Raw genomic sequence first — 56,172 nt, 5'->3', positions numbered from 1 at the left:
CACCGGCAGAATCTACGGCGACCGCGTCGGCATCCAGACGCCGACGCTCATCAACGACCCCAACGCCGTCATCGCGTCGCGCGGCGACCTGGACCTGGGCGTGGGCACGCTGACCAATCGCGAGCATGCGCTGATCTACTCGGCGGGAGACCTGCGCGTGGGCGGGGCGCTGGACGCAACGGGCAAGGCCACGGGGCAGGCGCAGTCGCTGGTCAATGAATCGGCCACCATCGAAGCCGAACGCAACGCGGATATCGCGGCGGCCAGCATCCAGAATCGCAACCTGCACTTCGCCAGCCAAGCGTTCGAGGTCAGCAACGAGGAAAAGTGGTTCTATCGCCTGGACGGCACCACCGAGATCGTCGACGGCGAAGGCATGTGGTTCTGCAACACCGTCAAATCCATCTGCGGCCGCGGCCCCAGATGGATGGGCCAGTACGACGAACGGCGCCTGTTGCTGCCGTCGACCCGCTATCCGGAAAGCCAGTACGGCCCGCCGTTTGACTACAGCAGCATTCAGGAAGATCAGCAAGGCCGTGCCGGCGTCAGCGCGCCGATCGGGCTGGCGTATATCCCGGAAGAGCCGTCGTGCGGCGGTGGCGATGCCGGGGCTTGCACCGTCAACGCCGCCCAGTTCTTCTACAAACCCGACGCCAAGATCTGGTCGGTCTTCGAGGTCGAGCGCCCCACCGGCATCAGGAAACCACCGTCACCGGATGACTGCGGCTTTCGCTGCCCTGCGGACCTGGCCCAGCAACAGGCCACCTACGAGCGCGACCTGCAGCTCTACGACACGTTGAACGAGAAGATCAAGGACTTCAACGCCGACTTCCGCAACAACCGCATGATCAAGGACTTCACCTTCTATGAAGTCACGCAGATCACAAGCGAAACCCGCATCACGCAAAGCGATCCGGGCAAGATCATCGTGGGCGGCAACGCGCGGCTGGCCGGCAACATCCTCAACGACAAGAGCCGCATCCTGGCCGGCGGAACCCTCAAAACCGAAGGCGGCACGCTCAGCAACGTCGGCGCCGAAGGCCTGCGCACGGTCGACCGCGTAGGCAACATGGCCTACACCTACGAGAGAAACGACTCGCGCAAATACAACTGGTCCGAGTACAACGCCACCGTCCTGGCCGAACGTATCGAAACCGGCTTGGGCGCCGCGCAAGGCAACACTACGGTATCGACGTCTGGCCAAACACCCGGCGCCAGCACCGTCACCCCGGCGCTGCCGCCGGCTAGCCTGACCCGCATCACGCTGCCGGGCAACAAGGCCATCACGGTGGTCGTTCTGCCGCCCGTCATCCCGACCAGCGCGCTGTACCGCGTCATGCAGGCGCCCAATGCGCCGTACCTGATCGCCACCGACAGCCAGTTCATCGGCTCGCGCTCGGTGGTGTCCAGCGACTTCCTGCTGCAGAAACTCAACCAGGACCCCGGCACGATCCTCAAGCGCCTGGGCGACGGCTTTTATGAACAGAAGCTGGTGGCCGAGCAGGTCATGCTTGCCAGCGGCCAGCGTTTCGTGGGCGACTACACCGACAACGAAACCCAGTACAAGGCCTTGCTCGCGGCAGGCGCCGACTTTGCCGGAAATTTCGGGCTGACCATCGGCACGGCGCTGTCCGAAGACCAGATGCGCAACCTGTCCAGCGACATCGTCTGGTTGGTGGAGCAGACCGTCACCTTGCCCGACGGCACCCAGCAAAAGGTGCTGACCCCGCAGGTCTACCTGGCGGTCAAGCCCGGCGACCTGCGTGGCGACGGCTCGCTGATCGCGGGCCGCGAGACCCAGATCAGCGCAACGGGTGATGTGAACAACAGCGGCACCCTCGGCGCGCGCAACGCGCTGGTCGTCGACGCGCAGAACGTGCGCAACAGCGTCGGCACCATGCAGGGCAAGACCGTCAACCTGAACGCGCGCAACGACATCGACAACCTGGCGGGTCTGCTCAAGGGCGAGTCGGTCTCGCTGGTTGCGGGCCGGGATATCAATCTGACGTCCAGCACGCAATCGAACGTGCGCGGGGGTATCAGCAACACGATCGTTGATGGCGTGGCACGCGTCGATGCGGGCACCTTGAGCGCGCAGGCGGGCAGGGATTTCAACGCCCAGGCTGCGGCTATCGCCGCCAAGGAAGATGCCACCATTCGCGCGGGCAACGATATCAACCTGACGGCTGCCGGAACGCGGTACGGGGAATCGCACGACTTCGGCAAGAAGAACCGGGCGGAGATGCGTACGACCACCGATATCGGCACGCAGATTGCCGCGGGCGGCAACCTGACGTTGATGGCGGTCCGCGATGTCAATGCCATCGCGGCCCAAGTGGCGTCCGACAAGCAGTTGGCCGTAGGGGCGGGCCGGGATATCAACGTGTTGGCGGGGGACTCTAGCGGGTACACCTACAACGAGATCTACTACAAGACCAAGGGGTTCTGGTCCAGCAAAACTACTCATCGCATCAAAGAGGCATCTTGGACAGCTCCGGTCGCGTCTACCTTTACCGGTGACACCACCATGCTGATGGCTGGCCGTGACGTCAACGTGGTGGGATCCAACGTTGGCGCCCAGAACGACCTGATCATGTCTGGCGAACGCAACGTCAACATCGTTGCGGGCGTGAACACGTCGGCAAATTACGACTACGAATACGTCAAGAAGTCGGGCCTGGGCGCCATGGGCGGCCTAAGCTATGGCACGCGTAAACAGACAGACATCCTGGACGGCGACAAAATCTTCCATACCGCCAGCACGGTAGGCAGTGTGCAGGGCGATACGCTGATCAACGCTGGGAAATCTCTTAATGTCGTGGGTAGCAACATCCTGGCGCGTCAGGGTGATGTCACCATGATCGGGCGTGACGTGAATATTGCGGCGGTGACGGACTCTGCCCGCGAGAAGGAATTTCACGAGATCAAGCAGTCAGGCTTCAGCATCAACGCCAGCACGCCCATTGTCAGTGCGATGCAGACTGCGGGACGAATGGGCGAGGCCGCTGGCAAGACCGACAACAAGGTCATGCAGGGCCTGGCGCTGGTCACAACCGGCGTGGCAGGTGTCAACGCTTTCGACGCCGTCATGGGAGCCAAGGACAAAGCGGGTGGTTTCAACATCAGCATCGACTTGGGCAGCAGCAAGAACCAGACAACCATCAAACGGGAATCCACGTCCGTGTCGGGTTCCAACGTTGCGGCTGGCAATGACCTGACCATTGTCGCCAAAGGCGGCGGCAAAGACTCTGACGTAACCGTGACAGGCTCTCGCCTGTCCGCCGGCAATAACGCTGTCATCAAGGCAGACGGCGACATCTTGCTGCAAGCGGCCAAGAACACGTTCGAGCAATACACGACCAATAAAAGCAGCAACGCCAGCATTGGCGTGGGCGTGACGGCTGGCAACAATGGATTTGGCATTGTGGTCAACGTGGCCGCCGGTGGTGCGCGGGGCTATGCCGATGGCAAGGATGCGAACTGGACGTACGCTAATGTCACGGCGGGCAACGTCTTGGCGCTGCAATCCGGAGGCAACACTTCACTGATCGGTGCGGTGGGCCAGGCCGAGCAGATCATTGCCTCGGTTGGCAACAACCTTCGCATCGAAACGCTGCAAGACACCAGCACCTACAAGTCCAAGCAGCAGAGCGTAGGCGTGAACGCCAGCATCTGCGTCTACGGTTATTGCAGTAGCAGCGTGTCCGCGAACGTGTCGCAGGGCAAGATGAACAGCGACTTCAAGTCCGCCACGGAACAGGCTGGCCTGAAGGCGGGGGATGGCGGCTTCATCGTTGACGTCAAGAACAACACGACGCTGATCGGCGGCGTCATCGCCAGCGGAGATCAAGCGGTCATTGATGGGCTGAACCGGGTCAGTACGGGCACTCTGGTCGTTCAGGATCTGAAGAACAGCGCCGATTACAGCGCCAGTCAGATCGCGTTGGGCGGCGGGTATGGCTGGGGTGATTCAAAAACCGGCGTGGGCATGGGCACCAACTCCAAGGGAGAGGTTGCCGGTGGTTCGAAGGCCGAAGCGGGTACGAAGATACCGACGACAAGTGGTGGGGCAGGGATGGGAGTGCCCGTCGTATTGGGGGCTTCCGGCAGTGCCAAATCCACCACAGATAGTGCCATCAGTGGCGGCGTGATCGAGATCCGCGACGAAGCGGGGCAATTGGCGCTTACAGGAAAAACTGCGGCGGAGACGATCGCTTCGCTGAACCGTGACACGTCATCGGATACGTTGAATGCGCTCAAGCCCATTTTTGACAAGGAGAAGATTGAAGCTGGCTTCGCGATTGGGGCTGAGGCGACGCGACAGATTGGGCAGTATTTGACTAATCGTGCTGCGGAAGCGGATGCACTGAAAAAGGCGATGCGCACAGAGAATGATCCTGCCAGATATGCAGAGCTTGAGCGGCAATACGAGGATGTCAAACAATGGTTGCCTGGTGGTACGTATCGTCAGTTCGCCAACGCCATCTTGGCTGCGACAGGCAGCAATGTGACAGGGGCCGCTACGGGCATCGCACAGAGTGCGATGGTCAGCTACTTGCAACAGCAGGGTGCGGCACAGGTAGGAAAATGGGTCAGTGAAGGATTGGTCAAAACCGGATCGGCAGAACACGCGGCATTGCAGGCCATCGTGGGTTGTGCCGGAGCGGCAGCAAGTGGCCAGAATTGCGCCGCAGGCGCGACAGGGGGAGCGGCTGCCGTTGTCATCAACGCGCTGCTGGACAGCACCAAGGGAAAGACCAACGAGGAGAACGAGGCTCGCCGCAATCTGGTGGCGTCGTTAATTGCTGGCGCGGCGGCGGTAGCGGGTGCTGATGGCATCGCTACGATCACCAATGCGGCGATTGCCGAGCTGGACAACAACACCCTGAACCTGGCGCATCATCAACCTCTTGTTGAGCGCTTGTCTCAGATCGAAAAACTGGACCCGCTGCAACAGGATGATCTGATGCAGCAGCTCAAGGCTGCGCATGCGGAAGGCACGCAAGCGGCCATGGATCAGATGAAGAGCGTCTTTGGTCCCGAGGAACTGAAGGAGACGCGAGATCAACTGGAGTCAATGCTCGGAAGCGGGTCAGCGTGCGGGCAAGTTCCTGTCTGCGCATTGCAACTGACGAGGTCCATCAAGGAGCTCGACGGCTTACTAGCTCAGTACAAGACACAACGCGAGCTGACACCGAAGGTCGAGGCGGCGCAGATTGTTTTCGACATTGCGACTAGCGGCGTTGTGGGGGCGGCTCGAGATGCGGCTATTGGCGTCATTCGTTTGAGCGCGACGCGCGCTGCGGGTGGCTCGTTGGAAATGACGGTTGCAAAGATGGCCTACGCGGATGGGGCATCTTGGACGGTACGAAATGCAGAGTTACTTGCCTCGGATGGCACTCTATTGGCACGTCAGAACCCTATCACAGGAAAATATGAGCGGGTTACGCCAAACATTCTGATCGGAGTTGAAAAGACTGGGACGGTCTGGGATTCTATTAAAGCAACACAGGGGACCTATCCGGGATCCGTAATTCCAAAATCCTTTGAAATGTCTTTACCCAATGGTCAGGCTGTTTGGGTTCATGGAAATGCTACGGAGCATTTGGCAGAGTTCGCTCAAATGAAAGCAATTAACTTTACACCTGAGGCCGTTAGATTGTCCTCCCAGCAGCAATTGAGTAGCCTCCAGGCCGCCGTGGATACGGCAACTAGAGGGGGGGTGTCATACGATAAAATTATTCACATCGACGGTTGGGAATTGAAATTCTCACCTGCTCGCGACCCGGGGGGGTTGCCAGCACTTATTCATGCTCTACCGAGGAAATGAAAAATGGATCTAGAAATATCGAGGCCAATGAGAATATCCTTCGATGTGCTTGAGATCGAGGAGCGCTTGCCATCAATAAAGCTCAGTTTTCATGTTGATTTTGTCGGGATGGCTTATTCGCTCAGCAATTTTGGCGAGATATGGGTGGCATGCAATGATTTTGATGGATTTGTTAATGGACTCGGCGTTAATGCGGATTCTCGATTTTCGAGCATAGATGGTAATTTTAAAATCGATATTTTTAAAAAAGAAGAGCAGAGTTTTTTTTCCTGGTCCAGTCGCAGGGAGACGATTCAGACAGCCGTGGTCGGTTCATTTTACGAGTCTCCTATTTCTAATGATGAAATATTCGCAATAAAGAATAATTTTCAGTCGTTCGAAAAATGGTGGTGAAAAGAAATGTGGTAAATAAAGTGTCTAAATAAGATACCGTCTTGCCCGTCAGGCGTTTAGCAGTAGTCGGGGCGGTATGGTGAGCGTGTTTTTAGTACACCGAAGCACAGATGAGCGAGCTTTCTAAAATAAGGTGTCAGACTCTGAGGTTTCCCCACGAATTCATCGGCACCCCTCAATGGATTCAGTAGTTTCCAGCGGTGTTTTCAGAAGTCCAAGCACCGACGTTTCATTCAGGACCAGCACTCGTTCGGCATAGACCATGGCCCCGAGCGTAAGCAACGAGATAGTGGGCCGGTCTTTCCGATTGTTCGATTCATAAGCCGGCCTCAGATTTCGGTTTTCGGCCAGCTTGCCCACGAGCCACAGCAGGAACGTCGCCAACGCGTGGATCAACAGCAAGATCTGCAGGCGGGCAGCGCCCGCGGTTTGGCTGTCTTCGAAGGAGAAGCCGAACTGATGGGATTTCAAACTTCGGAAGGTACATTCGATGCTCATGCGCTTGCGGTAGACCTGAACAATCTCGCACGCATTCGCATCGGTCAACGACCGCGATGCGCACAGTAACCACGGTTCGCTTTCCCGCCTGGCGCAGACCTCGCTGTGGCTGCTGCGCTTGCGTTGCTTGAACTGCGTCAGGGCCTGACGTTGTTGTGGCGGCTTTCGATACAGCACGAGCCGGGTTTGCACTGGGCAGGAACGGATCATTTCTTGCTCGCCCAGATCTTTGGGGCGAGCGTTCGCGTGAGCGTAATCGGCGGTGCATCGGCGCCATGGATCATCTCCCGACCGAAGAAACGTGCGTCCACGGATGCGACCTACCCAGTGCCAGCCCAGTTGATTAAGGTAGGCAAACCAAGGCCCACGGAACCCCGCATCGGTCACGACAATCGGCTGTTGACCTTCAGGCAATAAGGACTTGAGCGTGGTCAGAAACGTCCGTTCTACGCTCGGCGAGTTCTGATCGCGCAAGGGATGCACGCTCTCGTAGATGGGCACGGCAGCGCCGCGTATCCATAGTGCGGCACGCAACACCAACCAGCTCCGATCCGCCTTCAAATCGGACCAATCCACAAGAATCACCGGACGCTTGCCCTCGGCCATGTACTGTCGGCACAGCAACTGATAGAACATGGGACGCTCATCATGCAGATGACGGTTGCCAAGAAGCCTGTCCACGCGTTTGATCCGATGCCGTATCGCTTGCCCAGTCGGCAAGCCGCGCGCCAGTCCGCTGAGCGTCAACCGTCGCGTTGTCATCGCACTTCGCAATGTGCTTATCAAAGTCTTGAGCCGGTTCAAATGTAGGCTGGGGATCGAATCCTGAAGCAGCTTCTGCAATACTCCGACTGCATGCATGGCCTGTCTTCCTTCAAGCGGTTTGGTCGCCTGATGAAGGGTATAGGACTGGTGCCATGCACGCCCAGATCATCTACAAGCCAACCGCTTGACTCCGTCGCGCGCAACAAGCCATTGATTCAGAATGAGTTTCCCTGAAAATTCGTGGGGAAACCTCAGTCTCAGACTTATCTGATTGAGCTGCCCGCGCTCACGTTATAGATTGGCTGCTGGCCGTTCGCGACGCAGTCGCAGCACTTAATATCCCGGCCCCTCCGCCGTAGTACTAGAAACTTGCAGCCTGATAGCGATCGACCGCCTGGCGGCTCGGTGACACAGCGGCTTGGGACGATGGGCCGAGATACTTGGATCGACGCCAAGATTTTCTTGTCCTCCCGACCTTGCCGCCAAACAGGGCGAATTTCACCCATTCAAGATCGCCTTCATCGGATACCACCACGACCATGCAAGCCCTCAAATTGGCGGCCGTTGCCGCCTTATCGTTGCTGACCTCCGGCTGCGCATTCATCATGGGTTCGCCGGCCAAGCCGTTGGCGACAAATCCCGCGCCCGATGAGGTGATCAGCCCCGTGCTCGTGTACACGTCGGACTGCGATTTTCAGAAGCAGATCGACGACTCCGGATGGATCGGCGCCAGCACGGCGCTGCCGGCGTTGTATGCGGCCGAGGCCGTGTGCAAGGCGCTGAACGACGAACTGCCGGGTGCCATGGATGCGGCAGGCATCAAGGCGACATTCAAGCTGCGCAAGCCGGACCCGAAGTCCGCCCGGCCGCAGGCACTGAAGGAAGATGCGGCGGCCATCGGGGCGAAGTACGTCGTGGCGCTAGGTGAGCCGGGTGGCTTTGGCGGCTATCAGCAGTACGGGCCGTCGGTCGGCATCAAGGTGCGTTTGTACGACGCCGAGTCGGGCGAATACCGTGGCTATGACGAAGACACCTACCCGATTTCACTGCGTGATTTTTCCAATCGAGGCCCGGCCGCAGATGGCCTGCGCATTGCGGCGGATATCGCCAACAAGCTGGCGCATACGATGCGCAAGCGTTGTACCGAGGCCTATCCGTACCAGTGCGGCAAGACCGGGCTGTTCCGCCTGGCCGAACCGCGCGATGCCTATGGCAAGTGATTCCCCCCAAGTCCCAATGCCCTAATTGCCATACCCGGAATTCACAGACCGCGCTGCGTTGCACGGCCTGCGGCACGTCGCTGCATCAACAGCCCGACAACGCCGACGCGGTGTCATACCGTCGCGCGGCGTTCTGGGTCGACGCGCGGATGTTCTCGGGTATTGGCGCGGTGGTTGGCCTTGGGCTAGGCTGGTTGCTGCGCTATGCCTTGATGTCGGAAATGCGGATCTATCTGGATCAGCGCGAGCGTTACCTGCTGATAGCCGCGTCGGTCATCGTGGGGGCCGTATGCGGTGTTTGCCTGGCCGCGAAGCGGGCCGGGGCGGATGCCGTACGCAAACCGCTCAAGCCGCCCAAGCGGCACGCTCCGCCGCCGCCGCTGTCCAACCCGTGGGAACGCGACCATTGAATGCACGGGTCGAATCTCAACAGATTCGGGCAGGTCTACGGTCGGCTGGCCGCAAGCACCGACCATGCTGCGTGTCGACCGCCAGCCCCCCGGCAGACGGTCAACGCGCATTTGCCATCAACGCCCTTTGACCGGCACCGGGCAGGGCGTTATCTGGTCGGCGGGCAGCGGGCGTGTAGAGACCGCCCCGTCCGCGGTCACCAGCTCCCGCACCGTGACGGTGCCACCGATGAAGTGGGTTTCGTAGTCTTTGCCGGGCTGCAACGTGACGCTGACCCGCTCGTCGAAGGTCGGTTGGGTGATGATGACAGAAGGTCGGTAATCGACCCCTCCACCTGAACGGCCGATCAGGATGGGCACGTTGGCGGGCACGGCGTATTCCGCAAAATACTTGTCATGCATTTCGGGCAAGGGCATGCCGAGGGTTCTGGCTTTTTCGCTGCCGACCCATGACGGCCCTGCCTTGAGCACGATCGTCCGATAAGCGGGCCCGCCTTCGACGCGGCCTTGGCAGTTCTGGTTGAACGCCACCGTGACGTAAGGCCCCCAGTAGACGCGCAAACGCGCATCGGCCGCGGGGTCATAGGACTTGATCTGCTTGAAGGCGGCTGACGAGCAGCCGGCCAAGAATAGGACGGATGCCGCCAGGGCAATGCGACCCCACGGCTTGATTGCCGCAGGAGCCTGTCCGCTGACCCGATTGCTACGACGACGAGATTGCATGCTGCTTCCGATGGATTGAAACGTCGTGTTCATGGGCGATCAAACCGGCCATTCCCCCAACCGATACGCCGAGTCCCAGAACATCCATTCCAGCTGCGCCGCGTGCGTGTAGGCACGATGCATATCCTCGCGCGTCTGCGCCGAGGCCTTGTCGGCCGCCTGGTCCACCGATGCGATCACCTCGCGCACCAAGGTATGGAATTCTTCGCCAGCGTAGGTGTCGATCCACGCGCTGTACGGATTGGGACGCGTGGCGCGCGCGTGGATGTCGCGGCCGATTTCGGCGTAGATCCAGAAGCACGGCAAGAGCGCGGCCAGGGCCACGGGGTAGGGCGCGCTCCAGGCGGTGGCGATGAGAAAGCTGGTGTAGTGGTGGCTGGCGGGCGACAGCGGGGTGGATGCAAAGGTCTGGGCGTCGATGCCGAATTGCTTCATGAAGCCTTCATGCAGGCTGCGTTCGACCACCACGGCGTTCTTGGCGGCGTCGGCGAATTGCACGACACCGTCGGCGTGGTCGGCCTTGGCGGCGGCCACGGCCAGGGCGCGGCCGAAGGCCAGCAGGTAATGGGCGTCCTGGATCATGTAGTGGCGAAATGCCTGCTCGCTGAGCTGGCCGCTGGCCAGTTCCTGGTTGAACGGCATGGAGCGCGTTTTGTCGTACAGCGCGGCATTGCGCGCCCAGGCGTCAGAGCTGAAAGTCATGGCATTCCTCAAGGCAAAAACGGGCGGCGCGCCAGGGTGCGCGCCGCGGTGACGGGCCCCAGGGTATCAGGTGTTGCGCAATGCGCCGCGCCGGGGCCGGCAGCGGCAAGTGTATTCATTAATTGAGAATCATTGTTAATATGGCCGTCCTTTTGCCATGACGCGACGTTCGGCCCCATGTCCCGCTCCACCAACCCCCTGAAAGGTTGGCTCGCCTACTACAGCGAGCTGGTGGGGTCGTGGGCCAAGCGCAATTCGCGGCCCAGCGATGCCGAGGACGCGGCGCAGGACGTGATGGCGCACATGCTGGCCAATACGCGCGCGGCGGCGCTGGATGCGAAGTCGTATCTGTACCGGGCGGCGCAGAACCGGTTGATCAGCGAGATCCGGCGGCAGTCGCGTCACCCCGAGACGTCGCTCGAGTCGCTGTCGGCCGATGACCACCCGCTGTTGCACGATCCCGAAGCCGGGGTACGTGCGCGGCAACTGGCCGACGCCTTGGAACAGGCTCTGGCGAGCTTGCCGCTGAAAAAGCGGCAAGCCTATGTGTGGCACCGCCTGGAAGGCTATTCGCAGCCCGAGATCGCACAGCGCATGGGCCTGGCGCTCAACACGGTTGAACGCTATATCATGGACGCCACTCGCGAGATGCGCGAACAGCTTGAACGCTTCTGCCCGGATTGATCCGCCGCGCAATGACAGACCCCATCGACCCCGACCTGCTGCGTAACCCGCGCGACGCCGCCGCGTTCTGGTTCGCGCGCGTGCGCTCGGGGCAGATGGACGCGGTGCAGCAGCGGCAGTTCGACGCCTGGCGGCAGGCTGATCCCGCGCACGACCTGGAATACCGCCGCGCCTGCGGGGTCTGGAATGGCATGGCGCTGGTGGACCCGGCCAAGCTGCGTGCGCTGGCGGCCGAACCTGAGCCCGCGCGCCGTCGTTCCGGGTCGCGGCGCCCGTTGACGCTGGGGTTGGCGCTGGCCTGCGCCGCCTTGGTGGTCGGCGTCGCGCTGCCGCAATGGTTCGGCGCGTCGCCGACGTTTGCGCAGCAATACGCGACCCAGGCGGGGCAACGCCAACAGGCATCGTTGCCGGATGCGTCGGTGGTGGACATGAATATCGCGACCCGCCTGTCGGTGCGCTTGTACGCCGACCGCCGCGTGGTCGAGCTGGAGGCCGGCGAGGCGACGTTCTCGGTGACGCCGGACGCGCAGCGGCCGTTCTATGTCGAGGCGGGCGGCGCCACGATCCGGGTCACGGGTACGCGCTTCAATGTGCGGCGCGACGCCGATGCGGTGCGGGTGGCGGTGGATTCCGGCACGGTGGACGTGAAGGCCGGCCACTGGTGGAACCGCAGCCAGGTGCAGCTTGTCGGCGGCCAGGGTACGCATACGCTGGCGGACGGCGGCCTGTCGCCGTCGGCAAAGGTGGATGTGCCCAATCTGCTGGCCTGGCAGGCGGGCCAGGCGGTGTTTCGTGACCAGCCGCTGGCCGACGCGGTGGCCGAGATGAACCGCTATGGCCGCAAGACCATGCGCGTGGCCGACGCCAAGGTCGGGCGCATCCGGATTTCGGGGGTCTTCAATGTGGATAACCCGCAGGCCTTCCTGGACCTCTTGCCGGCGATTGCGCCGGTGCGCGTGCAGACGGCGTCGGACGGTGCCGTCACGATTCTAGGTCGTTGATTGCGCCCATTGCTGGCGCCACAGCTCAGAGCGATCGCGCCCTGACAGTTTCATTTGGTTTCAAATAAGCCCCGGATTTTCATCAGGGATTTGGCGCGCCACGGCGTCTTGCAGACAGGCGCGCTGATTGGCGTGGCCGCGCATCGCCAGCATTGCGGGCCGACACCTCGGCCGGCGAGCGTCGATTCCCAGAAAATCATCAGGAAAGCTTGTTCCGTGAACCGTAAATCCGTTGGACTCCGTTCTTGCACGCCGCCCGCCCTTGGCGCGGGCGCGTTGGCTTTGTCGTTGTTGCTGGCGGCGGCCATGCCGTTGACCGCCGTGCGGGCAGAGGAAGCGGCGCTGCAGGTCAACCTGCCCGCGCAGTCGCTGGAAAGCGCATTGATCCAGCTGGCCCGGCAGGCCTCGTGGGACCTGGCGTATTCGCCGGACGTGGTGCGCCATCTGCGGGCCCCGGCCGTGTCGGGCCAACTGACGCCCGACCAGGCGCTGCAGGCGTTGCTGGCGGGATCGGGGCTGGTCTATGAACGAAAGGGCAGCACGGTGGCGCTGTCGCGCGATCCCAATGACGCCAGCGTGGTGATGGAAAGCATCACGGTGGTGGGCAAGGGTAATGCCACGACGGAAGGCACGGGGTCGTACACCACCGGCGCGATGAATACGGCGACCAAGCTGCCGTTGACCATCCAGGAAACGCCGCAGTCGGTCAGCGTGGTCACGCGCCAGAAGCTGGATGACTTTGCGATGCAAACCATCGACGACGTGGCCAACAGCACCACGGGCGTCACGGTGAACCACTGGAGCAATGACCGCTCGCGCTATTTTTCGCGCGGGTTCACGATCAATACGTTCCTGCTGGACGGCATGCCGGTCACGTACGAGACGGATACGTCCACCTACAGCACCACGGCCATGTACGACCACGTCGAAGTGGTGCGCGGGCCGACGGGGCTGATGACGGGCATGGGCGACCCGTCGGGCGCGATCAATTTCGTGCGCAAGCAGCCGACCGACACGGCGCAGTTCATCCTGACGGGGCGCGCGGGCAACTGGAACAATTTCTCGGGAGAGTTCGATGCGGGCGGTCCGTTGAACGACAGTGGTTCGGTGCGCGGGCGGTTTGTGACGTCGCAGCAGTCGCGCGACTATTTCATCGACGGCTACAGCAGCCGCAAGCACCTGTACTACGGCGTGCTGGACATTGACCTCGCGCCGCGCACCACATTGAGCCTGGGCGGGCATTCCAACACCGAAGACAACCCGGGTTCCGAATGGATGGGCGTACCGACTGCGCCGGATGGCTCGCCGCTGGACATTCGCCGGTCGCGGCGATTCTCGCCGTCGTGGAGCTATTGGGACAAGAAAGAAAACAGCGTATTCGCCGAGTTGAAGCACACGTTCGACAGCGGCTGGGTAGCCAAGGCCGCCGCGCGCTCGGTGAATGCGAAGTCGGCGCTGGACGGCGCCTATTTCGTCAGCGGCAGCTACGACGAGCAGGGCAACATGCTGTACGACGTGATGGGCGGGCGCTACGACTACGACAAGAAGCAGCAGAGCTTTGACGTGTCGGCCCAAGGTCCGGTCAAACTGTTCGGCCGCTTTCACGATATTGCGCTGGGTGCGAGCTACCGCAAGGACACTTGGCGTGACGACGGCTACAGTTACCTGGATACGCCGGACGGCTATTACATGCTGGGCGGCGTCAATCCGTACACGTGGAACCCGGATTCGATTCGCCGCACCGATTTCGTGAAAGACACGCTGTGGCGCCGCGACCAGCGGTCGGAACTGACCTCGGCCTATGCCACGGGCCGCTTCCGCCTGGCAGATCCGCTGAGCATGATCCTGGGCGCGCGCCTGGATTGGTTCGACTTCGACAACAGCCAGTATCAGGGCGCCTGGAGCAGCCACCGAAAGTTCAGCGAAGACAAGCACTTCACGCCCTACGCGGCGCTGACCTACGACCTGAACGACAACCATTCGGTCTACGCCAGCTATTCCAGCATCTTCAAGCCGCAGTACTACCTGGACACGTCCGGCACGGTGCTCAAGCCGGTAGAGGGCACCAACTACGAAGTCGGGCTGAAGGGCAGCTACCTGGATGAGCGTATCAATGCCGCGATTGCGGTGTTCTCGACCACGCAGTCGAACCTGCCGCAGGCGGTGACCGACATCCCGTCGTGCTTTGTCGCCACCAACTGCTACCGGGCGGTGGGCAAGGTCAAGAGCGAAGGGGTGGAAATCGACGTCAACGGCGAGCTGCTGCCGCGCCTGAACGTAGGCATCGGCTATTCCTACACCCGCGCCAAGGTGTCGTCGGGCGGCATCGATGGCGCGCAGGGCCAGCCCTATGCCAGCTACATTCCGCAGCATCAGTTCAAGATCGCCGCCATGTATCACCTGTCCGGCGCTTACGAGAAGTGGCGGCTGGGCGGCGCGGTGCGCGCGCAAAGCAAGACGTCGACGCAATCGTTGACCGGCAGCGAAGGTTACGAGCTCAAGCAGTCGCCGTTCACGGTGGTGGACCTGGTGGCCGGGTATCAGGTGAACCGGCAGCTGGACATCCAGTTCAACGTCAACAACCTGTTCGACAAGCGCTACTTTGAATCGATGCAGGGCAATAACGGCGGCAACTACTACGGCACGCCGCGCAGCTTCCTGCTGACGACGCGCTACCAGTTCTAGGCAAGGCCGCCGGCGCACGCTCGCGTGCGCCGGCGATGCAGAACGCTTGGCGCGGCGGCCGGTGCCGGCCGCGCCCGACCGCCTTACTGCATGTACCACCCGTGGCTGACCACGAACGATTGGCCGGTGAACGCGGCGCTGGGGAAGGTGGACAGGAACAGCGCGGTCTGCGCCACGTCTTCGACGGTGGTGAAGACGCCGTCGACGGTGTCGCCCAGCATCACTTTCTTGACCACGTCTTCTTCGCTGATGCCCAGTTCCTTGGCTTGCTCGGGAATCTGCTTTTCGACGAGGGGTGTGCGCACGAAGCCGGGGCAGATGACGTGCGAGCGCACGTTGTGGGCCGCGCCTTCCTTGGCCAGCACGCGCGCCAGGCCCAGCAGGGCGTGCTTGGCGGCGACGTAGGCGGATTTGAGCGGCGACGCTTCGTGCGAATGCACCGAGCCCATGTAGATCACCACGCCGCCGCGGTTGTCCTTGTACATGTGCTTGAGCGCGGCCTTGGTGGTCAGGAAGGCGCCGTCCACGTGGATGGCCTGCATCTTCTTCCAGTCCGAGAATGCGAAGTTCTCGATGGGGTTCACGATCTGGATGCCGGCGTTCGAGATCAGGATGTCGATGCTGCCGTAGGCCGCTGCCACACGGTCGATGCCCTGGTTGACGGCGTCTTCGTTGGTGACGTCCATGGCCACGCCCATGGCCTTGCCGCCGGCCTGTTCGATTTCGCGGGCCACGGCGTCGGCGCCAGCCTGGTTCAGGTCGGCGATGGCGATGGCGGCGCCGGCGCGCGACAGCGTCAGCGCGATTTCCTTGCCGATGCCGCTGGCAGCGCCAGTGACGACCGCGACTTTTCCGTTCAGATTGCTCATGCTGGGAACCTCCGGGTAAGGATGCCGCGGGCCGGGTAGCGCCCGCGGATGCGTGGGGCATGTCTTGATGGTAGCGCTTGCGGATGAGAGCGGCCTGAACGCCCGGGCAGGGTAACTTTTTATGTCATTTGCTTCCGCCGGGCGGGCTGCGGCGGGCGTGGCATGTCAGGGCGGGCCGTGCAGCGTCCCAGGCGCTGTTACCAAGCGGGCCCGCGGGCCGAAATCGGTCATTGCCGGTTGGCTCCGGCTGCGCGAGAATCCGCCGGATTCAGGCCCGGCGACAGACCCAGGGGCCTTCATTTCTTACAGAGCGAAGACAAGCGTGTCATCAGTCATGAGCGGTCAGGTGGGTGTCGGGGCAGCGGGATCGAGGGCAGGGCGCGTGGCGCGCCGGCTGGCAGCCGGGGCCTGCCTGGGGTTGGCAGCGCTGTCGGCGCAGGCGGCCTACATCGTGGTGGACACGGGCCATACCCCCAGGCAACCGGGCGCGACGGGCGCCAGCGGCCGGGTCGAATATCAGTACAACCTGGACCTGAGCGGCGCGGTGGCCACGGATTTGAAGCTGCTGGGCGACCGCGTGACAAGGGTGTCGGCCGATGGCGCCGAGATCGCGCTGGGCCGGCGGGCGCTGACGGCGCCGGATGCGGACTTCTTCATTTCGATCCATCACGATTCGATGCAGCAGAAGTACATCGATGCGGGCCGACAGCGGGAATTCGCGGGCTTTGCCATCTTTGTGTCGCAGCTCAATCCCAAGTACGAAGACAGCCTGCGCTGCGCTCGCGCCATCGGCGAGGCGTTGGTGGCGGCCGGCGAGAAGCCGTCGCTGTACCACGCCGAACCGATCGCGGGCGAAAATCGCCCGCTGCTGGACCGCCGCCTGGGCGTGCATCGCTACGATGGCCTGGCGGTCCTGAAGACCGCGGCCATGCCGGCCGTGCTGGTTGAAGCCGGCGTGATAGTGAACCCCGACGAAGAGGCTCGCCTGGCCAGGCCTGAGACCATCCAGCGCCTGGCCCAGGCCATCGCGGACGGTACGCACGCCTGCCAGAAACGCTAGCGGCGGGCGGCGCGGGGTGGCATTGCCCGGCGGGATGGATAAAATCCGCTGCAATAGGCGTTCCGTGGATAAGGACTGATGATGCTGAAAAAGACACTGACGGCAGTAGGGTTGAGCGTGGCGATGTCCCTGGCGGCCCTGTCGCCGGCCACGGCGCAGACGCCGGCGGGCGCGCCGCGGCAAGAAGAACCTGAGCGCTACGGGCCGTTCTTCTTCCTGCCCAGCCAGCCCAATCTGCTGATCTACGTGGGCGCGGTGGGCGCCAACGACATGCTGAACCTGAAGAAGGCGCTGCGCGAGCATCCGACCATCTCCACCCTCATCCTGCAGAACAACGGCGGCGGCCTGGTCCATATCGGGCTGGTGGTGGCCGAAGAGGTCTACGAACGCGGGCTGAACACCTACATTCCCAAAGACAGCTATTGTGCATCGGCCTGCGCGTTCGTGTTCTTCGCCGGGCGTCAGCGCCTGGCCGAGGGCCGTCTGGGCGTGCATCAGATCACCGCGCCCGAAATGACCGGCGAGCAGGCGCAGTTCGGCGTGTCGGACATCGTGGCGACGCTGCCGAAGTACGGCGTGTCGGCCGACGTGCTGGGCATCATGTTCAGCACGCCGTCCAAAGAGATGTACTTTTTCTCGCCGCAGGAAATCATCAAGTACGGCATCAACCGCACGGGCAACGTGCAGACGGCCAGCAGCGCGCCGCAGCAGGCGGCCCCGCGCAGCGCACCCGTGCCGGCGCCTGCGCAGCAACCGGCTGCCGCGCCGTCGCAGGCCCAGGCGCCCGACGACGAACCGCGCCTGCCGCCGCGCAAGCCGGCTCAGTCCGCCCCTGCCCCGGCCCAGTCGGCGCCCGCGCCGGTGGCCAATCCCCAGATGCCCAAGGAAACCGCGCCCGCCGCGATTTCCGACGAGCAAAAGGCGATCAATGCCGCCGCCCTGATGATCCAGGCGGGTAGCGGCACCAATGAAGAAGCCATGAACTTCACGCGGGAGTTCTACGCCGATACGGTCGACTATTTCAAGAAGAAGCGCCCGAAGTCCGAGATCCTGGCCGACAAGCAGGCGTATTTCGCGCGCTGGCCGGTGCGCCGCTTCGTGGTGGACCAGAACTCGCTGAAGGCCAAGTGCCAGGATCAGATGTGCATGGTGGTCGGCCTGTACGACTACAAGGTATCCAGCCCGGAGCGCGGCAAGACCGCCACCGGGACGTCGAATTTCACTTACGTCCTTGACCTGCGCAACCGTTACCGCATCGTCATGGAAGACAGCGAAGTCATCAGCCGCTGACGCAGCGGCCGATGCCAAGGAGCATTGCAATGCGTTTGAAAATCCGCGCGACGCAGCTGTTGTGCGTCGTGGGCCTGGGGCTGATGTCCGCGCAGGCCATGGCCATCAATTGCCAGAAGGCCGGCACACCGGCCGAAAAATTGATCTGCTCTGACCGCAAGGCCGTGGCGGCGGATGCCGAGCTGAACCGGGCCTACGCGGCGCTGTTGAAGCAGGCGCCCGACGACGAGATCCGCACGGCGATCAAGGATGGCCAGCGGCAATGGGTGAACGCGCGTGACCGTGCGCTGGAACGGCTGGCCGACAACCCGGATTCGCTGCAGGATGATGACGCCACGCCGGGCAGCATCGCGGCCAAGCTGATCGCGGCTCGCACGGCAGACCTGAAGGCGCATCCGAAAAACAGCGCCACGCCCGCCATGATCGGTGCGGCGCTGCGCCAGCGGGAATTCCGCAAGCAGTTCACGGGCGGGCCGTTCTCGGGCTATGACGTGTCTTGCGACGTGTTGCCGCCGTATGAGGTCTACGGCTGCTTTGCAAGCCGCCATTACCAGAACAACGACCGTCTCTGCAGCGTGGACGACTACTGGGCCACGGGATCTGTTTACGTGCAGCGTTATGTGGCCAGGCTGGTGGACAACAAGCCGGTGCCGGTGGCCTCGTGCTCGTTCAATGGCAATGACGCCAACTGCCCGGGCAGCATCGCGGACGATGCGCACTGGAACACCGGCCCCGACGTACGCAAGATCGATTACCCCAAGTCGCCCCTGCCCAAGCTGGCCGTGGATATCGACGACAGCGACGACTACACGTGGCTGCAGGCCTGCCTGACGGACAAGACGTTCCCCCTGTCGAACCCGACATCCGCCGGCAAGTAGCGCGGCGTCAGGCCTTGGCGCGCCGCCTGGTTGTGGGCGGTATGGGGGCGCAGTACCGCCCGATCAGGCGGGCGTGTCCGCCACCAGCTTGCCGCTGGCGCGCAGCAGCAGGAAGCCCACCACGGCCGAGGCCACGGACCCGGTCAGCACGCCGATCTTGGTGGCATCGATGGCGGCCGGGTCGGTAAAGGCCAGCGCGCCGATGAACAGGCTCATCGTGAAGCCGATGCCGCACAGCAAGGCCACGCCGTACAGCTGCGTGAAGCTGGCATGGCGCGGCAGGCTGGCCATGCCGGACTTGATGGCCAGCCAGGCAAAGCCGAAGACGCCCAATTGCTTGCCCAGGAACAGGCCCAGCGCCACGCCCAGCGGCACGGGCTGCGCCAGGCTGGACAGGCCCATGCCGGCGAACGACACGCCGGCGTTGGCAAAACCGAACAGCGGCACGATCAGCAGGGCCACGGGCTTGTGCAGCGCGTGTTCCAGCGCATGCAGCGGCGAATGGGCCCCGGCGTGCCCCTGATTCTGCGGACGCAGCGGGATGCTCAGCGCCAGCGCCACGCCGGCCAGCGTGGCGTGCACGCCGGACTTCAGCACGAAAAACCACAGCACCGCGCCGATGAGCAGGTAGGGCGTCAGGCGCAGCACGCCGGCCCGGTTCAGGCAGAACAGGCAGGCCAGCAGCGCACCGGCCATGGCCAGCGCGAACAGGTTCAGCTCAGACGTGTAGAACAGCGCAATGATGACGATGGCGCCCAGGTCGTCCAGGATGGCCAGGGCGGTCAGGAAGATCTTGAGCGACGTGGGCACGCGGCTGCCCAGCAGGGCCAGGATGCCCAGCGCAAAGGCGATGTCGGTGGCGGCGGGAATGGCCCAGCCGCGCAGGGTGTCGGGGCTGCCCAGGTTGATCAGCACGTAGATCAGGGCGGGCATCGCCATGCCGCCCAGCGCCGCGATGCCGGGCAGCACGATGCGGGACACGCCGCGCAGTTGGCCGTCGAGCACTTCGCGTTTGATTTCCAAGCCGACCAGCAGGAAGAACACGGCCATCAGGCCGTCGTTGATCCAGTGCAGCACGGATTCCTTGAGGCTGACGGGGCCGGCTTGGAAGCCCAGCTTGGTGCCCAGAACGTCGAAGTAGTGCGGCGCCAGCGGGCTGTTGGCGATGACCAGGGCGGCCGCGGCCGCCAGCATCAGCACATAGCCGCCAAGGGCTTCGGAGCGAAGAAACGCCTGCAGAAATGAAACGGGCCGGGACGACGATTGGGGGGCCTGCAGGGTCACTGGAGCATCCTTTATTGCCTTTGAAGCGATTCAATTCAAGAAGCTGAATTTTACCTTAAAGGTGGTGGCTGGCCGTCAAAAATCGGGAATTTCGGTGAACGTCATGCTAACTATCGGAAATTTCTACAGGGCTGCGAAATCGGCGACTCAATGCCACAACAGCGCGTTCATGGCTTCGACCAGCCGGTTGCGGTAGCGCGGCAGCAGCGCCTGCACGCGGGCCTGGCGGGCGGCCCATTCGGCGGGTTCGCTGCCCTTGACGATGCGCGGGGGCGCCCAGATCGGATCGGGAAAATGTCGGTCGCCGCGCCAGCGCGGAATGACGTGCCAGTGCAGGTGCGGCACCATGTTGCCCAGCGACGCCAGGTTGATCTTGTCGGGCGACAGGATTGACTGCTGCGCTTCTTCCACGACGTACACGGCCCGCATCAGCAGCTCGCGGCCGTGGGTGGACAGGCTGGTCATTTCGGGCAGGTGGGCGTTCCAGATGACGCGGGTGAAGCCGGGGTAATCCGGGTCGTCGACTTCGATCAGGCGCAGGTGCGGCCCCCGCCACAGCAGCGTGCCGCCGTCTTCCTGGCAGAGCGGACAGTTGGGGTCGCGCGCGCTCACGGCAGCACCTTGCGGTATTGGATGAAGCCGGAACGGTCGGCGATGCGGTCGTACAACTGCATCGCGGTGGCGTTGGTTTCGTGGGTCAGCCAGTACACGCGGGCGCAGTTGGCGGCCGCGGCCTGGGCATAGACGTGTTCGATCAGTTTGCGGCCGGCGCCGGTGCCGCGGGTGTCCGGGTCGACGTACAGGTCTTGCAGGTAGCAGTAGTCGCCGGCGGTCCAGGTGGACCGGTGGAAGATCCAGTGCACCATGCCGACCGCCTTGCCGCTGTCGTAGGCCAGGGCGGCGTGCATGGGTTCGGCGGGGTCCAGGAAGCGCGCCCAGGTGTTGCGCGTGACGGCATCGGCGATGTCGACGCGGTAGAAGTCCTGGTAGCCCTTCCAGAGGGGCAGCCAGACGTCGAAGTCGGCGGGGACCACGGGGCGGATGTCGGCGGAACTCATGGGGGCGGGTCCTTTTGCGGATCAGAGTTGGCTTTCGAGGGTTTCGACGATGTGCCGCAGCACTTGAAGGCGAGCGTAGCGCTTGTCGTTGGCCGACACCAGATGCCAAGGGGCGTGCTGGACGTCGGTGCGGGCCAGCATTTCGTTGGTGGCTGCGGCGTATTCCTTCCACTTGTCGCGGTTGCGCCAGTCGTCGGGGGTGATCTTGAAATTCTTGAAGGGCGATTTCTCGCGGTCCTTGAAACGTTCAAGCTGCACGTCGGCGGTCACTGCCAGCCAGAACTTCAGCACCAGCGCGCCGCTGCCGGCCAACTGCGCTTCGAAGTCGTTGATCTCGGCGTAGGCGCGGCGCCATTGCGACGGCGGCGTGAGTTTTTCGACCCGCTCGACCAGCACCCGGCCGTACCACGAGCGGTCGAAGATGGCGATGCGGCCCCGGCGCGGCACGTGGCGCCAGAAGCGCCACAGGTAGGGGCGCGCCATTTCATAGCTGTTGGGCGCGGCGATGGGGGTGATGTCGAACTGGCGGGCGTCCAGCGCGTGGGTGATGCGGCGGATGGCGCCGCCCTTGCCGGCGGCGTCCTGGCCTTCGAAGACCAGCACCAGCGAACGATCCAGGAATTTCTTCGAGCGGGCGGCGCGCGCCAGCCGGCCTTGCAGCAGGCCGAGCTCGGATTCGTAGTCGTCGCGGTCGACCTTGGCGTCGTAATCCAGCTGGCCCAGGCGGTCCAGGATGCGGGCCGGGCCGGTGTGCGCCACGAACGACGGGGGAATACGCGGCACCGCGTGCTGGCGCATGGCGGCCAGCACGGCCTCGGCCGTGCGCGCGGCGCGCATGTTCTCGTCGGCGCTGGGAATGACGACCCAGGGCGCGTGGCCGCTGTCGGTGTGGTTGATGACGACCTGGCCGCTATTGCGGATGCGGTCGTATTTCTTGTGGACTTTCAGGTCCACCGGGCTGACCTGCCACGATGTTTCGGGGCTGGCCAGGAGGCGCTGCGCGCGAGCCTGCTGGGCTTCGGACGACAGGTGGAACCACAGCTTGATGATCTGCACGCCTTCGGCGGCCAGCATGGCTTCGAAGCGGCGGATGGCCACCGATTGCGCTTCGATGCTGTCCTGGTTGGGCTTCTTGCGCGCGGCTTCGCGGATCAGCGGCGTGTACCACGAGCCGAATACGATGCCGGTGCTGCCCTTGGGCGGCAGGTCTTTCCAGTAGCGCCACATGGGCGGACGCTCAAGCTCCTCGCCTTCGGGCGCGCCGTAGGCCAGCGTCTTGATGTGACGCGGGTCCATCCATTCGTTGAGCAGGTTGACCGTGGCGCCCTTGCCGGCGCCGTCGATGCCGGCCACCACCACCAGCAGGGTCTTCTCGGCCTTCTGCAAGCGCTGGTATTGCGCATTCAACAGCGCCACGCGCAGCCGCGCCTCGAGTGGCTTGAAGTCTTCTTTCGACAGGGTGGGGTCGGCTTCGGCTTCGGCGAACATAGGGGATCCGTCAGGTCGGCAATCGTGCGATCGGGCGATCTTGCGGGATAACCCGGCAGCGCGCAAGTGCGCCGCCGACGCGCGCGGCCTACAGCGTGTCCAGGGGAATCTTGAGGTAGCGCACGCCGTTGTCTTCGGGCGGGGGCAGGTGGCCGGCGCGGATGTTGACCTGGATGGCGGGCAGGATCAGCGTGGGCATGGACAGGGTGGCGTCGCGCCGCATGCGCATGGCCACGAAGTCGTCTTCGGCCACGCCATCGTGCACGTGGATGTTGGCGCGGCGCTGATCGGCCACGGTGGTCTGCCAGGCGGCCTCGCGCCCGGCGGGCGGGTAGTCGTGGCACATGTACAGGCGGGTGTCGCCGGGCAGGCCCAGAAGACGCTGGATGGACTGGTACAGCTGATGGGCGTTGCCCCCGGGAAAGTCGCAGCGCGCGGTGCCTACGTCGGGCATGAACAGCGTGTCGCCCACGAACACCGCGTCGCCGATGCGGTAGGCCATGTCGGCCGGCGTGTGGCCGGGCACGTGCAGGGCGGTGGCCGTCAGCGCGCCGATGCGGAAGGTTTCGCCATCCGTGAACAGATGGCCGAACTGCGATCCATCCAGCGGGAACTGCGGTTCCAGGTTGAAGATCTGCTTGAACACGCCCTGCACCGTGCGGATGCTCTGGCCGATGGCGATGACGCCGCCCAGCTGGCGCTGCAGGTAGGGCGCGGCCGACAGGTGATCGGCGTGGGCGTGGGTCTCCAGCAGCCATTCGGTTTTCAGGCCGTGCTCGCGCACGTAGGCCACGACCCGGTCGGCGCTGGCGGTGCTGCTGCGGCCGGACTTGGGGTCGTAGTCCAGCACCGAATCGATGACGGCGCAGGCGCCGCCCGGCGCGGCCTCATGGACCACGTAGGTGACGGTGGCCGTGGTGGGGTCGAAGAAGGCTTGGATCTGGGGATTCATGGGCAAGGCGCCTTGGCCGCGCGGCGGCCGTCAACATCCATCAATATATATTTTTCAATAATATTGTTGGATAGTTTATACGTCAATATAATGATCAAATCCTGTTTCGCCGATTGATCGCCATCAAATGAATGCCCCCCTGACCGAATGCGAAGTCGCCGTGCTGCGCGAATCCGCCTCCCAGGCCTGCGCGCTGCTCAAGGCGCTGGCCAACGAAGACCGGCTGCTGCTCCTGTGCCAACTGGTGCAGGGGGAGCGCAACGTGGGCGAGCTGGAATCCCTGACCGGCATCCGCCAGCCGACCCTGTCGCAGCAATTGGGCGTGCTGCGTGACGAAGGCCTGGTGGCCACGCGCCGTGATGGCAAGTACGTCTATTACCAGATGGCCAGCTTCGAAGTCAGCCAGGTCATGAAAACCCTTTCCAACCTGTACTGCGGGCGCGCGATGGCGTCGCTGAAATGATGGTCGACTGGGCCGCTTTCACTCCCTGGACGGCTGCATTGGGCGGTCTGTTGATCGGCGCTGCCGCCGTGGGGTTGATGCTGGGAGCCGGCCGCATTGCCGGCATCAGCGGCATCCTGGGCGGCGTGCTTCCTCCCGGGCGGGATAGCGCCTGGCGCCTGGCGTTCCTGCTGGGGCTGGGCGTGTCGCCGTGGCTCTATCGCCTGGCTGCGAACCTGCCTGCCATCAGCGTCGAGGCCGGCACCGGCCGTTTGATCGTCGCGGGCCTGCTCGTGGGCCTGGGCACCCGATACGCGTCGGGCTGCACCAGCGGCCACGGCGTGTGCGGTCTGTCGCGAGGTTCGCCCCGCTCTTTCGTGGCCACCGCGCTCTTCATGGGCGCCGGGTTCGTCACGGTATATGTGGTGCGCCACGTGATCGGAGCCTGACATGCCTGCACTGTTCGCCTTCGCTGCCGGCCTGGTCTTCGGGCTGGGCCTGGTCATCTCCGGCATGGCCAACCCGGCCAAGGTGCTGGGCTTTCTCGACCTGGGCGGGCTGTGGGACCCCTCGCTGGCGTTCGTCATGGGCGGCGCCGTGGCGGTGGCCGCACCGGGCCTGGCCTGGCTGCGCCGCCGCCGTGCCAGCCTGTCCGGCGAACCGCTGCATTGGCCCACCGCGACGCGCATCGACCTGCGGCTGGCGGCGGGCAGCCTGGCGTTCGGCGCGGGGTGGGGGATGGCGGGCTTTTGTCCCGGGCCCGCGCTGGTGGCGGCCGCCGCGGGCGTGCACGAAGCCCTGGTTTTCGTTGCCGCCATGGTCGTCGGCATGGGGCTGTTTTCGGCCATTGAGTATTTCAAGCGCCGGCCCTGAGGGGGCGGCGCCGACTACAGGGAGACAAGCATGCAGACAGCCGCAAAGGCGCAGCGCGATTTCGATGTGGTGGTGGTGGGCGGCGGGTCGGCGGGCATCGGCATCACCGCCAGCCTGCTGCGTCGCCGGCCCGATCTGCGCATTGCCGTCATCGAACCCAGCGACAAGCACTACTACCAGCCGGCCTGGACACTGGTGGGCGGGGGCGCATTCGACATTGCCAAGACCGTGCGTCCGACACGCGCGGTGATGCCGGGCCGGGCCACCTGGCTGCAGGCGGCCGCCGCCGGCTTCGAACCCGAGGCCAACCAGGTCCGGCTGGCCGACGGCAGCGCCGTCAGCTACCAGCAACTGATCGTCTGCCCGGGCTTGCGGCTGGCGTGGGACAAGGTCGACGGCCTGACGGACACGCTGGGCAAGCACAACGTCACCTCCAACTACCGCTTCGACCTGGCGCCCTACACCTGGGAATTGGTGCGCGGCCTGAAGGGGGGCACGGCGCTGTTCACGCAGCCGGCCATGCCCATCAAATGCGCCGGCGCGCCGCAAAAGGCCATGTACCTGGCGTGCGACCACTGGCGCCGCTCCGGCGTGCTGGACCGCATCCAGGTCGAATTCGACCTGGCCGGCGCCGTGCTGTTCGGCGTGCCCACCTTCGTGCCGCCGCTGATGCGCTACGTCGACAGCTACGGCATTTCGCTGGCGTTCAATTCGGCGCTGGTGGCCGTGGACGGCCCGGGCCGCAAGGCCTGGTTCGACGTCAAGGACGCCGAGGGTGCCGTGACCCGGGTCGAGAAAACGTTCGACATGCTGCACGCGGTGCCGCCCCAGGTGCCGCACGATTTCCTGCGCCAGAGCCCGCTGGCGGACGCCGCCGGCTGGTGCGAGCTCGACCCGGCCACGTTGCGCCACGTGCGCTACGGCAACGTCTTCGGCCTGGGCGACGCCATCAGCACCACCAACGCCAAGACGGCCGCGGCGGCGCGCAAGCAGATCGTCACGGTGGCCGAGAACCTGCTGGCGGTGCGGGAGGGCCATGCGCTGCCGGTTGCTTACGACGGCTATGGCTCCTGCCCGCTGACGGTCGAGCGCGGTCGCATCGTGCTGGCCGAATTCGGCTACGGCGGCAAGCTGCTGCCTACGTTCCCGCTGGATCCGACCGTGCCGCGCAAGAGCGCCTGGTTCCTGAAGGCCACGATGCTGCCCTGGATCTACTGGAACGGCATGCTCAAGGGTCGTGAGTGGCTGGCCCGCCCGTTGGGTAACTGAGCGGGGCAGCATGAGTTATTCAGTGACGCTCATCAGCCTGGGGCTGGGCGGCGGCGTGGGCCTGATCCTGGGCCTGACGGGGGCGGGCGGGGCCATCATGGCGGTGCCGCTGCTGGTGTTCGGGCTGCACCTGAACGTGTCGCAGGCCGCACCGATCGCGCTGCTTGCCGTGGGCTTGTCGGCCGCGCTGGGGGCGGCGCTGGGGTTGCGCGCCGGCAAGGTGCGCTACCGCGCCGCCGGCTTCATCGCGGCGACCGGCATCGTCGTGTCGCCGCTGGGCCTGTGGGCCGCCCGGCGGCTGCCCAATGCGCCGCTGGCCATCATCTTTGCCGGCGTGCTGGGCATGGTGGCCTGGCGCATGTGGCGCCAGGGTTCCGGATCGGCCGCCACCACGGCAGCGCCGCCGCGCACGCCGCCCTGCCTGCTCAATTCGGACACCGGCCGCCTGCGCTGGACCGCGCCCTGTGCCCGCGCGTTGGCCGGCACGGGCGTCATCGCCGGATTCCTGTCGGGGTTGCTGGGCGTGGGCGGGGGCTTTGTCATCGTGCCCGCGCTGCGCCGCGCGACCGACCTGCCGATGCAGGCCATCGTCGGCACGTCATTGGCCGTGATCGCGCTCGTGTCGGCCAGCGGCGTGGTAGCCGCGGCCGCGGGCGGCCATCTGGACTGGGCCATCGCGTTGCCGTTCACGCTGGCTGCGGTGGCGGGCATGCTGGCCGGCCGTGCGGTGGCGGATCGTTTCCCGCCGCGGCGGTTGCAGCAAAGCTTCGCGCTGTTCGCGGCGCTGGTGGCCGCGGCAATGCTGGTCAAGGCATTGATGGCGCTGGCCCGCTAGGCGTGCCAGCGCGCCAGGCGCCGGCAAGCCTGCCTTACTCGTAGGTGCGGATGTCGTCGATGACCTTGCCGTCGTTCGGCAGGGCGCCGGCTTCTGCCCATTCCACGTCGCCGCGCAGCTTGGTGACGTCGCGCATGGATTCCGCGATGCGGGCGCTGAGTTCTTCGCCGCGCACCCGCGATTCCACTTTCAGCACCATGCGGTCCGAGCCGGTGGTGCCGCTGATGACCAGCCTGGCCCGCAGGATCTCGGGATGGCGCCGCACCACGTCGGCCACCTGCGACGGATGCACGAACATGCCGCGCACCTTGGTGGTCTGGTCCGCGCGGCCCATCCAACCCTTGATGCGCGTGTTGGTGCGGCCGCAGGGCGAGATGCCGGGCATCACGGCCGACAGGTCGCCGGTGCCGAACCGCACCAGCGGATAGTCGGGGTTGAGCGTGGTGACCACCACTTCGCCGACCTCGCCGTCGGGCAGCGGTTCGCCGGTGCCGGGGCGCACGATCTCGACGATGATGTCTTCGCCCAGCACCAGGCCCTGGCGGGCGGGCGTTTCGAACGCGATCATGCCCAGATCGGCGCTGCCGTAGGCCTGGTAGCCTTCGATGCCGCGTGCGGCCAGCCAATCGCGCAGCGATGGCGGAAAGGCCTCGCCCGACACCAGCGCTCGGCGCAGCGAATCAAGCTTCACGCCCAGTTCGTCGGCCTTTTCCAGGATGATCTTCAGGAAGCTGGGTGTGCCGGTGTAGCCGCTGGGTGCGAGGTCCTGGATGGCGCGCACCTGCTGTTCGGTCTGGCCGGTGCCGCCGGGAAACACGGTGCAGCCCACGGCATGCGCCGCGGTCTCCATCATGGAGCCAGCCGGCGTGAAGTGATAGGAAAAGCAGTTGTACGCCAGCTCACCCGCACGGAAGCCGGCCGCATACAGGGCGCGGGCAAAGCGCCAGTAGTCGGCGCGGGCGCTTTCCGGCTCATAGATCGGGCCGGGCGAGGCGAACACGCGCATCGCTTCGCCCCAGCCGATGGCCGAGAAGCCGCCAAAGGTCTTTTCGGGGCCGGCGGGGCGCGCGGCGTCGTCGCGGCTGTGCTGCTGGCGTTCCAGCAGCTCGTGCTTGCGCAGCACGGGCAGGCGCGCCAGCGCGGCGCGAGACGTGACCGTGGCGGGATCGATGCCGCGCAGCTGCTCGGCAATGGCCGGTGCGCGGGCAATGGCCCGCGCGATGGCGCCGGGCAAGGCTGCCATCAGCTCGCGCTCGCGTTGCTCGGGCGCTCGGGTTTCCAGAACATCGAAAAACTCGGACATGGGATCGCACCCTCTCGTGTGCCGTACTGCGGTGTCGTTGCCGGCGGCAGGCCGGACCGCGCCGGCATGCCGCTCCAGGGATCAGGCCAGCCAGCGTTTGCGGCGGCGGTAGAACTTGTTGTCGCGGAAACTCTTGCGTTCGCCGCTGGAAATGCCCAGGTAGAACTCTTTGACGTCCTCGTTCTGGGCCAGGTCCTGCGCGGCGCCGTCCATCATCACGCGCCCGTTTTCCAGGATGTAGCCGTAGTCGGCATAGCGCAGCGCGATGTTGGTGTTCTGTTCGGCCAGCAGGAAGCTGACGCCTTCGCGCTGGTTCAGGTCGCGCACGATCTCGAAGATCTCTTCGACGATCTGCGGCGCCAGGCCCATCGATGGCTCGTCCAGCAGGATCATGTTGGGGTTGGCCATCAGCGCGCGGCCGATGGCGGTCATCTGTTGCTCGCCGCCCGACGTATAGCCGGCCTGGCTGGCGCGGCGTTGTTTCAGGCGGGGGAAATACTGGTACACGCGGTCCAGCGCGGCGTTCGTGTCGCCCCGGCTGATGTTGCGGGTGTAGGCGCCGGTCAGCAGGTTCTCTTCGATGGTCAGGTGGGCAAAGCAGTGCCGGCCCTCCATCACCTGCACGACGCCGCGCTTGACCAGTTCGGCCGGCGACAGCTTTTCGATGCGCTGGTCGCGGTACTGGATATGGCCCTTGGTGACGTCGCCGCGTTCGCCCTTGAGCAGGTTCGAGATCGCGCGCAGCGTGGTGGTCTTGCCGGCGCCGTTGGCGCCCAGCAGGGCCACGATCTTGCCTTCCGGCACCTGCAGGGAAACGCCCTTGAGCACCAGGATGACGTGGTTGTAGATCACCTCGATGCCGTTCACATCGAGCAGCACCTTGGGGGCGCCGGCGGTAGTAGCGGTAGTGGTTGCTGCGGTCATGGCGTTTCCTGCGGCTTGGTGGCGGCCGACGCGGATGCGCCGGCCGCCGGTTCACATCAGTTCTCGCAAGTGCGGGGCGTGATGTTCTTTTCCTTGGCGTACTTCGCCGCGGCTTCCTTGACCATCGGGTCCAGCAGGGTCTTGTCGGCCTGGTACCAGTCCGAGGCGACCTTGAACTTCGCGCCGTCCCACTGCACGATGCGGGCCCAGTCGTCACCCTTGTGGTTGCTGCAAGAGGTCTTGACCGGACGCATGATCTGGCCAAAGCCCAGCTGGTTCAGGCGGTCCTGGGTGATGTTCAGGTTCTCGAAGCCCCAGCGCACCTGCTCGGGCGTCAGCGCCTTGCCCTTGCCGTACTTCTCCTGCGCGGTGCGGATCGCTTCGACCTGCAGCATCGAAATCATCATGCCGCGGGTATGGGCGATGGTGCCCAGCGTGGTCTTGCCCGATTTGTCCGAACCCTGGCCCTTGTCGTAGACGTACTTCTTCAAGTCGTCGTAGACCTTGTCGTGCTCGGCGCCGCTGTTGTGCACGGTGATGGCGTTGTAGCCCTTGGCGACGTCGCCCAGGTCTTTCACGTCACCTTCCGAGCCGGCCCACCAGATGGCGTACATCTTGTCGCGCGGATAGCCGCTGGCCTGGGCTTCGCGGATGGCGGTCGGGGTCATGATGCCCGCGCTCCACAGCAGCACATAGGCCGGACGGGCCTGGCGGATCTGCAGCCAGGTGGACTTCTGTTCCACGCCCGGCGCGGTCACCGGATACAGCAGCAGCTCGAAGCCTTCCTTGGCGGCGCGCTTCTGCAGCAGCGGGATCGGTTCCTTGCCGTAGGGCGAGTCGTGGTAGACCAGGGCGATCTTCTTGCCCTTGAGCTTGTCCATGCCGCCTTCTTTCTTGGCGATGTCCTGGATCATCACGTCGGCCGCGGTCCAGTACGTGCCCAGGAGCGGGAAGTTCCACTCGAACACGCTGCCGTCCACCGATTGCGACAGGCCGTAGCCCATCGTTTCGACGGGCACCTTGTCGACCATGGCCTTGTCGCTGACCGCGAAGGTGATGCCGGTGGACTGGGTGTCAAAGCCCGATGCGCCGGTGCCCTTGCCCTTCAGGCGTTCATAGCATTCCACGCCACGGTCGGTGGCGTAGGCGGTCTCGCATTCCTCGTAGGTGATCTTGACGCCGTTGACGCCGCCGTCGCGCTCGTTGACCAGCTTCAGGTAATCCAGCTTGCCGTCGGCCCAGGGAATGCCCAGGGGGGCGAAGGACCCGGTGCGGTACACCAGCAACGGAACGAACTGCTCTTCCGCCGCCATCGCCGGCGTGGCCACCGCGGTCACGGCGCCGGCTGCGGCCACTAAGGCTGCCGCCAACTTCAGGTTAAGACGCTTCATCTCCATTTACCTCCTGCGTGGTGTTTGGGTCAATAAACCCTCGGACACCGGGGTTGGCCCGGTCTGGAGCCGGGTATTCAGGATGCGGGCCGCGGCGCTTTTGCCGCCACGGCCCGCAGAAATCAGTGCGAAATCAGTGTGGGAAGGGCCAGATGCGCAGCTTCTCTTTGCCGATGCTCCACAAGCGGGCCAGCCCATGCGGCTCGGCGATCAGGAAGAACACGATCAGCGCGCCGAACACCATGTGTTCGATGTGCGCGGCGGTGTCCACCGACAGCGTCAGCCCCAGCATGTGCGGTACGTTGGTCAGCGCCACCGGCACCAGCACGATGAACGCTGCGCCGAAGAAGCTGCCGATAATGGAGCCCAAGCCGCCGATGATCACCATGAACAGCAGCTGGAACGAGCGGGTCAGGTCGAACGCCAGGGGCTCCCAGGAACCCAGGTGGATATAGCCCCACAGCGCGCCGGCCACGCCCACGATGAACGAGCTGACCGCAAACGCGGTGAGCTTGGCGTACATGGGGCGGATGCCGATGACGGAGGCGGCCACGTCCATGTCGCGGATGGCCATCCACTGGCGGCCGATGGCGCCGCGCACCAGGTTCTTGGCGAGCAGGCTGAAGATCACCACCAGGATCAGCACGAACAGGTACTTTTCCAGGGCGCTCTGCACCGGCAGGCCGAAGGCGGTCAGGGGCGGCACCGACACGTTGCCCGACGACGAATAGTTGGTGAAGAACGGAATCCGCAGGAACGCCCAGTCAACGAAGAACTGCGCCGCCAGCGTGGCCACCGCCAGGTACAGGCCGCGGATACGCAGGCTGGGAATGCCGAAGATGACGCCGACCAGCGTGGCAAAGCAGCCGCCCAGCAGGATCTGGATGATCAGCGGCATGCCCGGAAAGCGCACGCCGAAGTTCCAGGCCGCATAGGCCCCCACCGCCATGAAGGCGCCGGTGCCCAGCGAGATCTGCCCGCAATAGCCCACCAGGATGTTCAGCCCCACCGCGGCCAGCGACAGGATCAGGAACGGAATCAGGATGGCGCGCAGCAGGTAATCGCTGGACAGCGCCGGGATGGCGATGAACGCCACCGCCAGCAACAGCCAGATGAAGATGCGGTCCTGGCGGATCGGGAAGATCTGCTGGTCAGCGCGATAGCTGGTCTTGAATTGGCCGTTTTCGCGATAGAACATGTTTTTATCCTAGAAGGCCGGGTTCAGACGCGGTCGATGATCTTCTCGCCGAACAGCCCTTGCGGACGGAACAGCAGGAACACCAGCGCCAGCACATAGGCGAACCAGATTTCGATGCCGCCACCCACCAGCGACCCCAGATACACCTCGGACAGCTTTTCGCCCACGCCGATGATCAGGCCGCCCAGGATGGCGCCCGGCACGGACGTCAGGCCGCCCAGGATCACCACCGGCAGCGCCCGCAGCGCCGCGGTCGACAGCGTGAACTGCACCCCGAACTTCGACCCCCAGATGATGCCGGCCACCAGCGCGACCAGGCCGGCCACGCACCAGACGATGACCCAGATGCGGTTCAGCGGAATGCCGATGGACTGCGCGGCCTGGTGGTCGTCCGCCACGGCGCGCAGCGCGCGGCCGGTGGAGGTGAACTGGAAGAACAGCGCCAGCACCGCGACCAGCAGCGCCGCGATGACCGCGGCGGTCAGGTCTTCCAGGTTGATCAGCAACCCGCCTTCGAACACCGAGTCCAGGATCATCCACGGGTCTTTCGGCATGCCCACGTTGATGGAATACACCGAGCTGCCGAACGAGATCTGGCCCAGGCCGTCCAGGAAGTAACTGATGCCCAGCGTGGCCATCAGCAGTGTGGTGGCTTCCTGGTTGACCAGATGGCGCAGCACGAAGCGTTCGATCGCCACTGCCAAGAGGAACATCAGGATCGCGCTGACGATGAACGCCAGCACGTTGGCCAGGATCATGTTGTCAAAGCCGAACCAGCGCGGTATCCATTCCGAAAAACGCGCCATGGACAGGGCGGCCACCAGCACCATGGCGCCCTGCGCGAAGTTGAAGACGCCTGATGCCTTGAAGATCAGCACGAAGCCCAGGCCGATCAGGGCATACATCATGCCGCTCATCAGGCCGCCGAATAAGGTCTCTAGAAAAAATCCCATATTCCTTCCCTTAATTCCGTGCAGCCAGCGTGTTTTCTCCCTCCCCCTTGGGGGGAGGGTTAGGGGCGGGGGTGGTTTCCTGCGCTATAGCGTCCTTGGTGACGGCGGCTTCGCCGCCGACGCCAAGGTACGCGCGGATGACGTCTTCGTTGGCGCGGACTTCGTCCGGCTTGCCGTCGCCGATCTTCTTGCCGTAGTCCAGCACCACCACGCGGTCGGAAATATCCATCACCACGCCCATGTCGTGCTCGATCAGGACGATCGTCGTGCCGAACTCGTCGTTCACATCCAGGATGAAGCGGCTCATGTCCTGCTTCTCTTCGATGTTCATGCCGGCCATCGGCTCGTCCAGCAGCAACAGGCGTGGTTCCATCGCCAGCGCGCGGCCCAGGTCCACGCGCTTTTGCAGGCCATAGGGCAGGCGGCCGACCGGCGTCTTGCGAAACGCCTGGATCTCCAGGAAGTCGATGATGTTCTCGACGAACTGGCGGTGTTCGATCTCTTCGCGTTCGGCCGCGCCCAGGCGGAATGCCTGCGACAGCAGGCCGCATTTCATGCGCAGGTTGCGGCCCGTCATGATGTTGTCCAGCACGCTCATGCCCTTGAACAGCGCCAGGTTCTGGAACGTGCGGGCGATGCCCATTTCGGCGGCGCGGCGCGGATTCATGCGCGAAAAGCGCTCGCCGCGGAATTCGATGCCGCCCTGCTGCGGGGTGTAGACGCCGTTGATGACGTTCAGCATCGAGCTCTTGCCCGCGCCGTTGGGCCCGATGATGGCGCGGATTTCGTGTTCGCGCACATTGAAGGAAATGTCCGTCAGCGCCTTGACGCCGCCGAAAGACAGCGAGATGTTCTGCATGTCCAGCATCACGTCGCCGATGCGCTGGTCGCGGTCGTTGTTGCTCATGGTATTTACGCGGCTCGGGCGGTGATGGCGGGAAACGTCTTGACCGGATGGATGCGCAGGTCGGCGGAAATCTTGCCGGTGCGACCGTCCTCGAACTTCACTTCGGTCTCGATGTACTGCGACGACTTGCCGCCGAACAGCGCATCGATCAGCACGCCGTACTTCTGCGCGATGAAGGCGCGCCGCACCTTGCGGGTGCGCGTCAGTTCGTCGTCGTCGGGGTCCAGTTCCTTGTGCAGGATCAGGAAGCGGCTGATCTGCGAGGCCGACAGCTTGGGGTCGGTAGCCAGGTCGGCATTGACCTGTTCGACGCACTCGGCGATCAGCTGGTAGACCTCGTCCTTGCCCGCCAGGTCGGTGTAGCCGGCGTAGGCCAGGCCGCGGCGTTCGGCCCAGTTGCCCACGGCCTCCAGGTCGATATTGATGAAGGCGCACACATCTTCGCGGTCGGCGCCGAAGGCCACCGCTTCCTTGATGTGCTGGAAGAACTTGAGCTTGTTCTCCAGGTACTTGGGCGCGAACAGGCTGCCGTTGGCCAGCTTGCCCACGTCCTTGGCGCGATCGATGATCTTGAGCTGGCCGTCGGTATCCAGGTAGCCCGCGTCGCCCGTGTGGAACCAGCCGTCTGCGCTGCGCGCCTCTTCCGTGGCGGCCGGGTTGCGGTAGTACTCCTTGAACAGGCCCGGGCTCTTGACCAGGATCTCGCCGTTGTCGGCCACGCGGATCTCCACGCCGGCCACGGGCGGGCCGACGGTGTCGTCGCGCACCTGGCCGTCGGGCTGCACGCACACGAACACCGACGTTTCGGTCGAGCCGTAGAGCTGCTTGAGGTTGATGCCGATGGACCGGTAGAACACGAACAGGTCCGGACCGATGGCTTCGCCCGCCGTATAGGCCACGCGCACCCGGCTCATGCCCAGCGCATTGCGCAGCGGGCCGTAGATCAGCACATTGCCCAGCGCGTAGCGCAGGCGGTCCCAGGCGTTGACGGATTCGCCGTCCAGAATGCGCGTACCCACGCGGCGGGCCAGCTTCATGCAGGCCTGGAACAGCTTGCGCTTGATGTAGCCCGCGTCTTCCATGCGGATCATCACGTGCGTCAGCAAGCCTTCCAGCACGCGCGGCGGCGCAAAATAATAGGTAGGCCCGATGTCGCGCATATCGATCGACACGGTATCGGGCGATTCAGGATGGTTCACGGTAAAGCCCGTGACCAGCAGCTGCGTGTACGAAAACATGTTCTGCCCGATCCACGCCGGGGGCAGGTAGGCCAGCACGTCTTCCTGGTCCGTCAGCTTTTCCATGTCCGACACCGCACGAGCGCGGTCGATCAGCGCATGGTGCGTCAGCACTACGCCCTTGGGCTTGCCGGTGGTGCCCGACGTATAGAACATGGCCGCCGCGTCATGCGGTTGCACGGCGGCGACGGCGCGTGCGAAGAAATCGGGATGCTGCGACGCATAGTCGCGGCCCATTGATTCGAGCTTCTCGTACGACAGCAGCATCGCGTCCGTGTAATGCCGCAGGCCGCGCGGATCGTCATACACCACATGCTTGAGCGCGGGGCATTGCTCGCGCACCTCCAGCATCTTGTCGACCTGTTCCTGGTCTTCGACCACCGCCACGCTGATCTCGGCATCCTGCAGCACGTAGACCATTTCCTGCGCCACGGCGTCTTGATAGAGCGGCACGGGAATCGCGCCCAGCGATTGAGCGGCCATCATGGCCATGTACAGGCGAGGGCGGTTTTCACCGATGACGGCCACGTGCATGCCGGGCTTGATGCCCAGCGACGCGAAGCCGTGGGCCACCTGGCGCACGTGCTCCGCCACGTCGGACCAGGTAAGGGTTTGCCAGATCCCCAGGTCTTTCTCTCGTATCGCGGGCCGCGACCCGCGCACGTTGGCATGCGCGAACAGCAGCGCTGGAAAGGTGTCCAGCGCGGCCGGCACCTGTGCAGATGCGGGCGATGAATGTGCCACGTTGTCTCCTCCGGTTTGGGCGCGTCGGGCCGGCAGCCGCGAGTTGCGGCGCGGGCGATATCGCGCTTGACCAGTTGGTTTTAGATTTACGGCAGGAGTTAAGGTATAAGGTTGGGTTGCTACCAACTGTCACCATCGCGACATTCAAGGAACTTTTAGGGTATTCCCGATGCAGCTATCCGACTCCCTGCAACTTGCCGCGGCCTGGTTTCGCGTGCTCAACGCCGAGCAGCAAGCGCGCGTCGAGCGAGACCTGTCCGTGCAGCAAGCGGCCGCTGGGTCGATCATAGAGCGCAAAGGCGAACTCGCCCAGGCATGGATCGGCGTGCTGGCCGGCCTGGTGAAAGTATCGGTGGGCAACGCCGAAGGCAAAGTCGCGTCGCTCACCGGCGTGCCCGCTGGCGGCTGGATCGGCGAGGGTTCGCTGCTCAAGCGCGAAGTCCGCAAGTACGACATCGTGGCGCTGCGCGATTCCGTCGTCGCCCGCCTGCCCGCCGCCACCTTCGACTGGCTGCTCGACACCAGCATCCCGTTCAATCGCTACCTGCTGCACCAACTGAACGAGCGGGTCGCGCAATTCATCGGCAAGGCTGAATACGACCGCCTGCTCGACCCCGATGCCCGCGTGGCCCGCTGCCTGGCCGAACTGTTCAACCCCCTTCTGTATCCCGGCATGGGCATGCGCCTGACCATCACCCAGGAAGAGGTCGGTTACCTGGCCCGCGTCTCACGCCAACGGGCCAACCAGGCCCTGCGCAAGCTGGAAGAGGCGGGCCTCTTGAACGTCGAATACGGCGCCGTGCGGGTGCTGGACCTGGACGGCCTGAAACAATACGGCTCGGACCGCAGCGCCGTGGAAGGCGAGCACGTCGCCTGATCCCGGACAGGCTCCGGCCCATCCGATCCTGGAAAACCCTGGTACCGCACAGCCGCAAAAAAAAACTTGACGATAAATAGTGCGCTATTTAATATTGCGCAATGAAATCCAGATCCCAGCCGAAAGGCGCCTTCAACCCGCTGCTGCTAGACAGCCAATTGTGTTTCGCCCTGTACTCGACCTCGCTGGCGATGAACAAGGTGTACCGCAAGCTGCTGCGCGGCCTGGATCTGACCTACCCGCAATACCTGGTCATGCTGGTGCTGTGGGAAGGCGACGAAATCACGGTTACCGACATCGGCGAACGCCTGTTCCTGGACTCGGCCACCCTTACGCCGCTGCTCAAGCGGCTGGAAGCAGCGGGCCTGGTCACCCGCAAGCGGGCCCAGGAAGACGAACGCCAGGTCATCGTGACCCTCACCAAACAAGGCCGCGACCTGCGCAACCAGGCCGAAGCCGTGCCCCACGCCATCGCAGAAGCCGCCCAGTGCTCGCTGCAGGAAGCCCAGGGCACCATGAAAGCGTTGCACGAATTGCGGGAAAAGCTGGTCAGCAGTCTTTGAACCTTAGTCTTTGAAGTGGATGATGGCGGGTGCCGTCATCCGGCATTAAAGATAGCGCACGATGAAATTGTGTGCTATTTAATTAGGAAAGGCCGAGTCGGGAACGGTCCCGCCAGCCTGGCAGTCCCACCACAACCTTCCAAAAGGAACGCATCATGTCCATCGAAAAAGTCCTGTACCGCGCCCACGCCCACGTCACCGGCGGCCGTGAAGGCACCGGCGTATCCAGCGACGGCAACCTGAACGTCAAACTGACCACCCCCAAGGAACTGGGCGGCGCCGGCGCGGCCGGCACCAACCCCGAACAACTCTTCGCCGTCGGCTACTCCGCCTGCTTCATGGGTGCGATGAAGTTCGTCGCCGGCCGCGACAAGATCGCCATGCCCGCCAACGCCACCATCGATGGGTCTGTGGGTATCGGCCCGATCCCGACCGGCTTTGGCATCGAAGCGGAACTGAAGATTTCCCTGCCCGGCATGGATCGCGCCGAAGCAGAGAAGCTTGTCTCCGCCGCTCACATCGTCTGCCCTTACTCGAACGCTACGCGTGGCAATATCGATGTGACGCTGACGATCGAAGTCTGAGGGAATTTGTTTTGATCGCTGCGCGCGATCTGGGGCGCGGCCTGATTGGGCAGACGGGGTTACTTAGGTAGCGCAGTTAGTTCGTAGGCCGCTTCTCGGGGCTGCTGGCTTGTGGGCGAGCGCCCACGATTGCGGTCCGGAGCCTTCGCTCCGGACTTCCCCTGCGTCATCCTCGTCCAGGCCTTCGGCCTTCCCTACGGATTCCCTCGGGCGCATCGAGGTTGCTCGCCCACAAGCCAGCAGCCCCGAGAAGCTACCGTTTTCGAGAAATGGGGCGTTGCCAGGCCGGGGTGTGGGGGGAGAGGTTTGCGTCGCTCGCCCCAGGCCGGCCGCGCGGGCGGCCTTGTGGGGCTTCGGCACTGTGCGGCGTCGTGACGATGTGCGCTGCGCGCTTGCGTAGCGCGCTTTGTCTGCCAGCATCATCTATACCGTGCGACCCGGGCTGATTCTTGTGTTTGTCGGCGCTACCCGTGAGGCATGATCTGGGCTGATGCCCGTGTAGGTCGACGTTGCCGACGGGGCACGACCCACGCCAGCAAGTCACCGCCACCCCCCCTTGAACGGCATCACTCCCTTCACCAGCACAAAGACTCACCGTACGCTCACAGCGTTCATCACCGCGACACCTCCACTAGCGTGCAGCGTCACCACCGGACGCAAGACACCGCGTAAGCCCCAAAAGGCCGCCCGCGCGGCCGGCCTGGGGCGGGCCCCGCAAGATCTTTGGCGGTGCGCCAGCGCAACAAAAAGACGTCAAGCACGCAGCCCGTCCCAGCAACGCAAGAACCAAAGCAATCCTGAGCCCGGGGCGTCGGCTGCCCGCGGAGGGCGGGGCGTGTAGATGCGCCCGAGGGAATCGGAAGGCAGTCGCCGAAGGCGACAACGACGATGACAAAGGGGGGGGCCGCCGAGGCCAGTCCGGAGCGAAGGCTCCGGACCGCAATCGTAGCCCCGCCCTCCGCGGGCAGCCGACGCCCCGGGCGGCAGAAGAACACCACCCAAGGCCAGCAACCAATCCTCAGTGCCCCCCACCCAGATAAGCCGCCACCACCGCCGGATCATGCTTGAGCTTCTCAGCACTTCCATGCACTGAAATCCGCCCGTTCTCCAGCACATATCCGTAATCGGCTACGTTCAATGCGGCTGCTGCGAACTGTTCAACCAACAACATCGTCACGCCTTCGTCCTTCAGGCGCGCAATGATCCGGAAAACCTCTTCCACCAGGATCGGCGCCAAGCCCATCGACGGCTCATCCAGCAGCACCAGCTCTGGATTCAGCATCACCGCGCGCGCCATGGCCAGCATCTGCTGCTCGCCGCCCGACAGCGTTCCCGCCAGTTGCTCCCGCCGCTCCTTCAGCCGCGGAAACAGATCCATCGCCCGGCCCAGATCCGCCTGCACATCCCCTTTAGGCCGGCTGCCCGTCAGCCGCGGAAACGCACCCAGCAGCAGATTGTCCGTCACCGACAGCGTCGGGAATACCCGCCGGCCTTCCGGTGAATGCGCCAGCCCCAGGCGGGCAATGCGATGCGACTCCAGCCCGTCGATCCGTTTGCCGCTCAACGTCACCTCGCCCGCCGTCGGCCGGATCATCCCCGACAGTGCCCGCATCGTCGTCGTCTTCCCGGCTCCGTTCGAGCCGATCAACGTCACCACCTTCGCCTTCGGGACCTCCATGCTGATGCCGTGCAGCACCTTCACCTTCCCGTAGCCCGCTTCCAGATTCTTGATCGATAGCATGTTGTCGTCCTTGGCGTCAGGCGGGCGCACCGCCCAGATACGCCTCGATAACCTTGGCGTTGCTCTGCACTTCGTTCGGCAGGCCTTCGGCGATCTTCTGGCCGAAGTCCAGCACCGACACCGTGTCGCACACTCCCATCACCACATCCATGTGGTGCTCGATCAGGATCAGCGTAATGCCGTGATCGCGCACCTTGCGGATGATGGCCAGCAGCTCGACGATGTCCGGCGCCGTCAGGCCGGCCGCCGGTTCATCCAGCAGCAGCAGTTGCGGGTCCAGCGCCAGTGCACGGGCGATTTCCAGCAGGCGTTGCTTGCCGTAGGGCAGATTGCGCGCCTCTTCGCTGGCCATCGTGTCCAGCCCCACGAATTCCAGCAGCGCCAACGCACGGGCGCGTGCGCCTTGCTCCTCGCCCTTCCACTTGGGCGTGCGCAGCGCAATGCCCGCCAGCCCCGTCGTGAACGTATGGTGCAGCCCCACCAGCACGTTCTCCAGCGCCGTCATCTCGCCGAACAGCTGCACGTTCTGGAACGTACGCGCAATGCCGGTGGCCGCGATATCGGCAGGCGCCAGGCCCACCAGCGACTTGCCCGAGAATTCCACCGCGCCCGCCGTCGGCACGTAGATGCCCGTCAGCACGTTCATCATCGTGCTCTTGCCCGAGCCGTTCGGACCGATCAGCCCGTGGATCGTGCCGCGCTTGACCGTCAGGTCCACCTGGTTCAGCGCCTTCAGGCCGCCGAACTGCATCAGCACGCCCTTGGCCGCGAGCAGGGTTTCGCCCTTGCCCTTGGCCGCTTCCGGCACCGCATCCTGTTCCTTCACCAGGTCCTTCTTCACCGACAGCGCCGCGCGGCGGGTCGAGAAGAACAGGTTGCGCACGAAGCCCACGATGCCGTCGGGCAGGTAGTACACGACGAACAGGATCATGGCGCCGAAGATCGTCAGGCGCCAATCCGTCACTGCATCCAGCCAATACGAGAACGCCGCCAGCAGGACCGTACCCACCACCGGCACCGCCACCCGGCGCGCCTCGGCACGGCCCTTGGAAACGGCCACCGCGCTACCCACCGTCACCAGGATCGCCACGCCCAGCGCGATCAGGCGGAAAGTGCCGATGTCGTCCAGCATCTTGGGCAGCAGCACGATGATTGACGCACCCAGCAGCGCGCCCGTGCGGCTCTTGCGTCCGCCCATGATGATCGCCAAGAGGAACAGGATCGTCAGTTCGAAGTTATAGGTGTTGGGCGAAATGTACTGTTCCGAATACGAATACAGCGCCCCTGCCAGGCCGGCGAACCCGGCGCTGATCACGAACGCGAACACTTTGTGCCGGTAGACCGACACGCCCATGCAGTCCGACGCGATCGGGCTGTCGCGCAAAGCTTCGAACGAGCGGCCCAGGTGCGACTTCAGGATACGGTGCACCACGATCAGCGACAGCACCAGCAGCGCCGCGACCAGCCAGAAGTACTCGCTCTTGGTCAGGATGTGCCCGCCGATCGACGGCTTGGGAATCTTGATGCCCAGCGGCCCTTCGGTCATGAAGGTCATCTCGTTGATCAGGATCTGGATGATCGTGCCGAACGCCAGCGTCACCATCGCCAGGTACGGCCCCGTCACCCGCAGCGCCGGCAACGCCAGCACCGCGCCGAACGCCGCCGCGATCAGGATGGCGGCGGGCAGCGTCACCCAGATGGGCATCTGCAGATGGAAGAACAGCACGCCGGCCACATACGAGCCGATGCCGAACAGGCCGGCGTGGCCCAGCGACACCTGGCCGGTATAGCCCACCACGATATCGAGCCCGAACAGCAGGATCGAATAGATCATGATCGTTTCGATCAGGTGCAGGTAATACGTGTTGGTCACGCCCAGCGGCACGGCGGCCAGGCAGGCCACGGCCACGATGGAAAGCAATAGGTGCAGGGGTTTCATCGCTTACACCTTCTTGATCGCGGTCTTGCCGAACAGGCCGGCGGGCTTGAAGGTCAGTACGAGCAGCAGCAGGACCAGTCCCGGCACGTCTTTGTACCCCGTCGAAAGATAGAAACCGGTGGTCGTTTCGGCGATCCCCAGGATCAGCCCGCCCACCACCACGCCCATGCCGCTGGACAGGCCGCCGATGATGGCAACCGCGAAGGCCTTCAGGCCCAGCACCGCGCCCATGGTGGCGCCGGTCAGCGTCAGCGGCGCCACCAGCACGCCCGCGAAGGCGGCGGTCAGCGACGACAGCGCGTACGAAAACGTGATCACCATGCCGGTGTTGATGCCCATCAGGCCGGCGGCATCGCGGTCGTTCGACGTCGCAACGAACGCCTTGCCGTAGATCGATTTGCGGTTGAACACCTCCACCAGCAGCATCATGGCCAGCGCGCCGAACACCACCAGCAGTTCCATCGGCAGCACGTTGGCGCCCAGCACCTGGATGGGCGCTTCAGGCAGCGGCGAAGGAAAGCGCAGGTCGTCGCGGCCCCAGATGTTCTCGGCGACGTTCTTGAAAATGATGCCCAGGGCGATCGTGGCCATGATCCAGCCGAATTCCGACCGGCTCTTGATGGCGGGTCGCACGCCGATGCGTTCGACCAGTGCGCCCTGCGCGAATCCGAAAATGCAGACGATGGGAATCATCACCCAGTAGTTCACACCCAACCCGACGAGCGTCAGCCCGACCAGCGCGCCCAGCATCAGGGCTTCGCCCTGGCCGAAGTTCAAGGTGCCTGAAGTGGCGAAAGTGAGCTGGTACCCGAACGCGATGACGGCATAGATCATGCCTAGCGCGATACCGCTGTAGATAAGCTGTAGAAGAATCATGGTGTTTTTCGTGAGGCGCTTTGGTCCGGCCCAACCCCCTTGGGCAGAACGCTGTTGTCAGGCGGCTGCAGGCCGGCGCCCCGGGTGGGAGGCGCCGGCGGCGGCGGCCGGGCAGCCGCCGCGCTGTTGCTTCAGACGAACTTAGTTGGCCTTGACCACGCGGCCGCCCTTGACCTCGCCGATGACCACTTCCTTCGCGGTGATCGCGTCGTGGTTATCGTGGGTGAACGGCTTGTTGTAGGTCATCACCACGCCTTCGACCGGCGTCTGCAGGTTTTCAAGCGCTTCGCGGATCTTCGGGCCGTCGGTCGAGTTGGCCTGCTTGATGGCCGCGGCCAACAGGAAGATCGAGTCGTAGCCCTGGGCTGCCGACACCGGCGAGTCGATGCGGTTGTTCTTGGGCTTGAACTTGGCCAGGTAGGCGTCGATGAACGCCTTGCGCTTGGGGGTGTCCGGGTCCTGGATGAAGGTCTGCGGCATGCGCGCGCCTTCGCCGTTGGCACCGGAGTTGTCGATGTAGTTGGCCATCGACAGCGTCCAGCTGCCGATGATCGGCACCTTCCAGCCCAGCTTGGTCATGCCGTTGGCGATCTGGGCCAGCTCGGGGCCGATGCCGTAGGTCAGCACGGCTTCGGCGCCCGCGGCCTTGGCCTTGAGCAGCTGGGCCGTCATGTCGACGTCCTTGATGTTGAACTTTTCCACGGCCACGGGCTTGATGCCCTTGGCGTCCAGGGCCTTTTCCAGGTCTTCGCGGCCCAGCTGGCCGTAGTTGGTCGAGTCGGCCAGGATCGCGACCTTCTTGAAGCCGCGGCGGGTGACGGCTTCCTCGACGATCATCGGGGCCTGGATGCTGTCGTGGGCTGCGTTGCGGAACACGTAGTTGTCCGGGTATTCCGGCGCCTTGAACTGGTGCGTAATCACGCTGCCGGTGGCGACGTTGTTGAACACCGGGATCTTGGCGTCCTGGTAGAAGCGCTGCGACGCCAGGGCCACGCCGGTGTTGATGTATCCGACCGTGGCGGTGACCTGTTCCTTGTTGATCAGTTCCTGGGCGATCTGCACGCCGCGTTCGTTCTTGGCCTCGTCATCGCGCTCCACGGCGACCAACTGGCGGCCAAGCACGCCACCGCTCTTGTTGATTTCCTCGATGGCAAGGCGTACGCCGTCGCGCATGCTCACGCCCATGGAGGAAGAGCCGCCCGTATAGGGGCCGGCCACGCCGATCTTGATGGGGTCGGCGGCGTAGCCCGCGGCCGATACGGCAAATGCAAGGGTTCCTGCTAGCAGCTTCAAACGAAAATCCATGGATGTCTCCGTTGTAATTAGTAGAACTGCGTGGAAAACCGTGTGCCGGCGCCTGGCGGCGTGAAACAGGGGGGTGTGGCGGCGCGCTCCTGTGTTGCGTGTTGTGACTGTCTGCTTAATCGCTTACGCGAATCTGACCGGGCGGGGTTTTTCCGTGTAAATACCTAGTACGCGTGCACGGGTTGCGGGCCGGGCGCTGCGACGCAGCATGAAGCAGCAAGGAATTGGGGCGGACGCGGCGCGCAATGCCGGTTTTTGCGCGTGCGGCCATGTTCGGCGCATCCTAGCCAGCGATGCGCCTTGGTGCGCGGAATTTCCTTCCGCCCGGGCCTGGAAATTTATTCCGGCTTGGCCGCCAGGCCGCGTGGCCATTGGGCCGCGCGTTCGCAGACCTCGGCCAGCCATAGGGAAAACGCTTGGACCGGGCCACGCGGCGGTCGCGAGATCTCGGTGCACAGGTGGTACTGCGAGTCGCCGGGCGTTTCGATGTCCAGCACCCGCAGCAATTTGCCCTCGTCCAGCCATTCGGCGGCCAGGGTGCGGCGGGTCAGGGCGACGCCTTGGCCTGCTCGGGCGGCGGCCAGCATCATGCCCAGGTCCACCAGCCAGACCCCACGCGACGGCTCGGGCCAGTCCAGCCCCGCCGCCGCCAGCCAGGGGCGCCAGGGTTCCATCGGGCAGCGCAGCAGGGCGGCATTGGCCAGGTCGGCGGGGCGCCGGAAGGGGCCATGGGCATCACGGTAATCGGGCGAGCAGACCGCGAACACAGGGTCGAACGTCAGCGGTTGCGCATGCAGGCCAGGATATTTGCCGCTGCCAAAGCGGATCCAGGCGTCGGCGTTGGGCGGCATGATGTCCAGATAGGGAATGGACAGCATGATTTCCAGCTCGACCTCGGGATGGGCGGCGGTGAAGCTGGGGAGGGCGGGGATCAGGACCTGGCGGGCGAAGGTGGGAGTGGACACCACCCGTAGCGGTTCCAGCTTGGGTTCGCCGCGTTTGTGCAGCGAGGCGTCGGACAGCAGGTCCAGCGCGGTGCGCACTTGCTCCAGGTATTCGCGCCCCGCGGCGCTGAGGGTGGCGCCGCGGCTGCTGCGGATGAACAGGGACACGTTCAACTGGGCTTCCAGCGCGGCGATGCGCTTGCCGATGGCGCTGGCGGTGACGAACAGTTCTTCGCTGGCGCGCTCGAAAGAGCCCAGCCGGGCGGCCGCTTCGAACGCCTGGATGGCGGCCAGCGGCGGCAGGCGCACGTCTTTGGAAGGGGAGGGTCCGCGCATGATCGTCTGGCGGGCCGGCCATGCGCCCGACGAAAGAGTGGCAACCGGGCGATTATAAAAGTGCTGGGCCGAACAGTCTGTCCCCGTATTCCCTTACACGCCCTTGACCGCCAGGCTGACGGCCAGGCCCGCCATGACTACGGCGATGACGCCGTCCAGCACGCGCCAGGCCGATGCGCTGGCAAAGAAGCGGGCGAACAGGCGCGAGCCGATGCCCAGCACGGCCAGCCACAACAGGCTGGCCGTGAAGGCGCCGGCGGCGAAGGCCATGCGGGCGTCCTCAAAGCCGTGGGCCAGCGAGCCCACCACCACCATGTCCAGCCAGAAATGCGGGTTCAAGAGCGAAAAGCCCAGTGCGCCCAGCATCGCGGCGCGGCGCGAAGGCACGACGTCGCGCGCAGCGGCCAGGCCGCCGGTGGCCGACCAGGCGCGGCGGGCCGATTGCAGGGCGTACCAGGACAGGAAGGCCACGCCGAACCACAGCACGGCCGTTGTCAGCCACGGGAACCAGGCGGTCAGGGCTTGCAGCCCCGAGACGCTGGCAAAGATGAAGACGGCGTCGATCAGGGCGCAGATGGCGACCACCGACAGCAGATGGGCGCGCATCAACCCTTGGCGCAGGATGAACGCGCTTTGCGCGCCCACGACGGCGAACAGGCCCAGCCCGGTGGCCGTGCCGCTGGCCCAGGCGGTGAGGAATAGGGGGGATGACAACGTGGCAAACATGACGCAGAACCTCTTGACTGCAACGCCTTGTGGCGGCGCTTGAAAACCGGGCCGGCAGCGTTGCGCATACCGGCAATGCATCATTTTCGCTTGCAGGGGATATGAAATACAGCTAATTTTCCTTCACTATCTTAAGTAAATCTAATTCTATGAAGATCGATCACGGCAACCTGCGCGCCCTGGCGGCGGTGGTGCGCGAAGGCAGTTTCGACCGCGCCGCGCTGGCCCTCAGCGTGACCCCGTCTGCGGTATCGCAGCGGATCAAGGCGCTCGAAGACCGCATGGGCCGGCTGCTGGTCCAGCGCACCGTGCCGGCGGCCGCCACCGCCGACGGCCAGGTGCTGGTGCAGCTTGCCGAGCAGACGGCGCTGCTCGAGCACGACGCCCTGAACCGCCTGGGCGTGGCGGACGACGACGTGCCGCACGCCAGCATCCCCGTCGCCGTCAACCACGACAGCCTGGAAACCTGGTTCGTCGACGCGGCCTTGCAATTCGCCAGCCGCACCCGTGCCACCCTGGACATGTTGTCCGAAGACCAGGATCACACCGCCGCGCTGCTGCGCAACGGCTCGGTGCTGGGTGCCGTGACGACACTGGCCGACCCTGTTCAGGGCTGCCGCATCCATGCCTTGGGCAGCATGCGATATGTGGCGACGTGCAGCCCGGCGTTTCACAAGCGCTACTTTGCACAGGGCGTGAATGCGCAGACGCTGGCCCAGGCGCCCGTGCTGGTCTTTAACCGCAAGGACGCGCTGCAGGCCCGCTTCGCGCACAAGATCTCGGACCCGACGCCGTGGCAGCCGCCCGTCTGGTGGGTGCCCTCCACCCGCGCGTTCGTGCAGGCCACGCTGGGCGGGCTGGGCTGGACCATGAATCCACTGCCGCTGGTCCAGGAACATCTTGACGCGGGTCAACTGGTCTTGCTGCGGGGCCGCGCCTGGGAGGATGTGCCGCTGTATTGGCAGCATTGGCGGGTAAACTCCGAGGCGATGGAAGCTTTGACCGACTCGGTTCTGTCAGCCGCCCGCAGCCTGGTCCGGCGGCGTTAACCCCATAGGAGAACACCCCATGAACATCCGCAAGTTCGCCGCCGTTGCCGTCCTGGGCCTGTGCGCGGCCGGTTCGGCCTGGGCCAAGGACTACAAGGTTGGCGAGATCGAGGTCGACGACCTCTGGGTACGCGCCTCCGCCCCGGGCCAGTCCAACGGCGCTGGCTATATGGATATCGACAACGATGCCAAGACGCCCGACCGCCTGCTGTCCATCACGTCGGCCGCGGCCGAACGCGTCGAGCTGCACACGGTGGAAACCACGAACGGCGTGTCCAAGATGCGCCAGGTCGAAGCCGGCATCGCACTGCCGGCCGACACCGAGGTCAAGCTCAGCCCGGGCGGCTACCACGTCATGTTCATCAAGCTGAAGGCGCCCTTTGCCGAGGGCGGCACCGTGCCGGCTACGCTGAAGTTCGAGAAGGCGGGCGAAGTCGCGGTGCAGTTCAAGGTCAAGCCGGCGTCCTACAACCCCGGCATGAGCCACGATCATGGCGCGATGAAGCATTGATCCCGGCGGGCGGCCTGGAGGCCGCGCGCATGTAAAAACGGAGCCTTGCGGCTCCGTTTCTGTTTGGGCTTCGGTCCCGCGCCGGTCGGGCGCGGGAGCTTGGCCTGGCGGCCAGGCTGGGCCCTGCGGTTTAGTACAGACCCTGCTGGCGCATCGCGTCGGCCACCTTGACGAAGCCGGCGATGTTGGCGCCGTCCAGGTAGTTGACGTATTCACGCTCGCTGTGGCCGTGGCGCACGCAGTTCTCGTGGATGTCGCGCATGATGGCGTGCAGGCGCGTATCGACTTCTTCGCGGGTCCACGACAGGCGAGCCGAGTTCTGGGCCATTTCCAGGCCCGACACTGCCACGCCACCGGCGTTGCTGGCCTTGCCCGGCGCGTACAGCACGCGGGCGGCGATGAATGCCTTGGCGGCTTCCAGGGTGGCCGGCATGTTGGCACCTTCGGCCACGCACAGCACGCCGTTCTTGATCAGCGTCTGGGCATCGGCCAGTTCCAGTTCGTTCTGGGTGGCGCAGGGCAGGGCCACGTCCACCGGCACGTGCCAGGGGCGCTTGCCGGCTTCGTAGACCAGGCCGAATTGGCGCGCGTAGGTATCCAGGCGACCGCGCAGGTCGTTCTTGATGTGCATCAGCGCCACCAGCTTTTCGTGGGTGAAGCCGGCTTCGTCGACCACGGTGCCGTTCGAGTCGGACACCGTCACGACCTTGGCGCCCAGCGACATGGCTTTCTCGATGGCGTATTGCGCCACGTTGCCCGACCCCGAGACCGACACGCGCAGGCCGTCGAACGATTTGCCGACCCGCTTGAGCATTTCTTCGGCGAAGTAGACGGTGCCGTAGCCGGTGGCTTCCGGGCGGATCAGGCTGCCACCGAAGGTCAGGCCCTTGCCGGTAAACACGCTGGCGGTAGAGTTGGACAGCTTCTTCATCATGCCGGCCATGAAGCCGACTTCACGCGCGCCCACGCCGATGTCGCCGGCGGGCACGTCGGTGTCCGGGCCCAGGTGGCGGTACAGCTCGATCATCAGGGCCTGGCAGAAGCGCATGACTTCGGCGTCGGACTTGCCCTTGGGGTCGAAGTCCGAGCCGCCTTTGCCGCCGCCCATGGGCAGCGTGGTCAGCGAGTTCTTCAGGGTCTGCTCGAAGGCCAGGAACTTCAGGATCGACAGGTTCACCGACGGGTGAAAGCGCATGCCGCCCTTGAACGGGCCGATGGCCGAGCTGTGCTGGATGCGGAAAGCGCGGTTGACCTGCGCCTGGCCCCGGTCATCGGTCCAGCACACCCGGAACTGGATCACGCGTTCCGGTTCCACCAGGCGTTCGAGCAGGGCGTGCTCGGCGTAGTGGGGGTGCTTTTCGATGAAAGGCCACAGGCTCAGCATCACCTCCTGGACGGCTTGCATGAATTCCGGCTGCTGCGGATCGCGCGCGGCGACGCCACGCAGGAAGTCGTCCAGACTCTGCACTTTCAACATGATCTCCTTGGGGGGGCTTCGAATAGGTGCGGGCATGCGCCGTTTTGGGGCGGCTTCTGCCCGTTTTGGTGCGCTTGGCACCGGCTTGGTGCGGAATTGTAGGGCTAATTTGTTGCCCTGCGCAAAGCCGAAAGATGCGCCATCACCTTGATATCAAAGCGCTTTTTTCTTTAATAAATGGTGACGCATAGCGGTTTGGCGGGTGATGGCCAAGGCCTGGTCGCCGCAGGGAAACCCGGGGAGCCTTGAAATCATAGGGGAATTTAATATGTCCCTAATAAATTCGAAGAAGATATTGCGTCGCCGGATCCGGGCTTCATAGGGAGATCCGTGGAGAAATGGCCCTGTACCGGAAATTCTGACTGGATATCAGGTGTTGATATGTCCCTATTATTATTTTGCGAAAAATCAGACGGACGCCCCCTCCGGGCCGTCCGTCCGGCGCCGTTACAGCGTGGCGTCGTAGTCGATGGTCAGCGGCGCGTGGTCGGAAAAGCGTTCGTCCTTATAGATGGCGACGCTGCGCGCCCGGGCGGCGATGCCCGGCGTGGCGATCTGGTAGTCGATACGCCACCCGACGTTCTTGGCCCAGGCCTGGCCACGGTTGCTCCACCAGGTGTATTGGTCCGGGCGGTCGTCGATGGAGCGGAACACGTCCACGAAGCCGCGCTTGTCGAAGACATCGGTGAGCCAGGCGCGTTCTTCAGGCAGGAAACCGGAGTTCTTCAGGTTGCCCTTCCAGTTTTTCAGGTCGATTTCCTTGTGCGCGATGTTCCAGTCGCCACAGATGATGAATTCGCGGCCGGTCGTCTTGTGCTCGTGCATCAGCTGGTCGATCCACGGGCCAAAGCGGTCCAGGAAGCGGTACTTGGCCTGCTGGCGTTCGTCGCCGCTGGAGCCGGACGGCAGGTAGGCGCTGACGACGGACAGGTTCTTCCAGTCGGCGCGGATGATGCGGCCTTCGGGATCGAATTCCTCGCAGTCCAGGCCGCTGACGACGCGTTCGGCCGAATCACGCAGGTAGATTCCCACGCCGCTGTAGCCCTTTTTCACGGCATGGTGGAAGTGACCCGTGTACCCGGGCGGGTGGCGCAGGTCTTCGGTCAGGTCCTCGTCGGATACCTTGATTTCCTGCAGGCAGAGCACGTCGGCGGCGTGCTTTTCCATCCAGGGTTGCAGGCCCTTGCGAAAGGCGGACCGAATGCCATTGAGGTTGATCGACGTGATGCGCAGCAAAGCGGGACTCCTGTAGAGCGGCCGAGGGTGGCCGGAACAATGGCAGGAATTTAACCGACTCGGCGCCGCTGCCAGAGAAAGCCCCCGACACCGGATAAAATGCGGGGGTTTGCCATCTCTCGGACCTTCCTCGCATGTCTGCCGCCCAATCCGCCCATCACGCTTCCGCCACCTCGCTCGAATTCGTCCGCTTCGCCCTGAACGAAGGCGTGCTGCGCTTCGGCAGCTTCAAGGTCAAATCGGGACGCATCAGCCCCTATTTCTTCAATGCGGGTCTGTTCAACAGCGGCGGTTCGGTCGGCAAGCTGGCGGGCTTCTATGCCCAGGCGCTGCTGGATTCGGGCGTGTCGTTCGACATGCTGTTCGGCCCGGCCTACAAGGGCATTCCCCTGGCGACGGCCACCGCCGTGGCGCTGGCCGGCCATCCGGCCATGCAAGGCCGCAGCGACGTGCCGTTTGCCTACAACCGCAAGGAAGCCAAGGACCACGGCGAAGGCGGCACCCTGGTCGGCGCACCGCTCAAGGGCAAGGTCGTGATCATCGACGACGTCATCACGGCGGGCACCTCGGTGCGCGAATCGGTAGAGATCATCCGCACCGCGGGCGCCGAACCGGCAGCGGTGCTGATCGCCATGGACCGCATGGAACGCGCCGGCCCGGACGACGCCCTGTCGGCCCATTCCGCCGTGCAAGACGTGGCCAAGACCTACGGCATTCCGGTAGTGGCCATCGCGTCGCTGGCAGACATCATGGCGCTGCTGCAAGACGATGCCGCGTTTGCCGAGCACCGTGACGCCGTGCTGGCGTATCGGACCAAGTACGGGGTGAAGTAAGCGCGAGTTCGGCAAGACATTGCCGGACGCCGTATCGCACGACCGGTTCTTCGAGCCTGTGGACCGGTTCATGCCCAACGACCAACACGCCGTTGGTTTGTGCAGCCTGCGCCAGACGTTTGTCGAACGTGGCCAGCGCCGCGCCGCGCCATAACGCGAGTTCCAGGTACGAGGCGTCGTAAACGGTAAGTCCGTGTTTGCGGGCGAGCCGCTCGCATTGTGGCAGCCAGGCGGTACAAGGGCGCGATTCGTTGACGACGGGCACGCTGTTCAGCACGGCAGAGAATTTGGCCAGCATGGCTGCCGTGGCCTGTTGCTGTCGCTCGACGCGCAAGGCGCCTTGAGCCACTTCCATTGGCCATATCTGCGGGACAAGGACGGCTTCGCCGTTCAGGCCGTCCAGGATGGCAAACGCCTGTTCGCTGCAGGTTTGGCTGGGCAATCGCAGCCAGCTCAACGCGACCGAGGCATCGAGCACAAGCTTCATTCGCGGACCCCTTTGACGGCGTACCACCATGTGGCTTCGTCGGTGTACGGGATGCCCGGGAACCGTTTCAGTTCTTCTATCGCATTGTGACCCGCTTCGGTCATCAGGGGATTGACCCGCCTGAGCTGCGCTTGCGCCTGACCGTCGTGGGTGATGACAACGAACACGCCATCGTTGGCGGCTTGGATCATTTCGTCGAGCCGTTCCGCAACTTGTTCGCGTGGGATGGATAGGTAGGGGGCGTTCATGGCCAAATCTCCAGTCGGAATCGACCAGATCATTCTTGGCCAAACAAAAGGCCGCGACAAGATGCCGCGGCCCTAGGATTGGTCTGATCTTGCACGCCGCCCCGAAGTCGGGACGGCGCATGGGGATCAGCTGTCCAGCTTCTGCTTGAGCAGGTCGTTGACCTGCTGCGGGTTGGCCTTGCCGCGGGCGGCCTTCATGATCTGGCCTACCAGCGAGTTGAACGCCTTCTGCTTGCCGGCGCGGTATTCCTCGACGATGGCCGGGTTGGCGGCAAGCACCTCGTCGATCATGGCGCCGATGGCGCCGGTGTCGCTGATCTGCTTCAAGCCGCGGGCCTCGATGATGGCGTCGGCCTGGCCGCCGTTTTCGCCTACCCACATGGCGCCGAACACTTCGCGCGCGATCTTGTTGGAGATCGTGCCGTCGATGATGCGGTTGATCAGGGTCGCCAGCGCGGGGGCCTGCACCGGGGAATCGGCGATGGCCTTTTCTTCCTTGTTCAGCGTGGCGGCCACTTCGCCCATGATCCAGTTGGCGGCCAGCTTGGCCTGGCCGGCCGGCAGCGCGTGCGCCACGGCTTCGAAGTAGGCGGCCAGGTCGCGGCTGACGGTCAGTTGCGCGGCATCGTAGGCGGGCAGGCCGTATTCGGATTCAAAGCGGGCGCGCTGGGCGGCCGGCAGCTCGGGCATGGTGGCGCGCACTTCATCCACCCACTCGCGCGAGATGACCAGCGTGGGCAGGTCGGGGTCGGGGAAGTAGCGGTAGTCGTGCGCGTCTTCCTTGCTGCGCATGCTGCGGGTTTCGTCGGCGTCCGCGTCGTACAGGCGGGTTTCCTGGACCACGGTGCCGCCGTCTTCGATCAGTTCGATCTGGCGCCGCGCTTCATGGATGATGGCGCGTTCGAGGAAGCGGAACGAGTTGACGTTCTTGATCTCGGTGCGGGTGCCGAATTCCTTCTGGCCCACCGGGCGCACGGATACGTTGGCGTCGCAGCGGAACGAGCCTTCCTGCATGTTGCCGTCGCAGATGCCCAGCCAGACCACCAGGCTGTGCAGCGCGCGGGCGTAGGCCACGGCCTCGGCGGCCGAGCGCATTTCGGGCTCGGTCACGATTTCCAGCAGCGGCGTGCCGGCGCGATTCAGGTCGATGCCGCTGGCCGCCGAACCATTGGCCAGCGTGAAGTTGTCGTGCGAGGACTTGCCTGCGTCTTCTTCGAGGTGGGCGCGCGTCAGGTTGACGGTTTTTTCTTCCTCGCCCACGAAGAACGACAGCGAGCCGCCCACCACCACCGGCAGCTCGTATTGGCTGATCTGGTAGCCCTTGGGCAGGTCGGGGTAGAAGTAGTTCTTGCGCGCAAACACCGAGCGCGGTGCGATCTCGGCGCCCACGGCCAGGCCGAAGCGGATGGCGCGTTCGGCGGCGCCGCGGTTCATGACCGGCAGGCTGCCGGGCAGGGCCAGGTCGACTTCGTTGGCGTGGGTGTTGGGCGCGGCGCCGAATTGGGTGCTGCTGCCCGAAAAGATCTTGGAGTCGGTGGAAAGCTGCGTATGCGTTTCCAGGCCGATGACGATTTCCCAGTTCATTGTTTAGGCGTCCTGCTGGGCCGGCGAGGCTTTGTGCCAGTCGGTGACTTGTTGGTAGCGGTCGGCGATGGCCAGGAGGCGGCCTTCGTCGAAGTAGTTGCCGATGATCTGCAGGCCGACCGGGCGTTTGGCGCCGCCGTGATTGCCGAAACCGCAGGGGATCGACATCGCGGGCAGGCCGGCCAGGCTCACGCCCAGCGTGTAGACGTCGGCCAGCCAGTCGGCGGTGGGGTCGTCGCGGTTGTCGCCGATGTTCTTGGCGACCGTCGGGGTCACCGGGCCCATGATGACGTCGCACTGGCCGGCATAGGCGCGCTGGAAGTCCTGCGCGATCATGCGGCGCAGGCGCTGGGCCTGCAGGTAGTAGGCGTCATAGTAGCCATGGGACAGCACATAGGTGCCGATCAGGATGCGGCGCTTGACCTCGTCGCCGAAGCCTTCGGCGCGCGAGCGGCTGATCATGTGGTCCAGCCCGTCGTACTGCGTGGCGCGATGGCCGTAGCGCACGCCGTCGTAGCGGGCCAGGTTGCTGGAGGCTTCGGCGGGGGCGATGACGTAATAGGCGGGAATGGCCAGCTCGGTGCGGGGCAGCGACACCGGCACGCGCACGGCGCCCAGGGCCTCGAACTGGGCCAGGGCGGCTTCCACTGCGGCGGCCACGTCCGGCGCCAGGCCGGCGCCGAAGTACTCGGCGGGCACGCCGATGCGCAGGCCCTTCAGGGGCTGGCTGCCGGCGGCGTCGTATCGGGCCTGGGCGGCGTCGAAGTCGCGCCGCACGCGGCCCGGCTCGTTGACGGCGCCGTCGCATTTTTCCAGGCTGGTGGCGTCGCGCGGGTCAAAGCCGCTGATGACGTCCAGCAGTTCGAGCAGATCGCGGCTGCTGGGGGCCAGCGGGCCGGCCTGGTCCAGGCTGGAGCCGAAGGCGACCATGCCGTAGCGTGACACGGTGCCGTAGGTGGGCTTGATGCCGCTCACGCCGCACAGCGCGGCGGGTTGGCGGACCGAGCCGCCGGTGTCGGTGCCGGTGGTGGCGGCCACCAGGCGGGCCGCCACGGCCGCAGCCGAACCGCCCGACGAGCCGCCCGGCACGGCCGAGAGATCCCAAGGGTTCTTCACAGGGCCGTAGGCCGAGTTCTCGTTGCCCGAGCCCATGGCGAATTCGTCGCAGTTCAGCTTGCCCAGCGACACGGCGCCGGCCGCTTGCAGGCGCTCGACCACGGTGGCGTCGAACGGGCTGACGTAGCCGTCCAGCATCTTGCTGCCGGCGGTGGTACGCCAGCCGCGGGTGACGAAGGCGTCTTTGTGGGCGATGGGCACGCCGGCCAGCGGACCGGCGTTGCCGGCGGCCAGCGCGGCGTCGGCGGCGCGGGCCTGGACCAGCGTCAATTCGGCGTCAATATGTAAGAAGGCGTTCAGGCCGCTGGCCGCGTCGGCGGCGGCCAGCGAGCTTTGCGCCAGTTCGACGGCGCTGACCTGGCGTTGGGCGAGGGCCGCGCGCAGGGCGGCGATCCCCTCGAATTGGGTATGCAAGGCGGGTTTCGTCATGGCTTAATCTAGGACCTTGGGAACCAGGAAGAGGCCGTCCTGGGCATCGGGGGCGTTGGCCAGCAGTTCTGCGCGGCGGGCCTCCGAGGCGGTTTCCGTCACGGCGTCCTGGCGCAGGCGCAGCACGATGTCTTCGTGGGCGGACAGGGGGTGGGCCAGGGGTTCGACGCCTTGGGTGTCGACGGCTTGCAGCCGTTCGATCAGGTGGAGGATGCCGTTGAGCTCGGCCTGCGCGTGGGTGCGTTGGTCCGGGGTCAGTTCGATTCTGGCCAGCTTGGCAATGCGGGCCACATCTGTGTCATTGAGCGCCATGGGGATTGCAAATATCGAGAAGCGAAGGCCGAGGGGCGGGACTGGGCAGTATGCACATGCCAATACCGTTACAAAGCTTGAATAGCCTGCATTTATGCGCTATTTCCGGGGAAATTATAAGTTATGATTCACGGTTTAATCGCCGTGATGACAGGCGGACCCGACCTTTCTCGGGTCGTACGCCCCGCGGCATGACCCAATTCCCCCCAGAATTTAGCTGAGCTCCCATGTTCGGATTCCTGCGCAGTTATTTTTCCAGCGATATGGCGATCGACCTCGGTACCGCCAATACGCTGATTTACGTCCGCGGCAAGGGCATCGTGCTCGATGAGCCCTCCGTGGTCGCAATCCGTCATGAAGGCGGGCCTCACGGCAAAAAGATCATCCAGGCCGTCGGCCACGAAGCCAAGCAGATGCTTGGTCGAGTGCCCGGCAACATCGAGGCCATCCGGCCCATGAAGGACGGCGTCATCGCCGACTTCACGGTCACCGAACAGATGCTCAAGCAGTTCATCCGCATGGTGCACCCCCGCAACATGCTGGCGCCCAGCCCGCGCATCATCGTGTGCGTACCCTGCGGCTCCACCCAGGTTGAACGTCGCGCCATCCGCGAATCGGCGCTTGGCGCCGGCGCGTCCCACGTCTTCCTGATCGAAGAACCCATGGCCGCGGCCATCGGCGCCGGCCTGGCCGTGTCCGACGCCAGCGGCTCCATGGTCGTCGACATCGGCGGCGGCACCACCGAGGTGGCGGTCATCTCGCTGGGCGGCATGGTCTACAAGGGTTCCGTGCGCGTCGGCGGCGACAAGTTCGACGAAGCCATCGTCAACTACATCCGCCGCAACTACGGCATGCTGATCGGTGAACCCACCGCCGAACTCATCAAGAAGGAAATCGGTTCCGCCTTCCCGGGTTCCGAAGTCCGCGAAATCGAAGTCAAGGGCCGCAACCTGGCCGAAGGCGTGCCGCGCAGCTTCACGGTCTCGTCCAACGAGATCCTCGAATCCCTGACCGACCCGCTCAACCAGATCGTCTCTGCCGTCAAGATCGCCCTTGAGCAGACCCCGCCCGAACTCGGCGCCGACATCACCGACAAGGGCATCGCCCTGACCGGCGGCGGCGCCCTGCTGCG

At 64.5% G+C, this 56,172-nt stretch carries 52 protein-coding genes (2 of these 52 cut by a window edge); 22 read left to right on the top strand and 30 right to left on the bottom strand.

Features of this window, described 5'->3' with window-relative positions:
* Both ACUDP5_RS28205 and ACUDP5_RS28200 read left to right on the top strand, forming a co-directional pair.
* Nucleotides 1-5,830, top strand: the 3' portion of a protein-coding gene (locus ACUDP5_RS28205) for a two-partner secretion domain-containing protein (RefSeq protein WP_445657800.1). Its footprint begins 2,435 nt before the window's first position; only the last 5,830 of its 8,265 coding nucleotides appear in the window; its start codon lies off the left edge, out of view; its stop codon occupies nt 5,828-5,830.
* 3 nt (nt 5,831-5,833) lie between these two features.
* Nucleotides 5,834-6,223: a hypothetical protein gene (locus tag ACUDP5_RS28200; RefSeq protein WP_445657799.1), complete on the top strand. Its 390-nt coding sequence runs from the start codon at nt 5,834-5,836 to the stop codon at nt 6,221-6,223.
* 162 nt (nt 6,224-6,385) lie between these two features.
* On the opposite strand, the gene ACUDP5_RS28195 is transcribed toward ACUDP5_RS28200, so the two are convergent.
* Nucleotides 6,386-7,582, bottom strand: coding sequence for an IS4 family transposase (locus tag ACUDP5_RS28195; protein WP_445657798.1), 1,197 nt, complete (start codon nt 7,580-7,582; stop codon nt 6,386-6,388).
* A gap of 344 nt (nt 7,583-7,926) precedes the next feature.
* Here ACUDP5_RS28195 and ACUDP5_RS28190 point away from each other — a divergent pair, with 344 nt between their 5' ends.
* Complete coding sequence (locus tag ACUDP5_RS28190) at nt 7,927-8,706, top strand: hypothetical protein (RefSeq protein ID WP_445657797.1); 780 nt, start codon at nt 7,927-7,929, stop codon at nt 8,704-8,706.
* Entirely contained in the window at nt 8,703-9,116 is a 414-nt protein-coding gene (locus tag ACUDP5_RS28185) for a zinc-ribbon domain-containing protein (RefSeq protein ID WP_263912937.1), read from the top strand. Before ACUDP5_RS28190 ends, ACUDP5_RS28185 begins: the two co-directional genes overlap by 4 nt.
* A gap of 117 nt (nt 9,117-9,233) precedes the next feature.
* On the opposite strand, the gene ACUDP5_RS28180 is transcribed toward ACUDP5_RS28185, so the two are convergent.
* Together ACUDP5_RS28180 and tenA are read right to left on the bottom strand one after the other, a co-directional pair.
* Nucleotides 9,234-9,872, bottom strand: coding sequence for a hypothetical protein (locus ACUDP5_RS28180; protein WP_445657796.1), 639 nt, complete (start codon nt 9,870-9,872; stop codon nt 9,234-9,236).
* Between the two features lie 6 nt (nt 9,873-9,878).
* Entirely contained in the window at nt 9,879-10,541 is a 663-nt protein-coding gene (tenA, locus tag ACUDP5_RS28175; protein WP_175196629.1) for a thiaminase II, read from the bottom strand.
* A 177-nt stretch (nt 10,542-10,718) separates the two neighbouring features.
* Between tenA and ACUDP5_RS28170 the strand changes: the two genes are divergently transcribed.
* Together ACUDP5_RS28170 and ACUDP5_RS28165 are read left to right on the top strand one after the other, a co-directional pair.
* Complete coding sequence (locus ACUDP5_RS28170; protein WP_025136607.1) at nt 10,719-11,225, top strand: RNA polymerase sigma factor; 507 nt, start codon at nt 10,719-10,721, stop codon at nt 11,223-11,225.
* A gap of 11 nt (nt 11,226-11,236) precedes the next feature.
* Complete coding sequence (locus tag ACUDP5_RS28165; RefSeq protein ID WP_445657795.1) at nt 11,237-12,226, top strand: FecR family protein; 990 nt, start codon at nt 11,237-11,239, stop codon at nt 12,224-12,226.
* Between the two features lie 50 nt (nt 12,227-12,276).
* Here ACUDP5_RS28165 and ACUDP5_RS28160 read toward each other — a convergent pair whose 3' ends face one another.
* Nucleotides 12,277-12,534, bottom strand: a complete 258-nt coding sequence (locus ACUDP5_RS28160; RefSeq protein ID WP_445657794.1) for a hypothetical protein — start codon at nt 12,532-12,534, stop codon at nt 12,277-12,279.
* On the opposite strand from ACUDP5_RS28160, the gene ACUDP5_RS28155 reads away from it, so the two are divergent.
* Nucleotides 12,533-14,911: a TonB-dependent siderophore receptor gene (locus ACUDP5_RS28155; RefSeq protein WP_042884606.1), complete on the top strand. Its 2,379-nt coding sequence runs from the start codon at nt 12,533-12,535 to the stop codon at nt 14,909-14,911. The two genes, ACUDP5_RS28160 and ACUDP5_RS28155, sit on opposite strands and share 2 nt — an antisense overlap.
* An 83-nt stretch (nt 14,912-14,994) precedes the next feature.
* Here ACUDP5_RS28155 and ACUDP5_RS28150 read toward each other — a convergent pair whose 3' ends face one another.
* Nucleotides 14,995-15,780, bottom strand: a complete 786-nt coding sequence (locus ACUDP5_RS28150) for a 3-hydroxybutyrate dehydrogenase (protein ID WP_025136604.1) — start codon at nt 15,778-15,780, stop codon at nt 14,995-14,997.
* Nucleotides 15,781-16,114: 334 nt separating this feature from the next.
* On the opposite strand from ACUDP5_RS28150, the gene ACUDP5_RS28145 reads away from it, so the two are divergent.
* The 3 genes from ACUDP5_RS28145 to ACUDP5_RS28135 all read left to right on the top strand — a co-directional run bounded on the left by ACUDP5_RS28145 (nt 16,115) and on the right by ACUDP5_RS28135 (nt 19,008).
* On the top strand, nt 16,115-16,840 hold the full coding sequence (locus ACUDP5_RS28145; RefSeq protein ID WP_445659222.1) for an N-acetylmuramoyl-L-alanine amidase family protein: 726 nt from the start codon (nt 16,115-16,117) through the stop codon (nt 16,838-16,840).
* Between the two features lie 78 nt (nt 16,841-16,918).
* Nucleotides 16,919-18,130 carry a hypothetical protein gene (locus tag ACUDP5_RS28140; RefSeq protein ID WP_445657793.1) on the top strand — a complete coding sequence of 404 codons (1,212 nt, stop codon included), beginning with the start codon at nt 16,919-16,921 and terminating at the stop codon, nt 18,128-18,130.
* Nucleotides 18,131-18,159: 29 nt separating this feature from the next.
* Complete coding sequence (locus ACUDP5_RS28135; protein ID WP_263912934.1) at nt 18,160-19,008, top strand: DUF1311 domain-containing protein; 849 nt, start codon at nt 18,160-18,162, stop codon at nt 19,006-19,008.
* 63 nt (nt 19,009-19,071) lie between these two features.
* On the opposite strand, the gene nhaA is transcribed toward ACUDP5_RS28135, so the two are convergent.
* The 5 genes from nhaA to ACUDP5_RS28110 form a co-directional block, all read right to left on the bottom strand.
* A complete protein-coding gene (nhaA, locus tag ACUDP5_RS28130) occupies nt 19,072-20,292 on the bottom strand; it encodes a Na+/H+ antiporter NhaA (protein WP_445657792.1) in 1,221 nt (406 codons plus the stop codon).
* A 147-nt stretch (nt 20,293-20,439) separates the two neighbouring features.
* On the bottom strand, nt 20,440-20,904 hold the full coding sequence (locus tag ACUDP5_RS28125) for an HIT family protein (RefSeq protein WP_445657791.1): 465 nt from the start codon (nt 20,902-20,904) through the stop codon (nt 20,440-20,442).
* On the bottom strand, nt 20,901-21,350 hold the full coding sequence (locus ACUDP5_RS28120; protein WP_263912931.1) for a GNAT family N-acetyltransferase: 450 nt from the start codon (nt 21,348-21,350) through the stop codon (nt 20,901-20,903). Before ACUDP5_RS28120 ends, ACUDP5_RS28125 begins: the two co-directional genes overlap by 4 nt.
* 21 nt (nt 21,351-21,371) lie before the next feature.
* The gene (gene pap / locus ACUDP5_RS28115) at nt 21,372-22,838 is read right to left on the bottom strand and encodes a polyphosphate:AMP phosphotransferase (protein ID WP_445657790.1); all 1,467 of its coding nucleotides are present in this window, start codon (nt 22,836-22,838) and stop codon (nt 21,372-21,374) included.
* Between the two features lie 88 nt (nt 22,839-22,926).
* The gene (locus tag ACUDP5_RS28110; protein WP_445657789.1) at nt 22,927-23,790 is read right to left on the bottom strand and encodes an MBL fold metallo-hydrolase; all 864 of its coding nucleotides are present in this window, start codon (nt 23,788-23,790) and stop codon (nt 22,927-22,929) included.
* A 127-nt stretch (nt 23,791-23,917) separates the two neighbouring features.
* On the opposite strand from ACUDP5_RS28110, the gene ACUDP5_RS28105 reads away from it, so the two are divergent.
* Genes ACUDP5_RS28105 through ACUDP5_RS28085 form a run of 5 tightly spaced genes read left to right on the top strand, consistent with a single transcriptional unit; the run spans nt 23,918 to nt 27,209 of the window.
* On the top strand, nt 23,918-24,253 hold the full coding sequence (locus ACUDP5_RS28105; protein ID WP_263912928.1) for an ArsR/SmtB family transcription factor: 336 nt from the start codon (nt 23,918-23,920) through the stop codon (nt 24,251-24,253).
* On the top strand, nt 24,250-24,681 hold the full coding sequence (locus ACUDP5_RS28100; protein ID WP_445657788.1) for a YeeE/YedE family protein: 432 nt from the start codon (nt 24,250-24,252) through the stop codon (nt 24,679-24,681). Before ACUDP5_RS28105 ends, ACUDP5_RS28100 begins: the two co-directional genes overlap by 4 nt.
* 1 nt (nt 24,682) lies before the next feature.
* Entirely contained in the window at nt 24,683-25,105 is a 423-nt protein-coding gene (locus ACUDP5_RS28095) for a YeeE/YedE family protein (protein ID WP_263912926.1), read from the top strand.
* A 30-nt stretch (nt 25,106-25,135) separates the two neighbouring features.
* Nucleotides 25,136-26,374, top strand: a complete 1,239-nt coding sequence (locus ACUDP5_RS28090; protein WP_445657787.1) for an NAD(P)/FAD-dependent oxidoreductase — start codon at nt 25,136-25,138, stop codon at nt 26,372-26,374.
* Between the two features lie 10 nt (nt 26,375-26,384).
* On the top strand, nt 26,385-27,209 hold the full coding sequence (locus ACUDP5_RS28085) for a sulfite exporter TauE/SafE family protein (RefSeq protein WP_263912924.1): 825 nt from the start codon (nt 26,385-26,387) through the stop codon (nt 27,207-27,209).
* A gap of 34 nt (nt 27,210-27,243) precedes the next feature.
* Here the strand turns inward: ACUDP5_RS28085 and ACUDP5_RS28080 are convergent, their stop codons facing one another.
* The 7 genes from ACUDP5_RS28080 to ACUDP5_RS28050 form a co-directional block, all read right to left on the bottom strand.
* Entirely contained in the window at nt 27,244-28,512 is a 1,269-nt protein-coding gene (locus ACUDP5_RS28080) for a phenylacetate--CoA ligase family protein (protein ID WP_445657786.1), read from the bottom strand.
* An 81-nt stretch (nt 28,513-28,593) separates the two neighbouring features.
* Complete coding sequence (locus tag ACUDP5_RS28075) at nt 28,594-29,436, bottom strand: ABC transporter ATP-binding protein (RefSeq protein ID WP_263912923.1); 843 nt, start codon at nt 29,434-29,436, stop codon at nt 28,594-28,596.
* A 56-nt stretch (nt 29,437-29,492) separates the two neighbouring features.
* A complete protein-coding gene (locus ACUDP5_RS28070) occupies nt 29,493-30,833 on the bottom strand; it encodes an ABC transporter substrate-binding protein (RefSeq protein ID WP_263912922.1) in 1,341 nt (446 codons plus the stop codon).
* A 127-nt stretch (nt 30,834-30,960) separates the two neighbouring features.
* Nucleotides 30,961-32,025 (bottom strand): branched-chain amino acid ABC transporter permease, encoded by a 1,065-nt coding sequence (locus tag ACUDP5_RS28065; RefSeq protein ID WP_199165343.1) that lies wholly within the window; start codon nt 32,023-32,025, stop codon nt 30,961-30,963.
* 23 nt (nt 32,026-32,048) lie between these two features.
* On the bottom strand, nt 32,049-32,978 hold the full coding sequence (locus tag ACUDP5_RS28060; RefSeq protein ID WP_263912921.1) for a branched-chain amino acid ABC transporter permease: 930 nt from the start codon (nt 32,976-32,978) through the stop codon (nt 32,049-32,051).
* A 10-nt stretch (nt 32,979-32,988) separates the two neighbouring features.
* On the bottom strand, nt 32,989-33,885 hold the full coding sequence (locus ACUDP5_RS28055) for an ABC transporter ATP-binding protein (RefSeq protein ID WP_263912920.1): 897 nt from the start codon (nt 33,883-33,885) through the stop codon (nt 32,989-32,991).
* A 5-nt stretch (nt 33,886-33,890) separates the two neighbouring features.
* Complete coding sequence (locus ACUDP5_RS28050) at nt 33,891-35,867, bottom strand: AMP-binding protein (protein WP_263912919.1); 1,977 nt, start codon at nt 35,865-35,867, stop codon at nt 33,891-33,893.
* Nucleotides 35,868-36,036: 169 nt separating this feature from the next.
* On the opposite strand from ACUDP5_RS28050, the gene ACUDP5_RS28045 reads away from it, so the two are divergent.
* The 3 genes from ACUDP5_RS28045 (at nt 36,037) to ACUDP5_RS28035 (ending at nt 37,891) form a co-directional block, all read left to right on the top strand.
* A complete protein-coding gene (locus tag ACUDP5_RS28045) occupies nt 36,037-36,744 on the top strand; it encodes a Crp/Fnr family transcriptional regulator (RefSeq protein WP_263912918.1) in 708 nt (235 codons plus the stop codon).
* A gap of 101 nt (nt 36,745-36,845) precedes the next feature.
* On the top strand, nt 36,846-37,307 hold the full coding sequence (locus ACUDP5_RS28040) for a MarR family winged helix-turn-helix transcriptional regulator (protein WP_263912917.1): 462 nt from the start codon (nt 36,846-36,848) through the stop codon (nt 37,305-37,307).
* 155 nt (nt 37,308-37,462) lie between these two features.
* Entirely contained in the window at nt 37,463-37,891 is a 429-nt protein-coding gene (locus ACUDP5_RS28035) for an organic hydroperoxide resistance protein (RefSeq protein WP_445657785.1), read from the top strand.
* A 1,018-nt stretch (nt 37,892-38,909) separates the two neighbouring features.
* Here ACUDP5_RS28035 and ACUDP5_RS28030 read toward each other — a convergent pair.
* From ACUDP5_RS28030 to ACUDP5_RS28005, 6 genes are all read right to left on the bottom strand, one after another.
* Nucleotides 38,910-39,632 (bottom strand): ABC transporter ATP-binding protein, encoded by a 723-nt coding sequence (locus ACUDP5_RS28030; RefSeq protein ID WP_183005369.1) that lies wholly within the window; start codon nt 39,630-39,632, stop codon nt 38,910-38,912.
* A 16-nt stretch (nt 39,633-39,648) separates the two neighbouring features.
* Entirely contained in the window at nt 39,649-41,571 is a 1,923-nt protein-coding gene (locus ACUDP5_RS28025; RefSeq protein WP_445657784.1) for a branched-chain amino acid ABC transporter ATP-binding protein/permease, read from the bottom strand.
* 3 nt (nt 41,572-41,574) lie between these two features.
* Nucleotides 41,575-42,447 carry a branched-chain amino acid ABC transporter permease gene (locus tag ACUDP5_RS28020; RefSeq protein WP_445657783.1) on the bottom strand — a complete coding sequence of 291 codons (873 nt, stop codon included), beginning with the start codon at nt 42,445-42,447 and terminating at the stop codon, nt 41,575-41,577.
* Between the two features lie 141 nt (nt 42,448-42,588).
* Nucleotides 42,589-43,752 (bottom strand): ABC transporter substrate-binding protein, encoded by a 1,164-nt coding sequence (locus ACUDP5_RS28015; RefSeq protein WP_183005367.1) that lies wholly within the window; start codon nt 43,750-43,752, stop codon nt 42,589-42,591.
* 338 nt (nt 43,753-44,090) lie between these two features.
* Nucleotides 44,091-45,032, bottom strand: coding sequence for a LysR substrate-binding domain-containing protein (locus tag ACUDP5_RS28010; protein ID WP_263914826.1), 942 nt, complete (start codon nt 45,030-45,032; stop codon nt 44,091-44,093).
* A gap of 93 nt (nt 45,033-45,125) precedes the next feature.
* Nucleotides 45,126-45,758 carry a LysE family transporter gene (locus ACUDP5_RS28005; protein ID WP_263914827.1) on the bottom strand — a complete coding sequence of 211 codons (633 nt, stop codon included), beginning with the start codon at nt 45,756-45,758 and terminating at the stop codon, nt 45,126-45,128.
* A gap of 149 nt (nt 45,759-45,907) precedes the next feature.
* Here ACUDP5_RS28005 and ACUDP5_RS28000 point away from each other — a divergent pair, with 149 nt between their 5' ends.
* Together ACUDP5_RS28000 and ACUDP5_RS27995 are read left to right on the top strand one after the other, a co-directional pair.
* A complete protein-coding gene (locus ACUDP5_RS28000) occupies nt 45,908-46,807 on the top strand; it encodes a LysR family transcriptional regulator ArgP (RefSeq protein ID WP_263914828.1) in 900 nt (299 codons plus the stop codon).
* A 19-nt stretch (nt 46,808-46,826) separates the two neighbouring features.
* Nucleotides 46,827-47,318 carry a copper chaperone PCu(A)C gene (locus ACUDP5_RS27995; RefSeq protein WP_445657782.1) on the top strand — a complete coding sequence of 164 codons (492 nt, stop codon included), beginning with the start codon at nt 46,827-46,829 and terminating at the stop codon, nt 47,316-47,318.
* Between the two features lie 130 nt (nt 47,319-47,448).
* Here the strand turns inward: ACUDP5_RS27995 and gdhA are convergent, their stop codons facing one another.
* Entirely contained in the window at nt 47,449-48,795 is a 1,347-nt protein-coding gene (gdhA, locus tag ACUDP5_RS27990) for an NADP-specific glutamate dehydrogenase (RefSeq protein WP_263914830.1), read from the bottom strand.
* 447 nt (nt 48,796-49,242) lie between these two features.
* Nucleotides 49,243-50,031 carry an exodeoxyribonuclease III gene (locus ACUDP5_RS27985; RefSeq protein ID WP_263914831.1) on the bottom strand — a complete coding sequence of 263 codons (789 nt, stop codon included), beginning with the start codon at nt 50,029-50,031 and terminating at the stop codon, nt 49,243-49,245.
* Between the two features lie 134 nt (nt 50,032-50,165).
* Here ACUDP5_RS27985 and pyrE point away from each other — a divergent pair, with 134 nt between their 5' ends.
* Complete coding sequence (gene pyrE / locus ACUDP5_RS27980) at nt 50,166-50,864, top strand: orotate phosphoribosyltransferase (protein WP_445657781.1); 699 nt, start codon at nt 50,166-50,168, stop codon at nt 50,862-50,864.
* Here the strand turns inward: pyrE and ACUDP5_RS27975 are convergent.
* From ACUDP5_RS27975 to gatC, 5 genes are all read right to left on the bottom strand, one after another.
* Entirely contained in the window at nt 50,779-51,351 is a 573-nt protein-coding gene (locus ACUDP5_RS27975; RefSeq protein ID WP_445657780.1) for a type II toxin-antitoxin system VapC family toxin, read from the bottom strand. The two genes, pyrE and ACUDP5_RS27975, sit on opposite strands and share 86 nt — an antisense overlap.
* A complete protein-coding gene (locus ACUDP5_RS27970; RefSeq protein ID WP_025136567.1) occupies nt 51,348-51,599 on the bottom strand; it encodes a hypothetical protein in 252 nt (83 codons plus the stop codon). Before ACUDP5_RS27970 ends, ACUDP5_RS27975 begins: the two co-directional genes overlap by 4 nt.
* A 126-nt stretch (nt 51,600-51,725) precedes the next feature.
* Nucleotides 51,726-53,183 carry an Asp-tRNA(Asn)/Glu-tRNA(Gln) amidotransferase subunit GatB gene (gatB, locus tag ACUDP5_RS27965; RefSeq protein ID WP_445657779.1) on the bottom strand — a complete coding sequence of 486 codons (1,458 nt, stop codon included), beginning with the start codon at nt 53,181-53,183 and terminating at the stop codon, nt 51,726-51,728.
* Between the two features lie 3 nt (nt 53,184-53,186).
* The gene (gene gatA / locus ACUDP5_RS27960) at nt 53,187-54,728 is read right to left on the bottom strand and encodes an Asp-tRNA(Asn)/Glu-tRNA(Gln) amidotransferase subunit GatA (RefSeq protein ID WP_445657778.1); all 1,542 of its coding nucleotides are present in this window, start codon (nt 54,726-54,728) and stop codon (nt 53,187-53,189) included.
* 3 nt (nt 54,729-54,731) lie between these two features.
* Nucleotides 54,732-55,040, bottom strand: a complete 309-nt coding sequence (gene gatC, locus ACUDP5_RS27955; RefSeq protein ID WP_263914836.1) for an Asp-tRNA(Asn)/Glu-tRNA(Gln) amidotransferase subunit GatC — start codon at nt 55,038-55,040, stop codon at nt 54,732-54,734.
* Nucleotides 55,041-55,267: 227 nt separating this feature from the next.
* On the opposite strand from gatC, the gene ACUDP5_RS27950 reads away from it, so the two are divergent.
* Nucleotides 55,268-56,172: the 5' portion of a rod shape-determining protein gene (locus ACUDP5_RS27950; RefSeq protein WP_006216320.1), read on the top strand. Its footprint extends 139 nt past the window's final position; only the first 905 of its 1,044 coding nucleotides appear in the window; the start codon lies at nt 55,268-55,270; its stop codon lies beyond the right edge, outside the window.

This window comes from Achromobacter sp. NCFB-sbj8-Ac1-l (assembly GCF_052695805.1).
The sequence above is the reverse complement of the archived record's forward strand: the minus strand, read 5'-3'. Positions and strand labels throughout refer to the sequence as shown.

Excerpts from the sequence above, each read along its gene's own strand:
- ACUDP5_RS28200 (WP_445657799.1), top strand. The coding sequence starts at position 5,834 with ATGGATCTAGAAATATCGAGGCCAATGAGAATATCCTTCGATGTGCTT.
- ACUDP5_RS28195 (WP_445657798.1), bottom strand. The coding sequence starts at position 7,582 with ATGCATGCAGTCGGAGTATTGCAGAAGCTGCTTCAGGATTCGATCCCC.
- ACUDP5_RS28180 (WP_445657796.1), bottom strand. The coding sequence starts at position 9,872 with ATGAACACGACGTTTCAATCCATCGGAAGCAGCATGCAATCTCGTCGT.
- tenA (WP_175196629.1), bottom strand. The coding sequence starts at position 10,541 with ATGACTTTCAGCTCTGACGCCTGGGCGCGCAATGCCGCGCTGTACGAC.
- ACUDP5_RS28170 (WP_025136607.1), top strand. The coding sequence starts at position 10,719 with ATGTCCCGCTCCACCAACCCCCTGAAAGGTTGGCTCGCCTACTACAGC.
- ACUDP5_RS28165 (WP_445657795.1), top strand. The coding sequence starts at position 11,237 with ATGACAGACCCCATCGACCCCGACCTGCTGCGTAACCCGCGCGACGCC.
- ACUDP5_RS28155 (WP_042884606.1), top strand. The coding sequence starts at position 12,533 with ATGCCGTTGACCGCCGTGCGGGCAGAGGAAGCGGCGCTGCAGGTCAAC.
- ACUDP5_RS28160 (WP_445657794.1), bottom strand. The coding sequence starts at position 12,534 with ATGGCCGCCGCCAGCAACAACGACAAAGCCAACGCGCCCGCGCCAAGG.
- ACUDP5_RS28150 (WP_025136604.1), bottom strand. The coding sequence starts at position 15,780 with ATGAGCAATCTGAACGGAAAAGTCGCGGTCGTCACTGGCGCTGCCAGC.
- ACUDP5_RS28145 (WP_445659222.1), top strand. The coding sequence starts at position 16,115 with ATGAGCGGTCAGGTGGGTGTCGGGGCAGCGGGATCGAGGGCAGGGCGC.
- ACUDP5_RS28140 (WP_445657793.1), top strand. The coding sequence starts at position 16,919 with ATGATGCTGAAAAAGACACTGACGGCAGTAGGGTTGAGCGTGGCGATG.
- ACUDP5_RS28135 (WP_263912934.1), top strand. The coding sequence starts at position 18,160 with ATGCGTTTGAAAATCCGCGCGACGCAGCTGTTGTGCGTCGTGGGCCTG.
- ACUDP5_RS28120 (WP_263912931.1), bottom strand. The coding sequence starts at position 21,350 with ATGAGTTCCGCCGACATCCGCCCCGTGGTCCCCGCCGACTTCGACGTC.
- pap (WP_445657790.1), bottom strand. The coding sequence starts at position 22,838 with ATGTTCGCCGAAGCCGAAGCCGACCCCACCCTGTCGAAAGAAGACTTC.
- ACUDP5_RS28110 (WP_445657789.1), bottom strand. The coding sequence starts at position 23,790 with ATGAATCCCCAGATCCAAGCCTTCTTCGACCCCACCACGGCCACCGTC.
- ACUDP5_RS28105 (WP_263912928.1), top strand. The coding sequence starts at position 23,918 with ATGAATGCCCCCCTGACCGAATGCGAAGTCGCCGTGCTGCGCGAATCC.
- ACUDP5_RS28100 (WP_445657788.1), top strand. The coding sequence starts at position 24,250 with ATGATGGTCGACTGGGCCGCTTTCACTCCCTGGACGGCTGCATTGGGC.
- ACUDP5_RS28095 (WP_263912926.1), top strand. The coding sequence starts at position 24,683 with ATGCCTGCACTGTTCGCCTTCGCTGCCGGCCTGGTCTTCGGGCTGGGC.
- ACUDP5_RS28090 (WP_445657787.1), top strand. The coding sequence starts at position 25,136 with ATGCAGACAGCCGCAAAGGCGCAGCGCGATTTCGATGTGGTGGTGGTG.
- ACUDP5_RS28085 (WP_263912924.1), top strand. The coding sequence starts at position 26,385 with ATGAGTTATTCAGTGACGCTCATCAGCCTGGGGCTGGGCGGCGGCGTG.
- ACUDP5_RS28080 (WP_445657786.1), bottom strand. The coding sequence starts at position 28,512 with ATGTCCGAGTTTTTCGATGTTCTGGAAACCCGAGCGCCCGAGCAACGC.
- ACUDP5_RS28075 (WP_263912923.1), bottom strand. The coding sequence starts at position 29,436 with ATGACCGCAGCAACCACTACCGCTACTACCGCCGGCGCCCCCAAGGTG.
- ACUDP5_RS28070 (WP_263912922.1), bottom strand. The coding sequence starts at position 30,833 with ATGGAGATGAAGCGTCTTAACCTGAAGTTGGCGGCAGCCTTAGTGGCC.
- ACUDP5_RS28065 (WP_199165343.1), bottom strand. The coding sequence starts at position 32,025 with ATGTTCTATCGCGAAAACGGCCAATTCAAGACCAGCTATCGCGCTGAC.
- ACUDP5_RS28060 (WP_263912921.1), bottom strand. The coding sequence starts at position 32,978 with ATGGGATTTTTTCTAGAGACCTTATTCGGCGGCCTGATGAGCGGCATG.
- ACUDP5_RS28055 (WP_263912920.1), bottom strand. The coding sequence starts at position 33,885 with ATGAGCAACAACGACCGCGACCAGCGCATCGGCGACGTGATGCTGGAC.
- ACUDP5_RS28045 (WP_263912918.1), top strand. The coding sequence starts at position 36,037 with ATGCAGCTATCCGACTCCCTGCAACTTGCCGCGGCCTGGTTTCGCGTG.
- ACUDP5_RS28040 (WP_263912917.1), top strand. The coding sequence starts at position 36,846 with ATGAAATCCAGATCCCAGCCGAAAGGCGCCTTCAACCCGCTGCTGCTA.
- ACUDP5_RS28035 (WP_445657785.1), top strand. The coding sequence starts at position 37,463 with ATGTCCATCGAAAAAGTCCTGTACCGCGCCCACGCCCACGTCACCGGC.
- ACUDP5_RS28030 (WP_183005369.1), bottom strand. The coding sequence starts at position 39,632 with ATGCTATCGATCAAGAATCTGGAAGCGGGCTACGGGAAGGTGAAGGTG.
- ACUDP5_RS28025 (WP_445657784.1), bottom strand. The coding sequence starts at position 41,571 with ATGAAACCCCTGCACCTATTGCTTTCCATCGTGGCCGTGGCCTGCCTG.
- ACUDP5_RS28020 (WP_445657783.1), bottom strand. The coding sequence starts at position 42,447 with ATGATTCTTCTACAGCTTATCTACAGCGGTATCGCGCTAGGCATGATC.
- ACUDP5_RS28015 (WP_183005367.1), bottom strand. The coding sequence starts at position 43,752 with ATGGATTTTCGTTTGAAGCTGCTAGCAGGAACCCTTGCATTTGCCGTA.
- ACUDP5_RS28010 (WP_263914826.1), bottom strand. The coding sequence starts at position 45,032 with ATGCGCGGACCCTCCCCTTCCAAAGACGTGCGCCTGCCGCCGCTGGCC.
- ACUDP5_RS28005 (WP_263914827.1), bottom strand. The coding sequence starts at position 45,758 with ATGTTTGCCACGTTGTCATCCCCCCTATTCCTCACCGCCTGGGCCAGC.
- ACUDP5_RS28000 (WP_263914828.1), top strand. The coding sequence starts at position 45,908 with ATGAAGATCGATCACGGCAACCTGCGCGCCCTGGCGGCGGTGGTGCGC.
- ACUDP5_RS27995 (WP_445657782.1), top strand. The coding sequence starts at position 46,827 with ATGAACATCCGCAAGTTCGCCGCCGTTGCCGTCCTGGGCCTGTGCGCG.
- gdhA (WP_263914830.1), bottom strand. The coding sequence starts at position 48,795 with ATGTTGAAAGTGCAGAGTCTGGACGACTTCCTGCGTGGCGTCGCCGCG.
- pyrE (WP_445657781.1), top strand. The coding sequence starts at position 50,166 with ATGTCTGCCGCCCAATCCGCCCATCACGCTTCCGCCACCTCGCTCGAA.
- ACUDP5_RS27975 (WP_445657780.1), bottom strand. The coding sequence starts at position 51,351 with ATGAAGCTTGTGCTCGATGCCTCGGTCGCGTTGAGCTGGCTGCGATTG.
- ACUDP5_RS27970 (WP_025136567.1), bottom strand. The coding sequence starts at position 51,599 with ATGAACGCCCCCTACCTATCCATCCCACGCGAACAAGTTGCGGAACGG.
- gatB (WP_445657779.1), bottom strand. The coding sequence starts at position 53,183 with ATGAACTGGGAAATCGTCATCGGCCTGGAAACGCATACGCAGCTTTCC.
- gatA (WP_445657778.1), bottom strand. The coding sequence starts at position 54,728 with ATGACGAAACCCGCCTTGCATACCCAATTCGAGGGGATCGCCGCCCTG.
- gatC (WP_263914836.1), bottom strand. The coding sequence starts at position 55,040 with ATGGCGCTCAATGACACAGATGTGGCCCGCATTGCCAAGCTGGCCAGA.